General features: G+C 41.1%; 51 protein-coding genes and 1 tRNA gene (1 of these 52 running past the window's edge). 26 read left to right on the forward strand and 26 right to left on the reverse strand.

All coding sequences use genetic code 11. The annotated features are described in order from the left end of the window. Window positions 1–35 precede the first annotated feature (35 nt). The 9 genes from H5183_RS07540 to H5183_RS07580 all read right to left on the reverse strand — a co-directional run bounded on the left by H5183_RS07540 (window position 36) and on the right by H5183_RS07580 (window position 9,388). Window positions 36–875: a Tim44 domain-containing protein gene (locus tag H5183_RS07540; protein ID WP_182731352.1), complete on the reverse strand. Its 840-nt coding sequence runs from the start codon at window positions 873–875 to the stop codon at window positions 36–38. Window positions 876–1,087: 212 nt separating this feature from the next. Then, window positions 1,088–1,891, reverse strand: a complete 804-nt coding sequence (locus H5183_RS07545; protein WP_182731353.1) for a DUF3379 family protein — start codon at window positions 1,889–1,891, stop codon at window positions 1,088–1,090. Next, window positions 1,891–2,448: a sigma-70 family RNA polymerase sigma factor gene (locus H5183_RS07550; RefSeq protein ID WP_149983044.1), complete on the reverse strand. Its 558-nt coding sequence runs from the start codon at window positions 2,446–2,448 to the stop codon at window positions 1,891–1,893. Before H5183_RS07550 ends, H5183_RS07545 begins: the two co-directional genes overlap by 1 nt. 70 nt (window positions 2,449–2,518) lie before the next feature. Further along, window positions 2,519–4,165 (reverse strand): BatD family protein, encoded by a 1,647-nt coding sequence (locus tag H5183_RS07555; protein WP_145240347.1) that lies wholly within the window; start codon window positions 4,163–4,165, stop codon window positions 2,519–2,521. Beyond that, window positions 4,159–6,066, reverse strand: a complete 1,908-nt coding sequence (locus H5183_RS07560; RefSeq protein ID WP_182731354.1) for a VWA domain-containing protein — start codon at window positions 6,064–6,066, stop codon at window positions 4,159–4,161. The genes H5183_RS07555 and H5183_RS07560 overlap by 7 nt, the downstream gene beginning before the upstream one ends. After that, the gene (locus H5183_RS07565) at window positions 6,066–7,052 is read right to left on the reverse strand and encodes a VWA domain-containing protein (protein ID WP_145240351.1); all 987 of its coding nucleotides are present in this window, start codon (window positions 7,050–7,052) and stop codon (window positions 6,066–6,068) included. Before H5183_RS07565 ends, H5183_RS07560 begins: the two co-directional genes overlap by 1 nt. Then, window positions 7,045–7,482, reverse strand: a complete 438-nt coding sequence (locus H5183_RS07570; RefSeq protein ID WP_145240353.1) for a DUF4381 domain-containing protein — start codon at window positions 7,480–7,482, stop codon at window positions 7,045–7,047. Before H5183_RS07570 ends, H5183_RS07565 begins: the two co-directional genes overlap by 8 nt. A gap of 1 nt (window position 7,483) precedes the next feature. Continuing rightward, the gene (locus H5183_RS07575; RefSeq protein WP_145240355.1) at window positions 7,484–8,428 is read right to left on the reverse strand and encodes a DUF58 domain-containing protein; all 945 of its coding nucleotides are present in this window, start codon (window positions 8,426–8,428) and stop codon (window positions 7,484–7,486) included. Between the two features lie 3 nt (window positions 8,429–8,431). Beyond that, window positions 8,432–9,388: a MoxR family ATPase gene (locus H5183_RS07580; protein ID WP_182731355.1), complete on the reverse strand. Its 957-nt coding sequence runs from the start codon at window positions 9,386–9,388 to the stop codon at window positions 8,432–8,434. A gap of 285 nt (window positions 9,389–9,673) precedes the next feature. Between H5183_RS07580 and fadI the strand changes: the two genes are divergently transcribed. The 3 genes from fadI (at window position 9,674) to H5183_RS07595 (ending at window position 13,941) form a co-directional block, all read left to right on the forward strand. Then, window positions 9,674–10,984 (forward strand): acetyl-CoA C-acyltransferase FadI, encoded by a 1,311-nt coding sequence (gene fadI, locus H5183_RS07585; protein ID WP_182731356.1) that lies wholly within the window; start codon window positions 9,674–9,676, stop codon window positions 10,982–10,984. After that, a complete protein-coding gene (fadJ, locus tag H5183_RS07590) occupies window positions 10,984–13,278 on the forward strand; it encodes a fatty acid oxidation complex subunit alpha FadJ (RefSeq protein WP_182731357.1) in 2,295 nt (764 codons plus the stop codon). The genes fadI and fadJ overlap by 1 nt, the downstream gene beginning before the upstream one ends. A 144-nt stretch (window positions 13,279–13,422) precedes the next feature. Beyond that, window positions 13,423–13,941: a GNAT family N-acetyltransferase gene (locus tag H5183_RS07595; protein WP_182731358.1), complete on the forward strand. Its 519-nt coding sequence runs from the start codon at window positions 13,423–13,425 to the stop codon at window positions 13,939–13,941. Between the two features lie 53 nt (window positions 13,942–13,994). On the opposite strand, the gene H5183_RS07600 is transcribed toward H5183_RS07595, so the two are convergent. Continuing rightward, window positions 13,995–14,381 carry an MmcQ/YjbR family DNA-binding protein gene (locus H5183_RS07600; protein ID WP_145240364.1) on the reverse strand — a complete coding sequence of 129 codons (387 nt, stop codon included), beginning with the start codon at window positions 14,379–14,381 and terminating at the stop codon, window positions 13,995–13,997. 202 nt (window positions 14,382–14,583) lie between these two features. Here H5183_RS07600 and yeiP point away from each other — a divergent pair, with 202 nt between their 5' ends. Continuing rightward, a complete protein-coding gene (yeiP, locus tag H5183_RS07605; RefSeq protein WP_145240366.1) occupies window positions 14,584–15,156 on the forward strand; it encodes an elongation factor P-like protein YeiP in 573 nt (190 codons plus the stop codon). Between the two features lie 353 nt (window positions 15,157–15,509). On the opposite strand, the gene H5183_RS07610 is transcribed toward yeiP, so the two are convergent. Further along, entirely contained in the window at window positions 15,510–17,642 is a 2,133-nt protein-coding gene (locus tag H5183_RS07610; protein ID WP_257326390.1) for a bifunctional diguanylate cyclase/phosphodiesterase, read from the reverse strand. Window positions 17,643–17,799: 157 nt separating this feature from the next. Further along, entirely contained in the window at window positions 17,800–20,520 is a 2,721-nt protein-coding gene (locus H5183_RS07615) for an insulinase family protein (protein ID WP_182731359.1), read from the reverse strand. A gap of 180 nt (window positions 20,521–20,700) precedes the next feature. On the opposite strand from H5183_RS07615, the gene sixA reads away from it, so the two are divergent. The 4 genes from sixA (at window position 20,701) to H5183_RS07635 (ending at window position 22,980) form a co-directional block, all read left to right on the forward strand. Next, a complete protein-coding gene (gene sixA, locus H5183_RS07620; RefSeq protein ID WP_182731360.1) occupies window positions 20,701–21,177 on the forward strand; it encodes a phosphohistidine phosphatase SixA in 477 nt (158 codons plus the stop codon). A 232-nt stretch (window positions 21,178–21,409) separates the two neighbouring features. Continuing rightward, entirely contained in the window at window positions 21,410–21,760 is a 351-nt protein-coding gene (locus tag H5183_RS07625) for a RidA family protein (RefSeq protein WP_149983028.1), read from the forward strand. After that, window positions 21,741–22,214 (forward strand): ASCH domain-containing protein, encoded by a 474-nt coding sequence (locus tag H5183_RS07630; protein ID WP_182731361.1) that lies wholly within the window; start codon window positions 21,741–21,743, stop codon window positions 22,212–22,214. Before H5183_RS07625 ends, H5183_RS07630 begins: the two co-directional genes overlap by 20 nt. Before the next feature lie 28 nt (window positions 22,215–22,242). Next, entirely contained in the window at window positions 22,243–22,980 is a 738-nt protein-coding gene (locus H5183_RS07635; protein WP_182731362.1) for an SDR family oxidoreductase, read from the forward strand. A gap of 3 nt (window positions 22,981–22,983) precedes the next feature. Here the strand turns inward: H5183_RS07635 and H5183_RS07640 are convergent, their stop codons facing one another. Both H5183_RS07640 and smrB read right to left on the reverse strand, forming a co-directional pair. Next, a complete protein-coding gene (locus H5183_RS07640) occupies window positions 22,984–23,907 on the reverse strand; it encodes an AEC family transporter (protein WP_182731363.1) in 924 nt (307 codons plus the stop codon). Window positions 23,908–23,943: 36 nt separating this feature from the next. Further along, window positions 23,944–24,501, reverse strand: coding sequence for an endonuclease SmrB (smrB, locus tag H5183_RS07645; RefSeq protein ID WP_145240381.1), 558 nt, complete (start codon window positions 24,499–24,501; stop codon window positions 23,944–23,946). A 147-nt stretch (window positions 24,502–24,648) separates the two neighbouring features. Between smrB and prmB the strand changes: the two genes are divergently transcribed. Together prmB and aroC are read left to right on the forward strand one after the other, a co-directional pair. After that, on the forward strand, window positions 24,649–25,584 hold the full coding sequence (gene prmB / locus H5183_RS07650; RefSeq protein WP_145240383.1) for a 50S ribosomal protein L3 N(5)-glutamine methyltransferase: 936 nt from the start codon (window positions 24,649–24,651) through the stop codon (window positions 25,582–25,584). A 67-nt stretch (window positions 25,585–25,651) separates the two neighbouring features. Further along, window positions 25,652–26,749 carry a chorismate synthase gene (aroC, locus tag H5183_RS07655; protein ID WP_182731364.1) on the forward strand — a complete coding sequence of 366 codons (1,098 nt, stop codon included), beginning with the start codon at window positions 25,652–25,654 and terminating at the stop codon, window positions 26,747–26,749. Between the two features lie 81 nt (window positions 26,750–26,830). On the opposite strand, the gene H5183_RS07660 is transcribed toward aroC, so the two are convergent. After that, window positions 26,831–28,840, reverse strand: coding sequence for a fused MFS/spermidine synthase (locus tag H5183_RS07660; protein WP_182731365.1), 2,010 nt, complete (start codon window positions 28,838–28,840; stop codon window positions 26,831–26,833). A 128-nt stretch (window positions 28,841–28,968) separates the two neighbouring features. Here H5183_RS07660 and H5183_RS07665 point away from each other — a divergent pair, with 128 nt between their 5' ends. Further along, window positions 28,969–30,969: a winged helix-turn-helix domain-containing protein gene (locus H5183_RS07665; RefSeq protein WP_182731366.1), complete on the forward strand. Its 2,001-nt coding sequence runs from the start codon at window positions 28,969–28,971 to the stop codon at window positions 30,967–30,969. Between the two features lie 17 nt (window positions 30,970–30,986). Here H5183_RS07665 and H5183_RS07670 read toward each other — a convergent pair whose 3' ends face one another. Beyond that, entirely contained in the window at window positions 30,987–31,832 is an 846-nt protein-coding gene (locus tag H5183_RS07670) for a LysR family transcriptional regulator (RefSeq protein ID WP_182731367.1), read from the reverse strand. 109 nt (window positions 31,833–31,941) lie between these two features. Here H5183_RS07670 and H5183_RS07675 point away from each other — a divergent pair, with 109 nt between their 5' ends. Together H5183_RS07675 and H5183_RS07680 are read left to right on the forward strand one after the other, a co-directional pair. Further along, window positions 31,942–32,592 carry a glutathione S-transferase family protein gene (locus H5183_RS07675; RefSeq protein WP_182731368.1) on the forward strand — a complete coding sequence of 217 codons (651 nt, stop codon included), beginning with the start codon at window positions 31,942–31,944 and terminating at the stop codon, window positions 32,590–32,592. Window positions 32,593–32,626: 34 nt separating this feature from the next. Further along, window positions 32,627–32,980 carry a DUF4112 domain-containing protein gene (locus tag H5183_RS07680; RefSeq protein WP_145240395.1) on the forward strand — a complete coding sequence of 118 codons (354 nt, stop codon included), beginning with the start codon at window positions 32,627–32,629 and terminating at the stop codon, window positions 32,978–32,980. A 13-nt stretch (window positions 32,981–32,993) separates the two neighbouring features. Here H5183_RS07680 and H5183_RS07685 read toward each other — a convergent pair whose 3' ends face one another. Continuing rightward, a complete protein-coding gene (locus H5183_RS07685; RefSeq protein WP_182731369.1) occupies window positions 32,994–33,698 on the reverse strand; it encodes a DUF1045 domain-containing protein in 705 nt (234 codons plus the stop codon). A 260-nt stretch (window positions 33,699–33,958) separates the two neighbouring features. Between H5183_RS07685 and H5183_RS07690 the strand changes: the two genes are divergently transcribed. The 5 genes from H5183_RS07690 to H5183_RS07710 all read left to right on the forward strand — a co-directional run bounded on the left by H5183_RS07690 (window position 33,959) and on the right by H5183_RS07710 (window position 39,118). Then, the gene (locus H5183_RS07690; RefSeq protein WP_149983018.1) at window positions 33,959–34,513 is read left to right on the forward strand and encodes an elongation factor P hydroxylase; all 555 of its coding nucleotides are present in this window, start codon (window positions 33,959–33,961) and stop codon (window positions 34,511–34,513) included. Further along, entirely contained in the window at window positions 34,503–35,618 is a 1,116-nt protein-coding gene (locus H5183_RS07695) for an ATP-NAD kinase family protein (RefSeq protein WP_149983017.1), read from the forward strand. Before H5183_RS07690 ends, H5183_RS07695 begins: the two co-directional genes overlap by 11 nt. Before the next feature lie 36 nt (window positions 35,619–35,654). Next, complete coding sequence (locus H5183_RS07700; RefSeq protein WP_145240403.1) at window positions 35,655–35,930, forward strand: YfcL family protein; 276 nt, start codon at window positions 35,655–35,657, stop codon at window positions 35,928–35,930. Between the two features lie 161 nt (window positions 35,931–36,091). Next, window positions 36,092–37,651 (forward strand): AbgT family transporter, encoded by a 1,560-nt coding sequence (locus H5183_RS07705; protein WP_182731370.1) that lies wholly within the window; start codon window positions 36,092–36,094, stop codon window positions 37,649–37,651. Between the two features lie 153 nt (window positions 37,652–37,804). Continuing rightward, window positions 37,805–39,118 (forward strand): AarF/ABC1/UbiB kinase family protein, encoded by a 1,314-nt coding sequence (locus tag H5183_RS07710; RefSeq protein WP_182731371.1) that lies wholly within the window; start codon window positions 37,805–37,807, stop codon window positions 39,116–39,118. 159 nt (window positions 39,119–39,277) lie between these two features. Here H5183_RS07710 and H5183_RS07715 read toward each other — a convergent pair whose 3' ends face one another. The 4 genes from H5183_RS07715 to H5183_RS07730 form a co-directional block, all read right to left on the reverse strand. Further along, complete coding sequence (locus H5183_RS07715) at window positions 39,278–41,125, reverse strand: DEAD/DEAH box helicase (RefSeq protein WP_145240410.1); 1,848 nt, start codon at window positions 41,123–41,125, stop codon at window positions 39,278–39,280. Window positions 41,126–41,285: 160 nt separating this feature from the next. Next, the gene (locus H5183_RS07720) at window positions 41,286–41,549 is read right to left on the reverse strand and encodes a GrxA family glutaredoxin (protein ID WP_149983014.1); all 264 of its coding nucleotides are present in this window, start codon (window positions 41,547–41,549) and stop codon (window positions 41,286–41,288) included. Window positions 41,550–41,688: 139 nt separating this feature from the next. Then, complete coding sequence (locus H5183_RS07725; protein WP_182731372.1) at window positions 41,689–43,767, reverse strand: TonB-dependent siderophore receptor; 2,079 nt, start codon at window positions 43,765–43,767, stop codon at window positions 41,689–41,691. Window positions 43,768–43,880: 113 nt separating this feature from the next. Then, a complete protein-coding gene (locus tag H5183_RS07730; RefSeq protein ID WP_145240416.1) occupies window positions 43,881–44,378 on the reverse strand; it encodes a TlpA disulfide reductase family protein in 498 nt (165 codons plus the stop codon). A 287-nt stretch (window positions 44,379–44,665) separates the two neighbouring features. Here H5183_RS07730 and H5183_RS07735 point away from each other — a divergent pair, with 287 nt between their 5' ends. Beyond that, on the forward strand, window positions 44,666–45,112 hold the full coding sequence (locus H5183_RS07735; RefSeq protein ID WP_145240418.1) for an Hsp20 family protein: 447 nt from the start codon (window positions 44,666–44,668) through the stop codon (window positions 45,110–45,112). 140 nt (window positions 45,113–45,252) lie between these two features. Here the strand turns inward: H5183_RS07735 and H5183_RS07740 are convergent, their stop codons facing one another. The 4 genes from H5183_RS07740 to H5183_RS07755 all read right to left on the reverse strand — a co-directional run bounded on the left by H5183_RS07740 (window position 45,253) and on the right by H5183_RS07755 (window position 49,664). Next, entirely contained in the window at window positions 45,253–45,795 is a 543-nt protein-coding gene (locus tag H5183_RS07740; RefSeq protein WP_145240420.1) for a hypothetical protein, read from the reverse strand. Continuing rightward, a complete protein-coding gene (locus H5183_RS07745) occupies window positions 45,792–46,925 on the reverse strand; it encodes a peptidylprolyl isomerase (RefSeq protein ID WP_259397129.1) in 1,134 nt (377 codons plus the stop codon). The genes H5183_RS07740 and H5183_RS07745 overlap by 4 nt, the downstream gene beginning before the upstream one ends. Window positions 46,926–46,981: 56 nt before the next feature. Next, window positions 46,982–47,995 (reverse strand): phospholipase, encoded by a 1,014-nt coding sequence (locus tag H5183_RS07750; RefSeq protein WP_145240424.1) that lies wholly within the window; start codon window positions 47,993–47,995, stop codon window positions 46,982–46,984. Between the two features lie 115 nt (window positions 47,996–48,110). Then, window positions 48,111–49,664 carry a cryptochrome/photolyase family protein gene (locus H5183_RS07755; protein ID WP_182731374.1) on the reverse strand — a complete coding sequence of 518 codons (1,554 nt, stop codon included), beginning with the start codon at window positions 49,662–49,664 and terminating at the stop codon, window positions 48,111–48,113. Between the two features lie 131 nt (window positions 49,665–49,795). On the opposite strand from H5183_RS07755, the gene H5183_RS07760 reads away from it, so the two are divergent. Next, the gene (locus H5183_RS07760; RefSeq protein ID WP_182731375.1) at window positions 49,796–50,608 is read left to right on the forward strand and encodes a hypothetical protein; all 813 of its coding nucleotides are present in this window, start codon (window positions 49,796–49,798) and stop codon (window positions 50,606–50,608) included. A gap of 17 nt (window positions 50,609–50,625) precedes the next feature. On the opposite strand, the gene H5183_RS07765 is transcribed toward H5183_RS07760, so the two are convergent. Beyond that, complete coding sequence (locus tag H5183_RS07765) at window positions 50,626–51,090, reverse strand: globin (protein ID WP_182731376.1); 465 nt, start codon at window positions 51,088–51,090, stop codon at window positions 50,626–50,628. A gap of 602 nt (window positions 51,091–51,692) precedes the next feature. Between H5183_RS07765 and H5183_RS07770 the strand changes: the two genes are divergently transcribed. The 6 genes from H5183_RS07770 to truB all read left to right on the forward strand — a co-directional run. Beyond that, window positions 51,693–51,769 (forward strand) — tRNA-Met (locus H5183_RS07770). Between the two features lie 319 nt (window positions 51,770–52,088). Continuing rightward, window positions 52,089–52,544 carry a ribosome maturation factor RimP gene (rimP, locus tag H5183_RS07775; RefSeq protein ID WP_145240432.1) on the forward strand — a complete coding sequence of 152 codons (456 nt, stop codon included), beginning with the start codon at window positions 52,089–52,091 and terminating at the stop codon, window positions 52,542–52,544. A 38-nt stretch (window positions 52,545–52,582) separates the two neighbouring features. Then, window positions 52,583–54,082 carry a transcription termination factor NusA gene (gene nusA / locus H5183_RS07780; protein ID WP_145240434.1) on the forward strand — a complete coding sequence of 500 codons (1,500 nt, stop codon included), beginning with the start codon at window positions 52,583–52,585 and terminating at the stop codon, window positions 54,080–54,082. Window positions 54,083–54,107: 25 nt separating this feature from the next. Further along, window positions 54,108–56,765: a translation initiation factor IF-2 gene (infB, locus tag H5183_RS07785; RefSeq protein ID WP_182731377.1), complete on the forward strand. Its 2,658-nt coding sequence runs from the start codon at window positions 54,108–54,110 to the stop codon at window positions 56,763–56,765. A gap of 111 nt (window positions 56,766–56,876) precedes the next feature. After that, entirely contained in the window at window positions 56,877–57,335 is a 459-nt protein-coding gene (gene rbfA, locus H5183_RS07790; RefSeq protein ID WP_145240438.1) for a 30S ribosome-binding factor RbfA, read from the forward strand. After that, a protein-coding gene (truB, locus tag H5183_RS07795) for a tRNA pseudouridine(55) synthase TruB (protein WP_182731378.1) crosses the window boundary here: on the forward strand, window positions 57,319–57,671 show its beginning. The gene runs 598 nt beyond the window's last position; 353 of the gene's 951 nt are visible here — the first part of the coding sequence; its start codon is at window positions 57,319–57,321; the stop codon falls past the right edge of the window. Before rbfA ends, truB begins: the two co-directional genes overlap by 17 nt.

The following is a 57,671-nucleotide window of genomic DNA, read 5'->3' on the forward strand; positions in this document are numbered from 1 at the left end:
CCTAGAACCTAGAACCTAGAACCTAGAACCTAGAACTACGCGTCAATTAAATCTTCAACACCAACAATCAGCCAAGGCGCATCATCGCTGGTGGCACGCTCTAAGTGCCAAATTTCTAAAATAGGCTGTTCTTTATTATCGCCTAAGTCACGGTACTTCCCTTTAAAACGTACACTTACTTGCCATTTTTGTGTGTCGGTATCGGCACGTACAAGTTCTGCATCAATAAACATCACGTCAGTTGCAACGCTGTCAATCGCTTCACGTTCCGCTTTAAATTCAGCGACTAGTTCAGGGCTTAAGTATTCAGCCATCGTTGCATAGTCAGCATTATTCCATGCTGTTTGCAATGTATGATAATGGCTACGCGCACCTTGTAAAAAGCCGTTAGTATCAAAGTTAGCGGGTAAATTAAACGGTACGTCATTGGTTTGACTAAATCCACTTGTAGTGGTGTGCTCAGACGCAGTTTGTTTCATTTGCGGTGCAGTAAATGCTCCTTGCGCATGCGCCATTACAGGGGCGTTTTTACGACGTATTATACCGATGATAAGTTTAAAGATAATAAAGGCGATACCTGCCATTAAAATTATCTCAAGTAGTTGCATCCCTTCAAAGTCATCGCCCATCATTGCGGCGATTAATCCACCGGCTAATAAGCCGCCAAAAATACCTGCCATCATGCCTTTTTTGCTTGATTTTGGTTTTGCAGCAGGGGCGAGGGTATTGGTATCTGTTTGTTGTTTTTGTGCGGTTTGTTGTGTTTCTGGTGTTTGGCCACGTTTTTTACTACCAAACTTTTTACGTGCTTGTGCATCAAAACTTGCAGTACATAGTAGAGCAAGCAATGAAAATATAACAATCAGGTTTTTCATGAAGTTCCTTAAAACAAATTAGAACGGCGATTCTAAAGTAGTTCAGGAATTAGATAAATAGCGACAAACGGAATTAGCTCTAAAATGCTCAGTAGCTTGGTCAATAGACTAATTTAAAAGCAATTATTGGTTAAAGCGGGAAGTATATAACGATTGTTTCGTGAAGGTATAAATTGCATTGCCGTTATAATAACGGCAATGCAAAAGGAAGGTTAATTTAACCAGCGGATCGCACCATTAATACGATCATTGTAATTTTCTAATGGCGCACCAAGACTTGCTACTAAAATAGTATCTGCGTCAGCACCACGGTTAATATGGCCTTCAAAACGATCGTCTTGAAAATCATCGCCGCCGATGCCAAACGATTGCTGTTTTGATGGCACTATAAATACCGTCATCGGGCCATAGTCTGATTCAAAAACCAGGTGTAATCCCTTTTGGCCTTTAAAGTCACAAAACATTAGGTAAGTCACTTTACCTGGCAATTCATCTAAATGGCCGCCTAACACAGCAAATTTTTCATTTACCGTTGCTAAGCTGATTGCTTCGGTCTTTTGCAGCGAATTAATTTCATAGTAAACATGAGCAAGCGCATGTTCGCCAGCTGCGTACGCAACATTTTGTTCGCTGCTAAATAAAAATGCTCCCACAGCCACTAATACTGAGGCTGCCATGGCAAGTGGTAAACGAGCACGTTTAAAACGTGTACTTGCCTCAACTACATTATCTGTTCGTTGCGGCGGTGTTTGCGCGCTGGTATCAGCTGGTGCTTGGTTGAGTTGCTCAGTTGTGACCGACTCGTTTTGTGCATGCGCTGCGGTGTTTGCCAAAATACGCTCGGCAAGACCTGCTGGCACCGGTACGTCAAGTGCATTGGCAAGCTCTAAATCAAAGGCCTGCATATCATTAATAAATTCTTGTCGCTCAGAGTGTTGCTCTGCAAACTCCACAAGCTCCTTATCTGTGCTGTTTGGCTGTGCGCTAATTCGGCGACGAAACTCGAGATCATCCATTAATTTGATGCCCCTTTAAGTTGTTCATCATCACGGCTCAATGCCTCTTTTAACTGGTTTCTGGCGCGGTATAAACGCGTCATAACCGTGTTTTTATTTAAATCTAATATTTCTGCTATCTCTTCACCGGAGCAGCCCATAACGACTTGTAATAATAATGGCTCGCGGTATTCATCAGGTAACTTAGCGATTTGACGTTGGATCACTGTTTGTTCCATTTCGTCATCCAAGGTGACGCTTTTTTCGTCAACTAAGGTGTCGTTTTCAACATCGCTATAATCAAATTGTTTGCGTTCAAAACGACGGGCATTTTCCCGGCGTAAAATCGTCAATAGCCATGGCTTAGCTGCTTTTTGATCTAATAATGAATCCAGAGATCGCCAAGCACGTAAAAATGTTTCTTGGACAAGATCTTCGGCAATATTAGGGTCGCGGCAGAGCCAATAAGCAAAGCGATATAATTCGCTATGATAAACATGAACAAGTTTTTCATAGCGTGTTTTTTTCTCTGCCATATCAACTAAGACCTGACTTTTAGAGTTTTCATTTCCAAGCATAAGCACTTTTTTTATTTATTTTAAGTTATTTACTATTTGAGCGCGGGGATTGCTCCCCGTCACTTAAACTCTATTTATAAAGTCCTTTTAATACAGCTTGTTGTGATTTTTTTTGTACTTTACGTTGCTCTTCTAACATGCCGACAATCGCAATTAAATCAACATCTGTATCATTAGGACTATAGAGTGCAGCCCTTAGTTTAGCAATATGTTGACTAAGCTGTGCATTATCAGCTAGTTGTTCAAGCTTGTCTATTGCACCGCTCGATTGTTTTGTTAAGTGCATTGCGTAACGATTTAGCGCCTGATAAAAGGCACTTACATCATTGCTTTTAGCGTGTTTCTTTAATTCATCTAATGAAATTGATGAATCACTATGGGTTACTGTCGGCTTTGCTTGCATCAAGCTGCGCTGAGATTGACTGCGCCACCATAAAATCAAGGTAATAAACCATAATAAATAACCAATCACACTGATAATAATTAACCATAGCGGATACTGATTTATCGGCGTTGCTTGATAACTTATTGCTGCAGCATCTGTTGTTGCGCTTTGTGATGGCGTAAGTGGCTGCGCAGCAACGGCTGCTGGAGTGCTTGAGCTACTAGGTGTTACTGTAATAGTACGAGCTGGTAGTGTTGCATAACTGATCCGGTTAATCTTGGTGTTATACCAAGGCACGCTTACCTCTGGCAGTGTATAAGTGCCTGGCATCTGCGGTAACAAAGCGTACGAGGCTGTTTGTTGTGATATTACCCGACCATCGCGAACCAAGTGATTATTTTCTTTTTCATCTGGGTAACTGCGAATACCTTTGATTTCAGGCAGTTCAATATCAGGTAGTTGCTCTTTGGTGATACCAAGTGCAGTTAAGGTCAGCGTTCGCGTAATAGGTGTACCCACTTCTACTGTGTCGTCAGCGGGTTGCCATTGCTCATCTAAATTAACTAATTCACTAGGCAGCCATGCACCTTGGTAGTCACTTGGTATCGGTTTAATTTCAATATCGACATTATCACCCAGTGCAGATACATCTAATTGGCGATAGTCTTGGCGAATTCGACCTTGAAAAGTTGGTGCTTGAATCGTGTAACTACCACTTTTTTGGGGCTGTACTAAATACTCGCGAGTGATCACTAAGTAACGCTTACCATCAACAAGTTCATAGTTTTCAGTCTGCTTGCCGATTTGACTTAGCTGCGCATCGGGCATCGCGGGGGCACTTAAATTACCATCAAGTAACTCTTTGGCAAGATATAGCTTAACCGTGTAAAGCCCTGCCTCTTGAACAAATAGGCTGTCACTTGAAAGCGATGCTTTAATAAAAATATCGTTGTTTTGCTGCGCATCTTTACTGCGTTCAGCCACTTTTAATGCAATGGGCGCAGAGCTGACACCAGCTACACTAAATGCTGGGATTGTATAATCACCGGCAGTGCGGGTCATAAGTTTAATAGACCAAGTGGTTTCTTTTGAAATACTACCATTAATGATGTTTGTGCGGGTGCTGACACTGGTGCGGCCAACCACGAAGTCTTTTAACAGGACTGAGGTATCAGGTTGATCATTTTTTATGGTGTCATCTGCACTGATATTGAGCATAAAAAATTCACCCGCTAGTACCGGGTTTTTATCAACACTGGCTTGTAATTGCGTAACGGCCCACGAGGGCATAGCGCTGATAAGCAATAAACAACAGATTAATCGCATTACCATGATTTTTCGACTCCTTGTGGACGGCGTTGATTGTTTCGTTTTTGGGCTTCTAATTGCATTTTGTTACGTAACAGGATTGCGGGATCATCGGGTACTTTTCGCAATAACTGACTAAGCTGCTGCGCTTTCTCTTTCTCTTCGTTGGTAAGCTCTGCGGTTTGTGCTTGCATAGCTTGTTGCTTTGCCGCTTCTTCAGCTTGTTGCTGTTGTTCAGGAGTCATTTGTGGCTGCGCCTGCTTATCATCGTTTGCAGAGTCATCTTGGGGCTCGGTTTGCGCATCTTGTTGTTGTTGCCCATCAGTTTTATCACCTTGCTCAGGTTCCGCCTCCATTTGTGGCTCGTTTTGCTTGTCAGTTTGTTGATCAGATGGTTTGCCATCTTGCTGATCATCACTTTGCTTAGATTGATCGCCTTGTTGAGATTGCTGGTCCTGATTTGGCTGTTCACCTTGCTGTGACTTATCTTTATTTTGCTGATCTTGACCTTGTTCACCATCTTGGCTTTTTTGATCTTGGTTTTGTTCGCCGTCTTGGCCTTGTTGATTTTGCTGCTGTTTCTTTTGATTTTTCAATTGCTCAACGAGTGCCTGATTTTCTTTTGCTTGGGTAAAGTCGTCTTGCAAAGTTTGTGCTTGCTGATAGGCGGCAATTGCTTCGTCGAGCTTGCCTGCCTTTGCTAGAGCATTACCGTAATTATATAAACCAGTGGCGCTTTTATCTTGGCTAAATTGTGCCAATGCAGCATCAAAATTACCTTGCTGGTAAAGCGCCGCGCCTTTTAGTTGACTAGAATCTGCTGTGGCAGCTTGCTCATATTCACCTTGTTGATAGGCGTCCAGCGCACGTTGATCTTGATTTTTAAAGACCGAAGGCAGCTCTACTGCATAAGCATTGTGTTGCGGTAAAAAACTCACCACTAAAAATGCAGCTGCAAAAGCTCCTCGGCGAAAAATCCACAGCATCATTGGCAGTAAAATAAACAAGCCATAAATCCCCGCATCAATACGCCAGAGCGCTTGACTTTGTTTTTCATTTTTCAGTATTTCACTATTTGCACTGGGAGCAAAAATTTGAATATCGCGGGCACTCGGTTGATAAGTCGCAAATTTACCGCCACTGTTTCTTGCTAGACCATTAAGCATACTGATGTTGATGGTGGGCACCACAATTTGCCCGTAACTATCTTTTAAAAACCCACCTTCAGGAAGTTTAATTGGCGCGCCTTGCTCTGTTCCGATACCATAAATGTTTAATCGATAAGGGTTAACGTCTGTAAATTGGCTGATATCTTGTTGCTCACTTTGTTCAATACCATCTGTTACTAAGATAATATCGCCTTCAAGGTATCCGGCTTGTGTTAATAACTCTTTTGCAGCATCAAGCCCAGCAAGTACGTTGGAGCCTTTATCAGGCATGATATCTGGGCTTAAACTTGGGATCAGGTTTTCAAGCGTCGCGGCATCATTGGTTAGCGGCGAAATGGTATAAGCAGTGCCTGCATAGGCCACTAACGCAGTGTCACCTTCTTTAAATAGTTTGATCATATCCAGCGCTTTGAAGCGCGCTTGCACTAAACGACTGGGCGCAATATCCGTGCTGTACATCGATAGCGACATATCCATCACAATTACACGGGCATTTTTGCTTTGAAATACCGGCACTTGTTTTTCTTCAAAACTGGGCCCTGCGCTAAAAATGACGGCTAACATTGCAAAGAGGGCAATTAGCCACATGGGTTGCGTGTTTTTTTGGTTGTTGGTGTTGATCACAAATTTTGCTAAGTGAGCTGCTATTAATTCACCTTGGCTGGTTTTCTTGTGCTTTATTATTGCAATAGTAAACACTAAACACACAGGAACTAATAACCACAATACGGTCGGGCGGATAAATTCAAAGTCCATTAGGCCTCCTGTCTTAATGCTTTTGCACTGATAAACATAACGCGCAGACCAATCAAGGTCAGTGCAATTAATAAAGGGAAGTAAAATAACGCACTTTGTGGGCGAAAGGTTTGCTCATCAGCGCTGATCGGCTCAAGTTTATCAAGTTCTTGATAAATTTGTTGTAAGCCGGCAACGTCTTTTGCGCGAAAATAAAGGCCGCCAGTTTGTTCGGCAATACGTTTTAGCAGGGTTTCATCTAAACTACCTCCGCTCATGCCACCCATATTAAATAAGCTAAAGCCACGCGGATTATCAGAGCCTACGCCGATGGTATACACTTTAATGCCTTCTTCGCGGGCAAGCAGTAGGGCTTCTTCTGGATCTAAGTTACCGGCGGTGTTTTGACCATCTGTTAATAACACCACAATGCGATTGCTTTCATCTTTACTGGCAAAACGTTTTACTGATAAGCCCAGCGCATCGCCAATGGCGGTGGCACGGCCAACCAAGCCTATTTGCGCTTCTGATAGCATTTGGCTTACGGTTTTAACGTCTCGCGTTAGTGGTGTTTGTAAAAATGCCGTATCACCAAATAAAATCAGCCCTAAACGATCGCCTTGACGTTGCTCAATAAAGTCACTTAATACCGCTTTTACCATAGTTAAACGGTCAACATATTGGCCCTGATAAGCCATATCTTGCTCGGTCATTGATCCTGACAAATCCACAGCTAGCATGATATCGCGGCCTTCGTTAGGTAAGGTAATTGGCTCATCAAGCCAGGTTGGGTTAGCTAAAGCGGTGACTAAAAGCAACCAAACCAACCATTCAAATATACTAATACCACGCGCCTGTTGCTGGACAACTTGCGCGCCTAAATTGTGTTTGGCGAAGCTTGGAATACGTAAGCGGGTATTGCCTTCACTGTGCACTGGCTTAAATAAGCGCAACAACCAAGGCAGCGGTAATAATACAAATAACCAAGGCCAGCTAAATTCAAACATTCAGCGGCTCCTTTAATTTAAATTGCACAATGGCGAGTTTTAATTTCTGTGCCAGCGCAGTTTGATTGCTTTGTGATTGATAAAGGCTCATCAGCTCGTGTTCAGTAAATTGTTGTCCGGTCAGCTTATTTAGAGTAATACACCATTGTTTCGTGCCTTGTGATGCAGCACTTTGCTGATAATAGTGTAAAACCAGGCGTTTAATTAAAATATGTAGTTGCTGGGCATCTTCTGCGTGTTGTTCACTGAGGGAAATAGCTTGGCGTTTGGCTTTTTTAAACTGCCGTGCCCGGTACAACTGGTAACTTATAAAGCTTACAGTTACGAGTAACACGACAATGATGAGCCACCAAATAGGTGCTAAAGGCCACCAAGAAACATGGCTTGGCACAATCACATCATGGAGGCCAGCTAATGGAGAGGTTTGCATATTACTTTCTCACTAATTGCAGCTCAAGAGGTGTGGCTGCATTGAATGATATTAAATTAAGACCCGATTTAGTTAAGCGTTGCATTCGTGTGGTAAATGCTTGCTCAGCAGTTTTAGCAAATTTATCACGAAAACTTTTATCCATCAGCGGTAACGCAAAGTCACTGCCGTTGGCGCTCACCGTGACTGTTTGTTTAAACGCCGGTAGCTGATGCTCAAATGGGTCGCTAATATGGCAGCCGATCAGTTCACAATGTCGACTCAGTATTTCTAGTTGTTTAAAGCTGGCATCATCAAGGGCGCTAAAATCTGACACTAAATAGACTAAGCTGCCCGGCTTGGCTAAATGATTCAAACGTTTTAGATTATCACTGAGTTTATTGTCTGCGGGCTCATCAATCTGCGCGAGTGCTTGCTGGTGGTTATTACACAAATTGTGGCATAGTTTTAACACGGCTTTTTCGCGGGCGCTGGGCTTGAGCTCTAAATGACCGTGTTGATTAAACACTATGCCACCGATGCGATCGCCGCGTTGGCACGCTGACCACGCAACCAAGGCACTGATATGCGCCGCTTGCACAGATTTAAGTAATAGCTTTGAGCCAAACAGCATTGAATTAGAAAAGTCTGTAAACACAAACACTGGCCGTTCTTTTTCTTCTTGAAACAACTTAGTGTGTGTTTCGCCAGTACGTGCTGTAACGCGCCAATCAATTGAGCGAATATCATCGCCTTGTTGATAATGACGTACTTCAGCAAACTCCATACCACGGCCTTTATGAGGCGCGAGATATTGGCCGGTCAGGCTATTTCTAATTTTAACTTTTGGCGCAAGCTCTAATAAGCGAGCTTTCGCTTTATAATACATCAGCTCTTTCAAGCCTAAGTCGACCCCATGGCTATGACTTAGGCTGAGCCACTGTTGGTTATCTAATTGGCTTTGCATGGTTTATGGCACGGCAACAAGTTCTAAAATACGGCTAATGACTTGATCTTTAGTAACGCCATCGGCTTGTGCTTCATAACTTAAAATAATGCGATGGCGCAGAACATTATGTAACACAGCTTGAATATCATCTGGAGCAACAAAGTCACGACCTTGTAACCATGCATGAGCACGGGCACATTTATCTAAGGCGATGGTGGCACGCGGACTTGCGCCATATTCAATCCAGCTGCCTAATTGGGCGTCTAGTTTTGTGCCTTCACGCGTTGCAATAATAAGTTGCACTAAATATTGCTCAAGTGGCTCAGCTAAATACAGCCCTAAAATTGCTTTGCGAGAGGCAAATAAATCGCTTTGACTAATTTGTTGTGCTGGTGCTTGATGCTCGCTCAACGCTTCGCCACGGGTAAGGCGTAAAATATCAAGCTCATGCTCGGCGCCTGGATAATCAATACTTAGGTGGAGTAAGAAACGGTCTAATTGCGCCTCTGGTAGCGGGTAAGTGCCTTCTTGCTCCAGTGGATTTTGGGTTGCCATCACCATAAATAAATCCGACAGCGGATAAGTGTTTTTACCAACCGTGACTTGGCGCTCAGCCATGGCTTCTAATAAGGCTGATTGTACTTTAGCTGGGGCACGGTTAATTTCGTCGGCTAAAATAAGGTTATGAAATAGTGGGCCTTTTTCAAAAACGAATTCGCTGGTCTGTTGGCGATAAATATCAGTACCGGTTACGTCAGCAGGTAATAGATCTGGGGTAAACTGTACGCGTTGGAATGAGCCTTCAACGCCTTTGGCTAATGCATTTACTGCGCGAGTTTTAGCAAGCCCTGGAGGGCCTTCTACTAATAAGTGACCATCGGCTAAAATAGCAATAAGTAGTGCTTGCGTTAATTCTGGCTGGCCAATAATTTGGCTATCTAAATAAGTTTTTAATTGTGAAAATACGTTAGTGGCCATAGTAAAAAAACTGTCCTGATTTGCAAGGTTTATAAAAGCTTAACTAGTAATATGGGTAAATAGTTTATAACACAAGTGTTAGACTCAAGTTTTCAAAATAGTTCGTTATTTTTTAACGATTTTTACCCTAGCATAGAAAGCGCAGTATTTTTTGTAAATATGCTAAAAAAAGCCTATGGTTGGTAACTAATTATACTATTTTCAATTTCGCTATTGGCTTTAGCACACGGGTTGTTTAGAATCGAGGAAAATAAACAGGTCAGACCTGTCAGCGGGAGAGCATTAATGTCTGAGCAAAATATACTAAAAACAGCAAAGGGCGATCGTATTGCCATCGTCAGTGGTTTACGTACGCCATTTGCTAAACAAGCAACTGCATTTCATCATGTACCAGCCCTTGATATGGGGAAGTTAGTCGTTAACGAAATGCTTGAACGCCTTAACTTTGATAAATCTGAAATTGATCAATTAGTGTTTGGTCAAGTAGTACAAATGCCAGAAGCGCCAAACATTGCCCGCGAAATCGTATTGGGTACTGGTATGCCAGTATCTGTTGATGCGTACTCCGTATCACGTGCTTGTGCTACTAGTTTTCAGGCGATTGCTAATGTGGCTGAATCAATCATGGCAGGTTCGGTGCAAGTGGGTATTGCTGGTGGTGCAGACTCGTCATCGGTATTGCCAATCGGCGTAAGTAAAAAATTAGCAGGTAGCCTTGTTGATCTCAATAAAGCACGTACCTTAGGTCAGCGCTTAAAAATATTCTCTAAGCTGCGTTTAAAAGATTTATTACCAGTACCGCCTGCGGTTGCAGAATATTCAACTGGTTTATCTATGGGTCAAACTGCCGAGCAGATGGCAAAAACTCACAGTATTAGCCGTGAAGATCAAGATGCCTTAGCACATCGTTCACATACTCTTGCTAGCCAAGCATGGGCAGATGGTAAACTTGCTGATGAAGTGATGACTGCACATTTACCGCCGTATAAAAGTTTTATCGAACAAGATAATAATATTCGCCATAATTCAACGGTTGAAGTGTACGCTAAATTAAAACCAGCGTTTGACCGTCAGCATGGCTCAGTCACTGCTGCAAACTCAACACCGCTAACTGATGGTGCAGCAGCGGTATTAATGATGAGCGAAAGTAAAGCCAAAGCATTAGGCTATAACATTTTAGGTTATGTACGTAGCTTTGCATTCTCTGCCATTGGTGTGAATGAAGACATGCTAATGGGGCCGGCTCATTCAACGCCTGTTGCCTTAGCGAGAGCTGGCATAACGCTTGCCGATCTTGATTTAATTGAAATGCACGAAGCCTTTGCAGCACAAACGTTAGCGAACATGAAAATGTTTGCCTCAGATAAGTTTGCGCAAGAAAAACTCGGTCGCAGCAAAGCGATTGGTGAAATTAACATGGATAAGTTTAACGTTTTAGGCGGTTCGCTTGCATATGGTCATCCATTTGCAGCCACCGGCGCACGACTTATCACCCAAAGTTTACATGAACTCAACCGCCGTGGCGGTGGCTTAGCACTAACAACTGCGTGTGCCGCAGGTGGCTTAGGTGCAGCCTTTGTATTGGAGAGTGCGTAATGACACAGTCAGTATTTAATTTAGACGTTGATGATAGCGGTATTGCCGTTGTCACCATTGATGTGCCGGGCGAAAAAATGAATACCCTGCGCGACACTTTTGCAGATGATTTAACAGCCTTACTTGATGACGCAAAACAGCAGTCAGTGAAGGGCATGGTATTCATTAGTGGTAAAAGCGATAACTTTATTGCTGGTGCTGATGTAAAAATGCTTGATAACGTGCAAAGTCGTGATGATGCACTGGCGATCAGCGAATTATGCCACCGTGCATTTTTTGATATGAAAAAACTGCCATTTCCAACTGTTAGTGCCATTCATGGTGCGGCATTGGGTGGTGGTTTAGAATTTGCCTTGGCGTGCGATTATCGCGTATGTACAGACAGTGATATCACTAAACTAGGCTTACCTGAAGTACAACTTGGTTTATTACCCGGTGGTGGTGGAACGCAACGCTTGCCTAAACTGGTTGGTTTGCAAAAAGCCCTTGAGTGGACGTTAACAGGTAAACAAATTCGCGCTAAACAAGCTAAAAAATCGGGTTTGGTAGATGATTGTGTACCACAGACCGTATTGCTAAAAGTAGCAAAAGAATTTGCTTCAAAAGGTAAAGCGAAAGCGGCCAAGCCTAAGCTTGATCGTATTAGCCAATTATTAGAATCGAATCCGTTTGGCCGAAACTTCATCTTTAAAAAAGCACAAGAAAATGTACTGAAAAAAACCGGTGGTCATTATCCTGCGCCGTTGGCTATTATCAAAGCAATACGCGCAAGTGTTGAGCTGGATGAACTAAAAGCTTATAAAACAGAAGCGGAAGGTTTTGCTACTTTAGTAATGAGTAGCGAATCAAAGTCATTACGTGGGATATTTTTTGCCACCACTGAAATGAAAAAAGAGTGGCGCAACGACGACGCTCCAGCAATCACTAAAACAGCCGTACTAGGCGGTGGTTTAATGGGCGCAGGTATTGCCCATGTTAGTGCTGTAAAAGCCGGTGTACCAGTTCGTATCAAAGATGTTGCAGAGCAGGGCATAAGTAATGCCATGAATTACAGCTATAAAATTTTAGATAAAAAGCAAAAGCGCCGTATTTTATCTAAGGCTGAACTGCAACAAACTATGAACCGAATTACTGGTACAACTAACTACAGTGGTTTTAAACACATTGATTTAGTGATTGAAGCGGTATTTGAAGACCTAAGCCTTAAGCAAGGTATGGTGGCAGATGTAGAACGTGAATGCCAAGCAAACACAATTTTTGCTAGTAACACGTCATCATTGCCTATCTCACAAATTGCGGCAGAAGCTGCCCGTCCAGAGAATGTAATTGGCTTACATTATTTCTCACCAGTTGAGAAAATGCCATTGGTTGAAATCATTCCACACGAAGGCACCTCAGAAGAGACTATCGCCCGGATTGTAAATTTTGCCCGTAAGCAAGGTAAAACACCAATCGTTGTTAAAGATAGCGCAGGCTTTTACGTTAACCGTATTTTAGCGCCTTATGTGAATGAAGCGGCTAACTTATTACTGGCAGGTGAGCCAATTGAAAAGATTGATGCGGCACTCGTTGAGTTTGGTTTCCCTGTTGGACCATTAGCACTATTAGACGAAGTCGGCATTGATATCGGCTCTAAGATTGCGCCAATTCTTGAAAAAGAACTCGGTGATCGTTTTAAAGCACCCGATGCGTTTTCACGTTTAATTGATGCCAAACGCTTAGGCCGGAAGACTGGCCGTGGTTTTTATCTTTACGATAAGAAAGCTAAAAAAGTAGACGAATCAGTTTACGAATTACTCGGCGTGAGCCCATCACCACGTTTAAATAAAAGCGAAATTGCTAAACGTTGTGTGGCACAAATGCTTAACGAAGCTGCCCGCTGTTTAGACGAAGGCATTATTGCCAGTCCTCGTGATGGTGATATTGGCGCAATCTTTGGTATTGGCTTCCCGCCATTTTTAGGTGGTCCATTCAGCTATATGGATAAACTTGGCGCAAACAAAGTAAGCTCAGAAATGGCTACTTTTGCTAATTTTAATCCGGTATTTGCGCCGTGTGCAGCTTTAGTTGCGATGGCTGATGCTGGTGCAAGCTTTTATCAGCCTGAGCCTGCACAGCCAAGTAAAGCAGTTGTGGTAGAACAAACCGTGGCGGCTACGCAAGACGTTACCGATGTAGAACCTGTCGAAGCGGTTGAGGCTCAAGAAGTTATTGTTCCGCCAGCGCCAGCTACTGAAGCTGAATCGGTAACCGACACGCACCCAGCCGATGCAAGCGATGATAAAGTGAAATAGTATTTAATTGCTAGTTATAAAAACGCACGGATAGTTTGAAGTGCGTTTTTTTATGCCTAGAATTTAAAAAATTTAGTTGCTGAAATCATTTTGCTTTGTTGTTATAACAGGGGCATCCTAACTGATACCGCGTAAAGACGAATAATGAACATCAGTACTGCAAGATTACAATTGAGACTCCTTGAACAAGACGATTGGGCGTTTTTTTTAGCTTTGCATGATGAGCCATGCGTTATTGAAAAATGTTTTGACAGGCCTTCTGATACGCAAATACGTAGTATGTTTATGCAGCGGTTGGCGCCGTGGCACCCTACAGCCAATAAGTCTTTGTGTTTGATGATCATTGAAATAAAAACAGGCAAAAAAGTGGGCGTTACAGGGCTTACAACATCCTCATCAAACACTCCCGAAGTTGGTTATCTGTTAATGCCTGAGTTTTATGGTCAAGGTTATGCAACTGAAGCACTACAAGCATTTTTAACATGGGCGACGACAGCGTTTAACATTCAACAATTTACTGCTGTGGTTACGAAAGGGAATGTAGGCTCAGAAAAAGTGTTGGCTAAATGTGGCTTTAAGTTAGTTAGCGTTGAACCTTCAGCTTACGAAATTGGTGGGGTATTATTTGATGATCATCATTTTTTACTAACGTGTACGGAGTAAGGCTAAGTTGTACTGAACAAGTAGCTTGCGCAGTACAACATTAAAATTGTGACTTACATATGAATTTCAATCGCTTTGCGATCTTTTTCCGGCATATTGGCAACCACTAAGTTAAATGAATTATCAATCATACGTTCAATTTCACCTTGCGGGATTGAGCCATCTAAAATAACAGTATTCCATAACCGTTTATTCATATGATAGCCCGGGATCACTGAAGGAAAAATATCACGAAGTGATTGCGCTTCATCCGGGTCGCATTTTAAATTCATCCACCAAATAGGGTTGCCGTCTTCGTCAGTTTCCCCTTCGTTGCCAACCGATAAAGTGGCAAACATTTTATGGTTTACTTTATATACATCAACTTCTTGGCCGAAAGGTTGGGTAACCATAACCAGAGGTTTTTTTGCTAAATACTCATGTGCAGTGTGCTGATCCATGATCCAGTCCTTGAAGTCATTTTTGGTAGTTTAACCATAGCAGCTTTTTCGTAGTTTAGTCATGAAAAATCGATTAATAGGTAAAATTTATGAGTAAATACAGGCCCTACGAGAAAAATAGCGGTATGTGATATTTTCTTATTGAAGAAAATCCAGTTCGTGGTATGTTTCTGGGGATTTATAAATTATAGGAAATACACTGATGCCAAAGGCAAGTGAAGTTAAAAAAGGTACTGCGATTGAGTTTAATGGCCGCGTTTTAGTGGTTAAAGATATTGTTCGTTCTGTACCACAAGGCCGTGCTGGTGGAAGTTTGTACCGTATGCGCTTATACGATGTAGTAACTGGTAGCAAAGTAGATGAAACATTCAAAGATAGCGACATGTTAAAACTAGCTGATTTAACTCGTCGTGAAGCAATGTTCTCGTATTTAGATGGCGAAGAATACGTATTTATGGATAACGAAGATTACACGCCATATAATCTTAATAAAGAAGCGATCAGCGAAGAAATTTTATTCGTCAACGAAGAAACCCAAGGCGTGCATGTCATTGTAATTGATGGCGCACCAGTGGGATTAGATTTACCATCAAGTGTTGAACTTGTGGTTGAAGAAACAGACCCTTCAATTAAAGGTGCTTCAGCGAGCGCTCGCTCTAAACCTGCACGATTATCAACTGGTTTGATCATTCAAGTGCCGGAGCATATTTCTACAGGTGACCGCATCCGTATTAATACCGCAGAGCATAAATTTATGGGCCGTGCTGAAAAATAAGTACGCTGCCTGTATTGATAAAAACCGACATCTTTGTCGGTTTTTTTATATCATTATAATTTATGCTCATTATTTGCCCGCAGTACTTTAAATCAGTGCATGCTTTGGTTACACTGCGCGCTCATTTTTTAAACTGAAAGAACGAGGCTGCTTTTGTATTTTCTGCTCAGCGTAGTATCTATTGTCGTTATGTATTCACAGGCAATTAAAAAAGGTATGCCAGTTAAACGCTGGTTGGTGCTAGCAGGGTTGTTAGGCCCCGTTGCATGGTGCTTGTTTAACTTACATTATCGTCGTGCACTAGTGCGCTGTGTTGGTATACAAGCGTGCACATGGCGACCATAGGCTGTCATCTATGCCTGTTGTACTAAACTAAGTGCCGCTTGGTTTTGTTGTTTCTTCAAAAATTCTGTAAATTCAGCTCGCGATAAAGGTTTTGAATAATAGTAGCCTTGCATCGTTTCGCAATTAAGCTCTTTTAAGATTGCAATTTGCTCTGCTTGCTCAACCCCTTCAGCCACCACATGTAAGTCTAAGTTATGTGCAATGGTAACTATTGAGTCAACCATATTACGGCCTCGCTCTGTTTGCATATCATCAATAAACGCTTTATCAACTTTTAGGGTATTAAGTGGAAACTGCTTTAAATATGCAAGTGATGAGTAGCCAGTGCCAAAGTCATCCATGGCTAAATGAATACCACGGGCACTGAGAGAGCGCATGATCGAAATAGCATCTTGTGGGTCGTCCATTACCGTACCTTCCGTAATTTCAAGTTCTAAAAAGTACGATGGCAAGGCGTGATTTTGTAAAATCACATCAATACGAGTAGTTAGATCCGGTAAGCTAAATTGTTTAGCAGACAAGTTTACCGCAACTCGGCCATTAAATAAGCCAGCATCCAGCCAGGCTTTAACATCACGGCATGCTTTATGAAGTACCACTTCACCAATTTCGATGATTTGCCCGGTTTCTTCTGCGATGGGAATGAACACGCCAGGACTAATAATGCCTTTTTTCGGAGTAATAAAACGCACTAAGGCTTCCATTCCAGTGAATTTACCGGTGCGGATATTCATTTTTGGTTGGTAGTAAACTTCAAAATGATCTTCTTTTAAACCAAATCGCATTAAGTTTTCAATTTGCAGGCGTTTTACTGCTTGGCGGTTCATGGTGTCGTTAAAGAATAAGTAGCTATTACCTTTCTTTTTCGCATGGTACATCGCAGTATCGGCATTTTTAAGCAGTAGTTCTGGGGTATTGCCATCTTCTGGGAATAACACAATGCCGACACTTGAAGTGATCACTAATTCGTGACCTGCCATTTTAAATGGCGTGGCAATGGCGGCTAAAAACTGTTTTGCCATTCTGGTAATGGTATGAATATCGTTAGTGCCAGACATAACTAAGGCAAATTCATCGCCACCTAAGCGGTAAAACACATCTTTTTCACGGGTGAGTTTACTCAACCGCATTGCTAGTTTTGCCAGTAAACTGTCGCCTAGTTGATGCCCTAATGAGTCATTAATTTTTTTAAAGTTATCTAAATCAAATACTAGTAATGCATGGTGGCTGTCTTGTTTTGCCAGCTTTTTAAGATCGGTAAAAAATAGATTTCGGTTAGGTAAGCCAGTTGTACGATCGCGATTTGATAAGTTATGTAGTTGTGATTCGGCTTTTTTACGCTCGGTTAAATCTGAATATACAATGACATAGTTACAAATTTGATTATGTTCATTCTTAATTTCATCGATTGAGATTTCAATCGGTAGTAGTTTTCGCTCACTGTTGCGCAGTTTAACTTCTTGTTGCCAATGGTCGGTAAGACGAACAGTATTTTTAATATCATCAATATAACTTTGCTCGTAACCTGGTAAGGTAAATGGCTTGTTTAAATAGTTATCTCGGTTCCCACCAAACTGCGATAAAAAGCTGGGATTAAGATCAACCAGGTTAAAGTTTTTATCGTAAATGGCTAATGCATCAGTGAGTGATTCAACACATTTAGCGAATAAGTTAAGGCGTGCCTCGGTTGATTTTAATTGCGTGATATCGCGTACCGTGCCAGTCATTCTTAGCGGGTTTAAATTGGTATCTTTTTCAATGATCTTGCCTCTGTCGAGTACCCAATGCCAGCGATCAAAGCTATCTTTAATGCGATAGCTGGCTTCAAAGAAAGCGGTTTGCTCCGCAAAGTGTTGCTTTAACAGTAATTCAACTTGCGCTATATCATTAGGGTGAATAAGGGCTTTATTAGGTGGAACATCAATGATGGTATTTCTATCCATCATGTATTTATCGTTAATGCGCAGTACTTCACCAGTTTTGATATTCCAATCCCAAAGTGTGTCACCACTGCCTTCAACCGTGCTTTTTAAACGCCGTTCAGAAATACATAATTGGCGTCGTGAGCGGCGTAATTTGTAGATTGTGAATAATAAGTAAGGCAGCACTAACGTAACAAATGCACTCGGTAAATAAAGCATTAAAGTTTGCTGATCGACTAATTGCTCGCTATAGCCCAATGGGCTAAAGCAGAGTAATAATGAGGCGAATATGAATGTGTTGAATATTATTTTTATTATTATCATAGGGCACTTCTGTATTTTGCACTTGATAATCTAATTGAAGCACGGTGTTGTGTCAAAGAGAATGAGAAGAAATCAGCTTTTTTGTCGTTTTGTTTGTTTTAGGTACGCTTAGTAGCTCATATCTTGGTCTATGTTCTGCAAATGTCTCGCGAATATAAGTAACTATCTGCGCAAGACTAAGGTTTTCCAATGCTTCTAACAATTTTTGTTGCATATGAAAGTGATGATCTTGATTACCAATGGCAAGCCACAAGCGTTGTGAACGCAGCCGGAGGTTTTTATCTTTTTCGGCGATGTGGGTGGTTAAGCCATGTTTTTGTTGCTGCCATTGCTCTTCATTTAATTGCTCTAATGAAGCAAGGAATTGCTCAAGAAACGCATTATGACGCTCAAAAATCGCGGTTGCACTGTAGTTAGGTGACTGCACGTAGAAGGCGATGCCCGCACGAGTATTAAAGGGCGCATAACCTGCGCCCACTAGGTAGCCTAACTGTTGTTTGGTACGAAGTTCATTAAAGTAATCTTGATTAATAAGATGGTTTAGCGCCATCATTTTTACTTTTTCAACAACGTCATCGGTTTGTGCTTGGTAATAAATAACCATCGCATGATCGCTACAATTTAGGGTCAGTTGCGAGCGGGTTATTTTGTCTATTTCAAATAACGGACGGGTTAGATCTTCAATCGTTGCTGATTTAGCTAAGTGGTGAGCAATCTTTTTTTGAAACTCAATTGCATCACTTTCTCGCCAATTACCGTGCAAAAATGACTCTACATGCAAGGCATTAAAAAACTCGCGGCGAAAACAATTAAACTGATGAAAGCTGGTATCTTTAAGTGCCACAGCAAGCTGCTCTGGTTCTGGATTCCACGGCATTATTTTTGCACCCAGCACGCTAAATAATTCACCAACGGGTTTATTTTGATTGCTGTTACGCCAATGACGGACTAACTGTTTTTTATACTCGGCAAAACGTTTAGCGCAAATATCGACGTTAAATAACGCTTGGAGTAATTCATCAACTAATTCTAATTGGCTCGATGAGAGTCCCGCAGTGTGCAGGGTTAAACCACCTTGATGTGAGGTTAAGTGATAACTTAAACCAGCTAACTCTGCCGGGTAAAATTGTTCTGCAACACTATCCATAAATAAGTCTGCAAATAGACGAGTAAGTGCCATGTGTTTGATATCTTTAACAGCAAAGTCAGAATCCATCGCCAAATAAAAGTGCCCCTTGGCAACTCGAAAAGTGTTGTCTTGTTTAAACCAAAAATCAAAGCCAGGTTCTTTTACTAATAGTTGTGGGTGATTTTGTGGCTGCTCAACGTCATACAATGACACTTCTTTGGTTAAATAAGGGTTTGCTGTAGGTAATAGCATTTCTGGTAGTGGAGTATTAATTTCGCACAGCGCTTCCAGCCAACAGCTAGAAATACTTTCGATCCGATAGGGCGTGTGATACCACTGAGTGGTATGCTCAGGTTCAACATCAGGATGGATCAACACCAAGCGCATATTATGCGGCGTTAACCATTGCATTGCAGTTTCATGAGCCGTTTGATTAAAACCATCCATGAGATAGTCACCTTGCACATAATTGGCTTCATCGTAGTGTTGCATGTTGATGCTTAAATTACTGACCCAATCGATTAAGCGGGCTTTTTCTTGGTTATCAAAGGCGATTTGTAATAGATTTTTTTTATCTTGATATAAGCGCGGTAATTTATCGATGTTTTGATTAATTAAACAAATATATTCAAACACCATTTCAACGATGTCTTCATAGTATTCAATTCCTTCATCGGTCAGTGCCATGCTGATATTAAAATCTTTAAAGTTGCTACCGTTAATGCCACCTCCAGCAGAGAGGGCATTGATCCAACCTTGCGCTTTTAAAATAGAGTAAAGCGACCCTTGCCCTTCATACCCTAATAAATGCGCAATAAAACTAACGGTTTTATGGCGATAAAAATCATCAATATTAGGCATCGCAAAACTTACTATGAGTTTTTGCATATGCTTATGCGGTTCTATATGCAGTACTTTGCAAAGATCTTGCGCGCGATAAAGTGATGCCTCAATGACGGGTTTTGGTTGCTGCTGACCTTTAATATCATTAAATAATGTAGTTACCCATTGCACCATAGTGTCAATTTCTGCATCAGCGCAGATCACTAGGCTCATCCACTGGGCTTGATAATGGGTGTTAAAAAAATCTCGCAATTCTTTGCTTACACAGCCATTACGATCCGCTAAGGTTTGCTGATTACCCACTGAAAATTTAGCAAATGGATGAGCAGGATTAACGGTTTCTTTGTGTGCTTGATAGATGCGTCGGCCATCGTCTTTTATTTTTAATTTAAATTCAGCATCAATGGCATTACGTTCTTTTTCAGTTTCGCCAGGGTTGAGAGAAGGTGCAATAAAAAACCGGCTAAATTGGCTCAGTGCTTGTGCAAACTCTTGATTGTTAATATCGAAGAAATAACAAGTGTGCTCGGTGCCGGTCCATGCGTTGGTGTTGCCACCGGATTGGGAAACAAAATTACCAAACCCGCCGGATTCCGGAAATTGGTCTGTGCCTAAAAAAAGCATATGCTCTAAAAAGTGCGCGAGCCCTTGTCTATCAACAGGATCGTCAAAGTGACCAGCATTCACGGCCATCGATGCAGCGGCTTTAGTTGAATCTTTATCTTGCACTAACAGGACTTTTAGACCATTGTCCAGTGTGAGGGCACGGTATGTTCTGTTATCATTGCGGCTGATATTCAAATGATGCTCCTGAAACGTTAAGTTTACTCGTTAACAACAATGATAACTTCAGGGCTGCGATTAAATTGCTTGGCGATTTTTACCTGAATATCATAAGCGAAATGTGTGACGTTGTTTTAATATAGCGGACAAACAGGCAAACTGGCTACTGTTTTATATTCTTTAATCGGTTGATTTTTTATGAAAACAATCTTAATAATGCGCCACGGCGAAGCAACACCGATGCAAGCTGACGATGCAAGTAGAAATTTGACCTCGGTTGGCCAACAACAGGCCGAAAAAATGGGTTTATGGTTGCAAGCAACGCATACCCCAACGGCATTGTTAGTAAGTCCTTACATTCGTGCTCAGCAAACAGCTGAAGGAGTAAAAAAGCATAATGCTTTTTTATTCGAAGAAACTTGCAGCGATATAATCCCTGAAGGCAATCCACAAATTGCCGCCGATTATCTAGAAACTCTCATCGCGATGCATCCACAATGCGATACCTGGTTGGTCGTAGCTCACATGCCAATAGTTAGTTATTTAGTTGACCAATTGAGTGCTGGGAATATGCCGATATTTAACACTGGAGCGGTTGCCGTATTGAGTTACGATGAAAGTCGCCATAAAAGCCAATATTTAAGTATTCACGCTCCCAGCAATGTCGAAATTTAACCTCATACCCAAACCACCTCAAGATACAGAATTCAGCGTTTCACAGGGGCTTAATATAAAGGCGTTACTTTGCAACAATGGCAGTCCCTTTCAAGAAGTAACAACGATGAGAGTAAGTGCCAGTGAAATGCCCAACTGAAACTCGCATCTTGAGGTGACTTGGGTATGTAACCTTGTGTTCAGAACCAAATTTGCTAAATTAGCGACACACTAATTTAGCAAAGACAATTTTATGACAATTGAACGTATTCAAACCGCAACTCGCATGAGTCGTATCGTTAAGCACAATGGTACGGTGTACTTATGTGGCCAAGTATGTGCTGACGCAGAGCAGGGCATCACCGAACAAACGCAAACCATGCTTGATAAAGTTGAGTTACTTTTAAATGAGGCGGGAAGTTCAAAAGAGCATATGCTCAGCGCCACTATTTATGTAAAAAGCATGGATTACTTTGCCGATATGAATGCGGTTTGGGATGCGTGGGTACCAGCAGGTCATGCGCCCGCACGTGCCTGCGTAGAAGCTAAAATGGCCCGCGATGCTTTGCTAGTTGAGATTTCAGTTGTTGCTGCAATTAAGTAACCCCCAAGCAATTGAACGACTTATAAATGAATTTAATCACGCCTACAGTCGTTCAATCACAAAGCTCCCGGTTTGGCACTTTTGTGATAATCAAATTGATGCCGATGAGTGTGCAGCACTGGTTTTAAAGGGCATAAAGCAAGCAACCACAACATCACTTTATTGGTTTGAGCATAGTAAAGAAGCGCTTCCCAAAGTAGGTGATTTAGCCATTTTCACTAACTGGCATGGTGAGCCTTTAGGGATTATTAAAACAACGAATGTCGCAATCGTGCCTTACAACGAAATAACCGCTGAATATGCGGCGTTAGAAGGTGAAGGAGATAAAAGTCTTCACTATTGGCGAAAAGTGCACTGGACGTATTATCAGCGGGAACTTGCCGAAACTAAATTTGAACGTAGTAATATGATGCCCTTAGTTTGTGAACAATTTAAATTGGTTTATGTGGCGTAATATTATTTTGTATAGATAAGGACAGACAATGAAATCTAACCCAGTAGTACTTATAACCGGAGCAAGCCGAGGAATTGGTGCTGCAACCGCAATTTATTTTGCTCGTCACGGTTATGATGTTTGTATTAATTATAAAAGGAATCAACACAGCGCAGAAAAAATAGCAGAGCAAGCACGCGGCTTTGGTGTAAAAGCCGAAATAGTGCAAGCCGATGTGTCTGATGAAACGCAAGTGCTGACCCTGTTTACAAAAGTAGATGAGTTATTTGGCAAATTAGATGTGCTTATAAATAATGCGGGTATTTTGAAACCGCAAATGCCATTACTTGAGATGGGAGCCTCGCGTATAAATGAAGTGCTAACCACCAATGTAACAAGCGCTTTTTTATGTGCCCGAGAAGCGATTAAGCGAATGCCCAGTGGCGGCAGTATCGTTAATGTATCATCGGCAGCGGCTAAAACCGGTTCACCAAATGAATATATTGATTATGCCGCATCTAAAGGAGCAATGGACACGTTAACCATTGGTTTAGCCAAAGAAGTAGCCAAGTTAGGTATTCGTGTTAACTCAGTGCGCCCAGGGTTAATCTACACCGATATGCACCGCGATGGTGGTGAAGTAAATCGGGTGGAGCGTCTTAAAGACAAGCTGCCATTGGGCCGAGGTGGACAACCTGAGGAAGTTGCCGCTGCAATTTACTTTTTAGCCTCTGAGCAGGCATCGTTTACCACAGGTAGCTTTGTTGATGTAGCTGGCGGTTTGTAAAGGTTAAAGCAATACCGATAACCAAAAACTAAAGCTAATCACACTTAAAACCGTTGACAGTACAACTGCACCGGCTAATGTCACCTGATGTTGACCTATTTGACTGGCAATAAGGTAAGCATTTACACCAACAGGAGAAGCGCTTAATAGCACTAACACGTTCAAAATCTCTCTATCTAATGCAAATGCGTATGCACCGATTAAAAATACCCCAGCAGGAAGTAAAAAAATCTTCATTAACGAGGCGATTAATGCGGGTTGCCAGTTAGCTGCAATTTTGTAAAACGCTAAGTTGGCGCCTAATACAAATAACGCGCAGGCAATGGCGGGGGTCGCTAAAAGCTCTAAACTCTTTGCTAGATTATCAAACAAAACAATGCCGCTGACATTTAATATTAGCCCGCAGCCAATGCTCAATACAATCGGATTCAGTACCATGCTCTTAGCAAAACTTGACCATGAAAATGCGTGTTCGCTGCCCTTTGCGCCGATTAAATAGGTAAGTGCAAACAGCAATGTGCTATGAAAGGTAATGATCATAAAAGCGATGGCGATCATTTCTTTGCCAAGGGATGCGATGATGATAGGAATGCCCACCAACACCATGTTTGAGTAACTCGACGCTAAGCCAAATACACTGTGTTGTTGATAATTTTTTTGCTTAGCTAAATAAAAGCGGTCAACCAAAATACCTAAGGCAAATACGCTCAGTACAGGAATATAAAAACTCAGAAAGGCCGATAAACTAATACTTTGCTGTAAATCGATTTGCGACATATTTAAAAATAAAAATGCCGGCAGGCTAATGTAAAAAGTAAACTTACTTAGCCCTGCAATGTGTTGCTGTTCAAAAAACTTTAATTTACAACAACTAAAACCAAGCGCAACAATGAAAATCAGCGGAAAGATGATAGAGAAAATATGCACTGCACTGTTGCCTTGAAATAGGGATAACGTTAACGCTTAGCGTCTAAATTCATCACTTTGTGGTAAGTTTATTAAAATAAGTACCGCACCTTTACCACCGTATTCAAGTGGCGCTTGGTGTATTGCTATGACATCTGGATGCTGTACTAAATATTGCGGCACTTTGTGTCTGAGTATATGTCCACCAATACCATGTACTACACACGCACAGTAGTAATGCTTCTTTTTGCACTCATGGATCAGTCCTGCGAGTTCATCTTTTGCCAACTCCTTATTTAAACCATGTAAATCAAGGGTTAAATCAGGTACAAAGTCACCTCGGCGTAACTGCTTTGCTAAAAAACGATCTTGACCGTCTTGCACATAATTAACCGTTCCGTTGGTATCAATATCTGGCACATATTCATCAGAAAAGAAAAATTCTGCCTGATGTTGCTTTTTTTGCTGGGCAAACAGCTTAGCTTGTGAGATTTTAGGTTTGTTAGCAAAGCGATGCGTGTCTTGTTTAAATACACGGGCACCATTAATACTTTGACGAAACATATCGATGTCGTCAGGGCTAATATCTGCGTTTGAGAGAGGATCTTTTTTCATAGCGGCAGTCTAAACAAAAAAACGCTAGAAATCGAGTGAAAACAGAGTAAAAACTGTGTAAAAAAGCGTTACAATAGGGCAATCATGGGGCCTTAATTGCGCCTCGATTGAATTGATATTTTCTAAAGCAGCAGGTAGATAACGAATATGAGCGAATTATTAATAGAAGAAGCAACCTTAGATGAAGCTGTAGCAGAACTGTCAACGTTACACGATTGGCTACGGTGGACCACGAGTCAATTTGCCAGCAGTGGTATTTTCTTTGGTCATGGAACTGATAACGCATGGGATGAAGCAGTCAACTTGTTACTGCCCGCGTTAAGCTTACCCATTGATGCACCAAAAGAATTAATGCATGCACGGTTAACTAGCACCGAAAAAAACCGCCTTGCGGGATTAATTGCAGAACGTATAAATGATTTCACGCCAGTACCTTATCTGACTAATATTGCATGGTTTGCTAATATGCCATTTTATGTCGATGAGCGCGTATTGATCCCACGTTCACCTTTTGCAGAGTTAATACATAATCGCTTTTCACCTTGGCTAGCTGAGCCTGAATCGGTAAATCGTATTTTAGATTTATGTACCGGTTCCGGTTGTATCGCGATTGCATTAGCACAAACTTTTGCAGAAGCGCAGGTTGATGCCGTTGATATTTCTTATGAAGCACTCGAAGTTGCTGATATCAATATCACTGATTATCAGTTAAGTGACCGTGTATTACCTATTCAATCCGACGTATTCAGCGGTGTACCAGGGCAGAAATATGACCTGATCGTGGCAAACCCTCCGTATGTAGACGCCGAAGATATGGCTGATTTACCGCGTGAGTTCCACCATGAGCCAGAGCTTGGCTTGGCATCAGGCCATGATGGTCTTGATGTAACCCGTACTATTTTGAGTGAAGCGGCCGATCATCTAACTGATAACGGTTTGTTATTTGTCGAAGTTGGTAATTCTATGGTACACATGGATGCCCTTTATCCAAATGCGCCTTTTGAATGGGTTGAGTTTGAGCAAGGTGGATTTGGCGTATTTGTGATCAGCAAAAAACAACTCGTTGCATATTTCGCAGACTGATCACCACAAAAATCAAAGCCGAGCCTCAGGCTCGGTACTTAGTAGTCATTAGGAATGAGGAAAGTTAATGGCAGGTAATAGCATAGGGCAGTTATTTAAAGTGTCCACCTTTGGCGAAAGCCACGGCGTCGCCTTAGGCGGTGTTGTGGATGGCACGCCCGCAGGTCTTGAAATCACTGAGGCAGATTTACAAATCGATTTAGATCGTCGTAAGCCAGGGCAAAGCCGTTACACTACGCAGCGCCGTGAGAGCGATCAAATTAAAATTTTAGCGGGTGTTTTTGAAGGTAAAACCACCGGCACCAGTATTGGTTTATTAATTGAAAATACCGACCAACGTTCACAAGATTATGGCAAAATTAAAGACGTATTTCGCCCAGGTCATGGTGACTACACGTACTGGCATAAATACGGCCTACGCGATTATCGCGGTGGTGGCCGTTCATCTGCTCGCGAAACCGCTATTCGTGTTGCCGCAGGCGCTATTGCTAAAAAGTATTTAAAGCAATTTCATGGTATTGAAGTACGTGCGTGTTTGAGTCAATTAGGGCCAATTAAAGCTGAAAATTACGATTGGGATGAAGTTGAAAATAATCTTTTCTTTTTCCCAGATGCAAGCAAGTTAGACGCGCTTGACGACTATATGCGCGACCTTAAAAAACAAGGTGACTCAGTCGGCGCGAAAGTAAAAGTAGTGGCTAAGAATGTACCTATTGGTTTAGGTGAGCCGGTATTTGACCGCCTTGACGCTGAACTTGCACATTCATTAATGAGTATTAACGCAGTAAAAGGCGTTGAAATTGGCGACGGCTTTGATGTGGTTGAGCAAAAAGGCTCTGAGCATCGTGATGAGTTAACCCCTGATGGCTTTACCTCAAATCATGCCGGTGGGGTGCTTGCAGGTATCTCTACAGGGCAAGATATTATCGCGTCAATTGCACTCAAACCGACATCAAGTATTACCATCCCTGGCAACAGTATTAACACTGAAAACGAAGCGGTGGAAATGATCACTAAAGGCCGTCACGACCCATGTGTTGGCATTCGTGCAATCCCGATTGCCGAGGCGATGATGGCCATTACTTTAATGGATCATTTACTACGTCAACGCGGTCAAAACCCGCATGTTCATCATGAGCATGGGCCAATTAATGGCTCTGTTTAGAGTTTAGTTAAAAGCATTTAGAATTATTTAAAAGCGCGATGTTAATCGCGCTTTTTTGTTGTGGTTATTTTAAGATAGACATCAAAGTTTCAGGAGCGGGATCAGGCTGTGCTTTTGATCTGTCCATTGCGCCAAATGTACTGTTGAATAAGGTGTTATCGGTGATAAGTCTGTAATGGCTATCGAATTTAAAAATGCTTGGTTATTCGTCATTACGACCCATTGTGAGCCTAACTGCGTACCGCTATAGTTAAATTTGATCAGAGATTTATCGAAGCGCTTACTGTGAGCTTGGAGCACTGGCATCAAATCAATATGATTATTGGATATATGGATAATTAATAAGCCACCTTTTGTTAGTCGCTGCCAATATAACTGAAAAGCTTCTTCAGTTAGTAAATGGGTAGGAATAACATCACTTGAAAAAGCATCAATAATTAACGCATTCATTAACGGTGCATTATTTTTTTGCTCTTTAGTTAAGGTGATTCTGCCATCGCCAATAGCCACATCAATACGTGCAGGGCTATCTGTTAAATATGAAAAATAATTCATGGCCATGTTGTAAACCGCAGGATTAAGTTCATAAAAGCGGATTTTATCGAACTTATCGCCAAACTTTGCTAAAACTCCAGCACCTAAACCAATAATACCTATATTTAAATCTTGTTGCTTTTTTAATGCTGACAATGATTTAGCGATACCAGTATGGTGATGGTAATAGCTGTTTGTGAGTTCAGTTTGTTTATTAAGTGGCTGTGAGCCATGAATCGTTGTGCCATCGATTAGGCGTCGTTCAGCAAGATCAGACGTTGTAATGTCTTTGACAGTGACATAACCGTAAAAATTTCTCTCAGACGCTAAGTTGTATTGATTAAAATTAACAAAAAGATAGCTATATCCTGTGCCCCAAATAACCAGCGTAGCCAGTAAAGCTATTTTATAGCAAGAGGACGTTTTCGTCGTCTGGGTGAGTAGCGTGTATATAAATAATGAAAGCGCTACAGCTAACGCCACAATGAATTCTGTTATTTGTTCAAACAGTAGCGGTGCGACTAAGGCACTGAGTAAACTGCCGATCACTCCTCCTAAAGCGATATATAAATAAAATACAGTAAGCAGTGAGCCATCTGGCGCGAGTTTTCGAAGTTCACCATGACAGATCATACAAACAATGAATAAAATAAAGCTGTAGATCACCAGTTGAGCTAAAGCATTAAATTGGCTGCCAAGGAAAAACATCATCAGCCCTGCGAATGCGCTAAATATTAATAAGTACGTCCAATGGGCGCGATTATAGCTTTTTGCGGATGCAAACGCATAACTGAAGGTCAGCAAATATATTACCAATGGTAAAGCCCATATCAGAGGCATAGGCGGGATGTTGATGCTGATCATCTGAGTTGTCGCGATCAACATCATTGAACTGGTTGCTGAGAACGCAATCCACAGCCAATTAGGTTTGACGAGCAAAGTCGTTTTTGATTTAGTAATAGCTTTATCAGCGATACTGCCATTACTAAATAATACATAAATTAGGCACAATAACAGTATGCAGTATGCAAATAACCCCACTGTCCAATAGCTCTTTTGCTCATCGATTGAAAATAAAACTTCAAAAATAAATGGGTAACTCAGCAAAGCAAGTAGTGAACCCAGATTCGAAAGCGAATACCATTGATAAGGTACAGTCATAGCGGTCGATTCAATATACCAGCGCTGCAATAGTACGCTGGTGGCACTTAGTAACATAAAGACTAAGCCAACCTGTAAAAACAATTTAGCAATCACTGACCACGCTGGTGTTAGTGATAAAAATAGACTGACTTCAATTGTGTTAAAAGTAATGATGCTCGATACAGCCACTAACAATGTGTGTATAAATAATTGTCGTTTGAGCTGATAACGGCTTAACAAATGAGCATATAAATAGCCGAGTAACAGCATGCTTTGATAAAAAAATAGGCTGGTTGACCAAACCGAAGCGCCACCGCCAAACTCGGGTAGTAGCTCTTTAGATAAGATAGGTTGAATTTGAAAGAGTAGAAACGCGCTCACAAAAATAATGAATGTCGATAATATCCGTTGCATCTTTTTTATTACTTAGTAAATGGTGCCTAACCATTAACTGAACTAATTAATGCGGCAATGTAATAACCCTTGAGTTTATCTTAAGAAAATCTTAATCTATGATTTGTATGAATTTATTGGAGTTGTAAGTGGGTAGGTTTCGAATCGGGAATTTTGACGTCGATGTTAGCCGTGGTAAAATTTCATCAGCTGAAGGCGTACAAATTGTCGAACCTAAGGTTATGGATGTGCTCCAATTTTTGTACTCTCATAGGGGCAATGTGGTTAGTCAGGAAGAAATTTTTGCAGCTGTGTGGCCTAATTCAGTGTTTAGCCCAAGTAATGTGCAACGCAATATTGCACTGCTGAGGAAAGCATTTAATGAAGATTCTAAAAATCCACAATTCATCATTACCCACCCGAAACGGGGTTATTGCCTTGAGCTTAACGAACAAACACGTTCTCACTGTGTAAAGTGGCCGTTGTTGGCTTTTATCGCCGTGACAATTGTATGTTTGGTCGGTGGTTGGTTCGCATTTGCAACGCAGGTTGTTAAAACTGATTTCTCTGCGTTGGTGCCTGTAACATCAAATGAAGCCAATGAATCCTCTCAATCGCAATCTAATAACGGCAATTATTTAGCATTTGTTCGCGGTGACAATGATAATCAGCATATCTGGCTAAAAGAATTAACGACAGGTAAAGAGGTACAATTATCCCAGCACCCATCGACCTACTATAGTCTAGGCTGGAGTCCGGATAATCGCGCATTGGCTTTTATAGAAAAACAAAATGATGTTAGCCAATTAGCGTATTTTAATTTAGACATGGTAACTCTAACGAGTTTAAATTACGCCAACGTACTGGAATTTAAAGAATATTTAGTTACCAGCCAGCAATTACAATGGACTAATAACAATCAGGTTTATTTTATTGAGCGACGAAAACATAAAAATGATACGCAGCTTTCGACCGTCAATATAGAAACTAAACAAAAACAGGTAATCAAAGCCTCAATGGGTCAAGACTGGTTAAAGTTACATGCGTTGTCGCCAGATCAAACGCAACTAGCGCTTGGTTATGAAGCAGGACAAAATAACTACCGTATTGAAATACTGAATTTAACGGATAATAGCAGTAAAACAATTGCCGTTATTGAAGATGGTATTCAGGGGCTTAGTTGGCACCCAAGTGGTGAATACTTGCTGATAAGCAGCACAAATAATCTATTACTTATTGATCGTCAGGGCAACTCAACTGATATCGCCTTTAATAATTATCAAGTTATTCGAGATGCTGCATTCACGCCATCTGGTGAGGAGATATTGATGGAGCTTGTAAATATTGATGTTGATATTTTACGGGCAACAAATACCGCTCCTCAGCAGTATGAAAAGCTTGTCGATACCTCGTCGGTTGATTTTTTACCGGTGTTCTCACCTGATTCAACTAAGTTTGTCTTTGAATCCCATCGTTTTGGTTTAAAACAGCTATTTTTATATGAGCAAGGTAAACAAACGCTGATTTTTGCAAACCCTAATAATGAAGAACTGTTTGGGGTTGTTTGGTCAAAAAATGGCGAAGAAGTGATCACCGCAAGCAAAGATAAACTGTTTCGAATTGATTTAAAAAGTGGCGATTATCAAGAAATAGCCCACCATCATCATTCGTTTTATCTCAGAGAGAAGTTTTATAATGAAGATGCGATCTTGGTTTCATATCGCGCTGACGATGGCGTTACATTTCACCCAGCAAAATTAGACATGCAAACATTAAGTTTATCGCCATTCACTGGCCAAGGAGAGCGGCTGGCTTGTTATGCAATGGCTTTAGACAAACACGATCAGATTTATTTTTCAAATAACAAACAGGTATTTCGACTCGATCAAGATGGCAATTTTGCTCAAGTATGGCACGCAGATGATAGTGATATTATTGGTCTGGCGGTCGATGAGCAAACGTTGAGTATTACCTTAGAGCAAGAAGATGGTTATGAGCTTAATATGCTTGATTTACAAAGCGCTCACTCAGAAATACGCCATATCGCGAACGAGAAAGGTAATATGTTAATTAATGCTTCACACGATAATACGCAACTTTTATTTCTTACTGAGCCAAAGCGAAAACGCACCTTAGTAAGGCTGCGATAGTCTTTAAAACCCAAGATTCACAAGGTAAGTGCATAATCTGCTGCTATTAGCTTTACTAACTCTCGTTTTATCGGGTTATGAGCGTGGTTTGCGTGTAATAGTACGATATCAATAACGGGCAAGGGCGGCAGAGTTGAGTCAGTAACCGTCACCAGCTCCTGAGTGTTACTTACCTCAGCCATCACACCAACGGCTAGATTGGCTTTTACTAATGCTGTGAGCGCACTGAGCGAGCCGCAGCAAGCAACAATGTTAAATGGGCGTTCAGCCTTTAGTAACCCTTCAATAGCCGCTTGATGAAATTTACAATCTCGTTGAAATATTGCAACCGGCAGGGTCATAGCGGATTGATAGTTAAATTCGGCACTTTTAACCCACACACCTTTGCTTGATTCTAAAAAATAACCTTCTTCAGAGCTGGGCGAGCGCGTCGCAATCACCATGTCTAGCAAGCCTTGATCTAGCAGTGTTTTGAGCTGGTTGGTCGGCGCGCAACTGATTTGTAAATCAAGTTGCGGTATATGTTTATGTAATAAAGCCACAACTTTAGGTAATACTGTGCCTGCATAATCGTCAGGACATGCTAAGCGCACGCGAGTTTGCCCACCACCGGTTTTAAGTTGTTTATAGGCTTCATCATGCAGTGCTAATAATTGTTTTGCGTAGCTGGCTAAGTGAACGCCACTTGACGATAGTACAAGCTGCCTGCCTTGTTTGATAAATAATGGATTACCCAGCTCTTGTTCGAGCTTTTTCATTTGCATGCTCACTGCCGATTGGGTGCGGCATACTTGTTGAGCAGCGCGAGTAAAGCTGCCCGTTTCAACAAAAGCGCAAAAAGTACGTAGGGCGTCTAAATCCATATTTAACTCATCTATCAATTTTATTTATGTATTGTATAAAAACTATTGGTAAGTAATTAATTTACTACTGCTCTATATTAGGGATATTAAACACTACTAAGGAACGCAAATGCAATTATTTATCGGTAATAAAAACTATTCGACATGGTCGCTTAGAGCATGGTATTTAATGAGTAAATTCAATGTTATTTTTACTGAGAAACAACTCGTATTAGACACCCCTGAGTTTTATGAAACGCTTAAAAACAGTTTTGCAGTACAGAAAGTACCCGCCTTAGTCGATGGCGACTTGCAGGTATGGGATTCATTGGCAATTTGTGAATACATCAATGATGCTTATTTGTCTAATGCGGCATGGCCTATTGATACTGCGCAGCGAGCGACAGCCCGCAGTTTAAGCGCTGAAATGCATACCGGCTTTATGGCGCTGCGTAATGAAATGCCAATGAATATTCGTGCAACTCGCCTAATTGAGTTATCTGCGGCGGCTAAAAAAGACATTAGCCGCATTGATGAAATATTCAGCCAGCAACAACGTAGTTACCCAAATGCGTGGTTGTTTGGTGAGTTTAGTATCGCAGATGCTATGTATGCGCCTGTAGTACTTAGGTTAAAAACCTACCAAATTTCACTTTCAGCTTTGGCGGAGCATTATTGTCAGCATGTTTTAAGTTGCCCTACATTACAACAGTGGATCACCGAAGCGCTAAAAGAAACTGATATTGTTGCTTGCGATGAAGCAGGGGTTGATGTTACTTAAAGTAACTTGCCAAGCGCTAAGGTTATGAGGATGTATGGAACAGATTAAGCTATCACACCAAGATACATTAAAGCGGCTAGAAAGGTTTAGTCGCTTTACCGACAGCAGTATTGGCATTCCTTTTACTCGGTTTAAGTTTGGCGTAGAGGCACTGATCGGTATTCTGCCTGGTATTGGAGATCTAGCTGGGCTAATTTTATCTAGCTATATTCTATTTGAAGCCCAGCGTCTAGGAGTTAGTAAGCGTATAAAATTACGTATCGTAATAAATATGTTGATTGATTTTTTTGGTGGCCTAATTCCGCTTGTCGGTGATATTTTTGACGCTTACTTTAAAGCAAATACCCGCAATACCCGTCTACTGAAACGCTACTTAGTAAAACAATAACGATAAAAATAAGTTAGTTTTTATCGTTATTAAAAAAGTATTCTGCAATCACTTGTTTCTGTTGGCCAAACGGGTCTGAAATGCCAATCCCAATGCCGATTATTTTACCCTGCGCTTCAGGCGGGTGGGCTTGCATTTGTTTATTTAAAATAACGAGCTTAGGGCTTTTCTCGTTAGCTAATAATGTTAAATGCGGCTGAAAGTTCTGAAATACATTGGGGCTACCATAGCGCTCAAATGCCGTTAATTTGTTGGGGTAGTTTTTAACCCAGCTAGGGATTGTGGCATTTGTGTCGCGTAATGGCTCAATCGCCATTGTTACTTCATCTGCTAGCCTTTGTAGCTTAGGCGAATACTGTAAGTTAATAAATGCCCAATTACTTTGCGTAACACTAAAACCTTGCGCTGTTATAGCAAACTCTTGATGTTGCTCGGTGATACTTTTTACAGCACGTTTAATGTCTTCTTCTGAGCCTTCAACAAAGTCAGTTAAATACAAAGTAGCGTGCACTGGCTTACCTTTTTCATAAAAACTCATGATCCCTTCTTTTTTTAATGCATCACTAGTTTGCTCAACTAAGTTAATGATTGACTTGGAAGGGATTGCAAACACATTGATGCTGACACTTTTTGCAAATGAGGGCAGGGGGATACTTATCAGCGTAATTAAAGTAACAACTAAAAGCTTCGGTCGTTTTATAAAAAGTAATTTGAACATGGGTTTATAATTTTATTATTAAATTCGGATAGTAAATGTAAAGAGGATAAGGGTTATTACTTGAACAGTAAATAAAAGGAGCTAGATTGCAGCGAATACATATTTTTGGCTTAGCTAAATTTGCAAAGTAAAGGCAAGACAATAACGCATGGCTGCTTAGTCTTTATCAACTTTTACATTCTTGCTAAAAGCCCGTACAATTCGCCTCGATTTTAATGTGCATTTGTTGCATTTTACCGAGGCGAATTAATCAGACTTTTATGCATCAAATAGCCGATTTAACATCTATTTTTGAACGCACTTTTTACCACAGCCATAATACACGCTTGGTCAAAGGTGAGCATGAGCCTATTTATATTCCCGCTGATGTTAAAACGCCGTATCATCAAATTGTGTTTGCCCATGGTTTTTATGCCAGTGCACTGCACGAAATTGCTCATTGGCTGGTGGCGGGTGATAAACGTCGTTTACTCGAAGATTACGGTTATTGGTATTGCCCAGATGGCCGTGATAAAGCTCAGCAAGCAGAATTTGAAGCCGTTGAAGTAAAACCGCAAGCAATCGAGTGGGCGTTGAGTGTTGCTACAGGTTTTGAGTTTAATGTTTCGGTTGATAATTTAAATGGTGAGCAAACCTGTCGTTTTGATTTTCAGGCGCGAGTACACAAGCAACTTTTACAGTTACTAAAAATAGGCTTTAATCCTCGGACTACTGCACTTTTAAAAGCATTAAGCGAATTTTACAATACGCCATGGCCATTGAATGCCGGGCAGTTTGTATGGCAACATCCTCAGGAGTTAAGTAATGCAGTTTAAGTTAGGACTAATTGTAAACCCAGTTGCTGGTTTAGGTGGCAGTGTGGCGCTCAAAGGTAGTGATGGTGTTGCGGCTAAAGCTCTGGCGCTTGGCGCTGAGCCAAAAGCTAATTTACGCACTAAAGCAGCGCTTGAGGTGTTATTGCCTTATCAAGATAAAATAACAATTTATACTGTTAATCACTCAATGGGTGAAAGCACCGCTACAGATCTTGGTTTTAATACCGAAGTTGTGTATCAAAGCGAGCACCCCAGTAGTGCAGATGATACTGAGCGTGCAGCCAAGGTATTGCAACAGCTAGGTGTTGATTTAATTTTATTTGCTGGTGGCGATGGCACTGCGCGCAATATTTGTCATGCGGTTGAAGATAGCGTACCGGCACTTGGCATTCCTGCCGGCTGTAAAATTCATTCAGGGGTTTATGCAATCACGCCAAAGGCCGCAGGGCGGGTAGTCGAAATGCTGGTCAAAGGTGAACTAGTTACCTTAGGCGATGCCGATGTGATGGATATTGACGAAGATGCGTTTCGTCAAGGCACAGTTAAAGCAAAACGTTATGGTGAAATGCAAGTACCCAGTGAAGTACGTTATGTACAAGCCGTAAAAAATGGCGGTAAAGAAACCGACGAGCTGGTACTTGCTGATATCGCCGCCTATGTCGTCAGTGAAATGGATGAAGATACGTTATATGTAATGGGCAGTGGCTCAACAGTTGCAGCTATTATGCAAGAAATGGGACTTGAAAATACCTTATTAGGTGTTGATTTAGTTGCAGATCAAAGCTTAATTGCGCAAGATCTTACAGCTGAACAATTATTAGCGATGACCCATCAGCGCGACACTAAATTAGTGATCACGCTAATTGGTGGCCAAGGCCATATTTTTGGCCGTGGCAATCAACAGTTAAGCCCAGCACTTATTCGCGCGATAGGGCTGGATAATATTATTGTGGTGGCTACCAAAACTAAATTACAGGCTTTAAACGGCCGCCCGCTCATTTGCGATACAGGCGATAGTGAGCTGGATGATGAATTAAGCGGTTATATTCGTGTAACCTGCGGATTTAACGACCATATTATGTATGCAGTAGGCCATCAAGATTGATTGGTAGAAGACCCTGCAAAATCAGGAGAAGTAGAAGTGAGTTTAGTAAATTATATTGACGCAGCCCAACAGTATTTTGATGACTTAGTGATCAAAGCCACTGATGATGAGTTATTTGCCGGTGGTTATTTACGAGGCCATTTTGATTTAGCAGTAGGCTATGCGCAAGTTGAAGAGCTTAATCTTGAAATAGATGAGCTCAATGAAACCGTTGAAAAAAGTTTAGTGAAAGCGTATCGCAATGGTGAGCTTAACGAAGAAGATAAAGCCCTGGTAGTAAGATTATGGGAAGAAGTAAAAGCACTCGCTTAAAAGACTAAATAAAAAGTTATTTAAAAAAACGGCAACAATGCCGTTTTTTTGTGCATTGAGACTATTTAGTTCCTAAAAATGTATTTTCTGTTCACTTAAAATTTACCTCATTCCCTAGATACGCTAAAGTACCACTGACTAAATTCTAGGGAACAAGTGAAATGAATAATAATAATGATGCGGCAATGCCCTCGGGCATAGTTGCGCGATTTTTAAATTTTGTTGAGCGGGTAGGAAATAAACTACCTGATCCGGCAATCATCTTTTTGTTTGCCATGTTACTAATTTGGCTACTGTCGTGGTGGTTCTCAGGTGTTACTTTTGACGCTATCGACCCTCGTACCGGTGAAGCTATTATTATTAATAATATGCTGGCGAGTGATTCGTTAGCGACCTTTTTATCATCAATGGTAAAAACTTTTACCGGCTTTGCACCGTTAGGTGTGGTGTTAGTGGCCATGCTGGGTGTAGGGGTTGCTGAACATTCTGGCTTTATTAATACTGGCCTTAAGTTAATGTTAAAGGTGACACCTAAAAAACTTTTAACACCGTCAATTATTTTAGTCGCCATCGTCAGCCATACAGCAACCGATGCAGGTTATGTGTTAGTCATTCCGTTAGCTGGTGTTATATTTTATGCAGCAGGGCGCCATCCATTGACGGGTATTGCGGCGGCATTTGCGGGAGTCAGTGGTGGCTTTGGTGCAAACTTTATTCCGTCGGGGATTGATCCACTACTGCAAAGCTTTACCCAAAGTGCGGCGCAAATTATTAACCCCGCGATGTCGATTAACCCATTAAATAACTGGGCGTTTACCTCGGCTTCAAGTTTATTCATTATTTTATTAGGCTGGTACATCACCGATAAAATTATTGAACCACGGTTAAAAAATACCGAATTAGATGGTAATAAAGAAGACTTACCTGCATTTGAAGATGCCCGTAGCGACGAAAAACGCGCGTTTTTTATTGCAAGTACAGTGATGATTGCAGGTCTTGCTTTATTAGCCTATGTGTCAGCCCCTGCGGACTCTGCAATGCGAAGCGAAGATGGCTCTTTAACTAATTTTCGCTCGCCTTTAATGCAATCTATCGTACCGCTAATTTTCCTACTGTTTTGGATACCTGGTGCAGTGTATGGTTTTACCGTTGGCACCTTTAAAAGCTCTAAAGATATGATAGATGCCATGAGTAAAGCAATGGGCGGCATGGCGTATTATATTGTAATGGCGTTCTTTTGTGCCTTGTTTATTGCTGCATTTAGTAAATCAAACTTGGGAGCTCTGCTGGCAATTGAAGGCGCGCAGCTGTTAAAAGCCATGGAGTTACCAAGTGCGGTGACTGTTGTCGGTATCATCTTTTTAACTGGTTTTGTAAACTTGTTTGTTGGCTCAAGTTCAGCAAAGTGGGCGCTACTGGGCCCGGTGTTTGTGCCTATGTTAATGCAGTTAGGTATCTCGCCAGATTTAACTCAAGCGGCTTATCGCGTGGGCGATTCTAGTTCAAACATCATCACTCCTTTAATGCCGTATTTCCCATTAGTTGTGGTGTACTGCCAAAAATACGTCAAAGGCACGGGCATTGGCACGCTTATTGCGATGATGCTGCCATATTCAATCGCTTTTATGATTGGCTGGAGCTTATTTTTACTCGGTTACTGGGCACTGGGTATCCCGCTTGGATTAGACGCAAGTTACGTGTACCCAGCAGTCGCGCCTTAATAAAACACGGCTAAATATTTATGTGTAAAAACCTCGTCATTATAATGGCGAGGTTTTTTTGTGGTTAGTTTTATCCAGCCAGTTGTCAATTCGATCGTATACCCAGCTTGGTACGTATAAACCGGTAAATATATTCGTTAACTAGGTTTTAGTATGGCCAATGAACGCGCTGTTCCTACATCTCGATTTTCACGCTTTGCAAAGTTAGGCTCATTAGCAACCAGTGTCGCGAGTAATATGTTATTTGAGGGAGCCAAAAGTACTCTTTCAGGAAAGGGTTGGGATAATAAAAGCTTATTACTGCAGCCTAAAAACATAAAAAACCTAGCGACAGAACTATCACACTTACGCGGTGCGGCAATGAAATTAGGACAGCTACTGTCAATGGATGCTGGGGATCTACTCAGTCCAGAGCTTGCTCAATTACTTGCATTACTTCGATCAGACGCTAACCCCATGCCACACAAACAACTCATTACCGTATTAAAAGAGCAGTGGGGAGATGACTGGTTATCGCGCTTTTCACATATTGAGCTTAGGCCATTTGCTGCCGCTTCTATTGGTCAAGTGCATTTGGCCTACCATGAAAACGGCGAGCAATTAGCTGTAAAAATTCAATACCCGGGGATCGCAAAAAGTGTGGTCAGTGATGTTGATAATGTTATATCGCTGCTTACATTGTCTCGTTTATTACCTAAAGATCTTGATATTAAGCCACTCGTCGCAGAGGCTAAAATACAATTATTAGCGGAAGCTGATTATCATCGTGAAGCGCAGTATTTATTACGTTATAAAAATGCATTGGCAAATAACCGACACTTTATTGTTCCTAACGTCTATAAAGAGCACAGTACTAAACAAATATTAACGATGCAGTATATTGAGGCTCAGCCTATAGAGGGAATTACCGATCTACCCAAAGCAGAGCAAAGCTTTGTGGCACAGCAACTTATTGCGTTATTTTTTAAAGAAATGTTTGAATTTAGACTGATACAAACAGATCCAAACTTTGCTAATTTTCATTATCAACCAGCCACACAAAAAATCGTTTTATTTGATTTTGGGGCAACCCGCGAGATTTCGCCTCAGTTGAGCCAAGCTTATCTAGCTTTATTTAAAGCAGGCAGTGAGAATAATCGAGATGGGGTATTAAATGCGGCCACTCAGATTGGTTATTTTAAAGATACATTGCGTGACAGTTATAAAGATAATGTCATAGAGCTATTTTTAATGGCGTGTGAGCCACTGCGTCACGATGGTGATTTTGATTTTAAAAATAGCCAACTGGCATCAAATATTAAAGATGCTGGGTTGCAACTTAGTGCACAAGCACAGCAATGGCATACACCACCAGTGGATGCATTATTTATTCACCGTAAACTTGCTGGTTTATATTTGATTGCGGCTCGCTTAGAAGCAAAAATAGATGTTAGAGCGTTATTTATGCCAATTTTATTAAAAACATGATTATTTTAGCGAATTCAAATACTCATTCATTCAATGCAATTGCTATCAACGACTCTTATGACTTCACAAAATCTTCCCCTCATGAAGATTTACTTTATTCCAAACACAAAAAAACCTTGTCACTTTCGTGGCAAGGTTTTTTTATTAAAGAGTCGTTGCTTATTTAGCTGTGAAGCTTACTGGGCGACGTTCTTTACGAGGACCGCTACGCTTATCACCGCGTGCACTGTCATCTTTGTTAAAGCTGCGTTTTTTGTCACCTGATGGACGCTCAGAGCGTTCAGCACGTGGTTCAGCAGGACCTTGATCTTGTGTTAATGTTAAGCCCATTGGACGTTTACAAATAAACACTTTTTGGAAATGATCAAGTACATCTTTAGGCATGTTTTGCGGTAATTGAACCGTACTGTGATTGTCGTGTAAACGAATATCACCAATAAACTTGCTTGAGATGTCAGCTTCGTTAGCGATAGCGCCAACAATGTTCTTAACTTGAACACCATGTTCACGACCTACTTCGATACGGTAAGTATCCATAGGGCCTGCATCACGGCTATTACGTTCACGTGGTTTAGCATCACGGTCACGTGCAGGGCGTTCGCTGCGTTCGTTACGACGACCACGGTCACCACGATCATTACGCTCACGTGGGTTACGGTCATTACGTTCGCTACGCTCACGTTGTTGGATCTTAACTTCTTCAACCTTAATTGGTGATTGTTGCTGTGCTAAACACAGTAACGCACCTGCTAGGTCTTCAGGAGCAAGTTCAAGCTTTTGCGCCATATTAGCTGCTACTTCATTAAAGAAAGTAATATCTTTATTTTCAAGCGCAATAGCTAATTTAGCTTGTAACGCTTCGATACGTTTTTCTTCAACAACTTTTGCAGTTGGTAGTTCAACTTGTACAATATCTGAATTCGTATGACGAATGATATTTTTAAGTAAATAACGTTCGTTATGTTTTACGAAAAGAATCGCTTTACCGGTACGACCAGCACGACCTGTACGGCCAATACGGTGAACATAAGCTTCAGAATCTTGTGGGATATCGTAGTTGATAACAAGGCTTAAACGGTCAACATCTAGACCACGTGCTGCAACGTCTGTTGCGATAACAACGTTTAGCATGCCACTTTTTAAGCGTTCTACTGTGCGTTCACGTGCTTGCTGGTTCATGTCACCGTTAAGTGGAGCTGCAGAGAAACCTTCGCGCTCTAATAACTCAGCAAGTTGTACTGTATCGTTACGTGTACGTACGAAAACAATCGCGCCTTCATATTGTTCAGCTTCTAAAAAGCGAACAATCGCTTTATTCTTGTGTACGCTGGCATTCCAAAACACTTGCTCAACAGATGATACCGTTGAGTTACGCGCAGATATATGAACCTGTTCAGGGTTATTCATATATTTGCTGCTGATGTTTTGAATTTGCTTAGGCATGGTCGCAGAGAAAAGACATGTTTGCTTTTCGCGCGGCGTTTTTTCCATGATGTTTTCAACATCATCGATAAAGCCCATACGTAACATTTCATCGGCTTCATCAAGTACAAGAGCTTGTAAGCTGTCAAACTTGATAGTGCCACGGTTAATATGATCGATTAAGCGACCTGGAGTAGCGACAATAACTTGCGCGCCACGACGAAGTGCACTTAATTGGATACTGTAGCTCTGGCCACCATAAAGTGCCAATACTTCAATACCACGAACATGTTTAGCATATTGTTCGAATGCCTCAGCTACTTGGATCGCAAGCTCACGGGTTGGTGTGAGTACAAGGATCTGCGGCTGCTTCACAGACGGGTCAATATTATTAAGTAATGGCAGTGCAAATGCTGCGGTTTTACCTGTACCCGTTTGAGCTAGTCCCAGTACGTCCTTTCTTTCTAGCAATAACGGTATACATTGAGCTTGGATTTCAGATGGTGTCTTGTAACCCAACTCTTCAACTGCCTTCAAAATTGCAGGAGAAAGATTTAGAGATTCAAACGTGACTGGTTCTGACATTAATACGCCTCAACGAATTTAAAGAGGCGCGCATTGTATAGGATTTACGAGGCAAATGCTTGTATAAATTGAAACTAATTTGTATGTAGTTGATGTTGGTCATAATTTAATCAATTTGATTGTGGGTAAATCAAATTGATTAACAAATTTTATACAGAACTTATTGATAAAGTCCAAGATTTTCTTTAGCGTAAGCTTCAAACTCAGTGAAACCACCGATGTGTGCTTGGTCAATAAAGATTTGTGGCACGGTTGGGCAAGGCTTACCTGCTGATTGTTCTAAATCGGCTTTACTCACGCCTTCTTTAATAATATCAACATAACGGTATTTAAAATCATCACGTTCATTTGCTAGTTTTTCAGCAACATCTTTAGCACGTACACAATAAGGGCAGCCTTCACGGCCAAAAATTACAGTTAACATATCGCTCTCCTCGATTTTATTTACATTCATCTTAACTAATTGAGAAAAAATAAACAGCGTAAAAAAACGATTGATGAATTCTATTTTAATGATTGCATACACCTTTAATCAGTATTAAAGGTGTATGTGGGGTGGCTAATTAAAACTTAACACTGAAGCCAATTGAAGGGCGCATTTCAAAATCATCCTCGTTTTCTTTGATAATTAAATCATTAGTCGAGGTTACTTTCTGATAATCTAAATCAATGCTACTGGTGTTTGCTTGGCCGTAGGCGTTCATTAATTCTAAAATTAACACACCGTCTAAGCCCCAAAAGTCGGTTTGACGTTCAAAACGAAGATCAAGCCGATGATAAACATCGAAACGCTCAGAAAATGGATCACCATATTGTGGTAAAAAACGTCCTTCGAATTCGGAATTTTCTGTGACGCCAACAATCGGGGTGTAAGCTTGACCGCTGCGGGCAGTAAAGTTAAAGCCGCCTTGCCATTTTTCACTGATTTGGTAATTAAACACCATGTTGACAACTAAAGGGGTATCAGCGTAATAATCCCGAGTGATATTTTGGCGTTGGTCAGTACGTTCACTTTTGGCATAACTAACTGCAAGCCAGCCATACCATTTATCAGTTTTATTTTTGTTTATTAATAGATCAACACCGTAAGCTCGCCCAGTTACATCATTACTGTAACGAATTGCTGCATCGGAATAATTGTTTAATGCCAACGGTAAATCGTCCATGGTTTTGTAATACCCTTCAATAGACCATGTCCATTCATCGGCAAGTTCTTGTGCAAAACCTAAACTGCTGTGTTTTGAGGTTTGCGAACGTAAATTCGGGTTGCCGTGTTCAGGCAATAGAGTGTCAATATCTTGCATGCGATTATAATGCCCGTATTTAGCATTGATGCTATTGTGATCATTAATAAAATAGCTAAGCGCAAGGCGCGGCATCACAAAATCTTCATCAGTGTAATCATTGCTTTGATATTGCACGCCGACTTCGCTTTGCCATTGTTCGTTAATAACCCAAACATGGCTAACACCAACAAAGTACTTATCAAGGGCTAGCTTGTCTTTGCCCGTTATTCGCTCACCTTTGTTTAGATCGCAATCAGGATCGAGCTCGGTACAAAGATATTGAAAACTATCGTAACTGTAAGTACTGTCGTTATCAAAATAGGCGGCATCAAAAACCAGTTGCTGGGCTTTAGTAACACGCCAATTTAATCGTCCTTTATAAGTGATTTGTTTTTGTTGTTCTTCATCAAAATAGCCATCACTTAGCGTGGCACGTTTAGCGTATTCCAATCGGCCAGAATGTTCGAGCGAACCAACGCCTAAGCGTAAATGAAAGTCTTTATTAAAGTGATCCCATAAAATACTTTGGCTGGTAAATTCACGAATAAAATCAGCATCGCCTTGATACTCAGGATTTTTTAGTGAAAGTTCAGCGCGTTGATTAAAGCCTGCTGCAACCGAGTCTTTTGCGCCTGTAAATGACACTGTTATGGCGTTTTGATTGTTTATATCCCAGATCCATTTGCCTTGGTAATCATGATCATCTGGGGGGTCATTGATGGTGATACCACTGAGTTCACCATCGTCGTTTTCAAGCTCTTCACCTTTAGAGAAGAACAGTGGTAATGTACTTTTACGTGCTGATAAATAAAACGCGGTGTTCTGCGTGAGTTGCCCTTCAACAAAGACACCGGCATTAAACATTGTAAGATCAAGCGTGGTAGTAATCGGTTGATATTTAGGGTTACGCAGTGTTACGTCAAATACGGCACCGGTGGCGTTGCTGTAACTGGTGCCATAGCCGGCTGAGTAAAGTTGAAAATCTTGAATAATGTACTTGTTGAAAATAGAACTGCCGAAATCATGAAAAATATAGCCTGCAGGCATAAAATCCACTTCAAACAAATTATCATCGGGCGATGAGCCACGTACCGCCGGTTCACTCATTGAGCCGCCAGCGGCGACAACGCCTGGCAATGCAAATACTGCCCGCAGTGGATCGCCCATAGCACCGGGCATAGTGATCAGTTTTTCAGTATTTTCGGTTATTTCACTGGTAATGCTACTGCGTTTATAAACGGTTTCAAGACGCTCTATTATTTCTTCATTAGCATCAACGTTGGCGTGCGTTAAAAATGGCAAACACAACGCCAGTGGCGTTAAACGGTAAAGTGATAGCAAGCAGGTGGCTAACATGATTCTTCCATGGTTATGAGTAAGTGTGACTGCGACCTATAGTAATGAGAAAATATATAAAAATACGTAGTAAACTGTACGAAAATGTAGGGAGGTGTTACAAGCTGTTACATTTAGTTTTGAGCTCTGATAGTAATACCTAATTGGCTTGAATAGCCCATTGAGCGTGCGGTTATTCGCAGTTGTTGATCAATTACATAGTAAGTAGGAAAGGCGCTGATTTTATAATTACTCTGGGTATTTTTATCGCCTAGTAAAATGGGCATTGTGAGTTTAAGTTCACTAACAAACTGCGCAACTGCTTGTTCATTTTTATAATCAAGTGCAATGCCAATGGCGTTGATATTAGAATCAACCAATGCCGCTTCTAGGTTTGGCATACTGTAACGACAGATTGTGCACCATGGCGCAAAAAAATAAACCACGGTGGTGTTACCTTTGAGCATCGCAATATCAATACGTTGTTCGCTGTCATTGAGCACAGGTAAATTAAAATATGGAGCAGGGCTGCTATCTGAGCTGAGTAAATTGCGTTGCTGATATGTAGTCACTACAAAAAACACCACAACTAACATAATTATATTGAGCAGCAAACTCGTTACTTTTTTCATATCGACCTCTAAAGCTAATTCCCCTTATTACTATTTAAAGACTTGAAAAGCAAACTTTGAGTCCTCACTTTATTGAGTAGGCAAAAAGAGATTTTGAAAAAAAATAAAACTTTTTTCAAAAATAATCTTGAAAACAATTTCGCCGTCCATATATAGTTTAGTGAGGACGCCTGATGGGTCCTAACTAAACAGAAGTAATTGAAATTTATATTATTAATTAAACTTTGCTTGCGCTTGTTCAACCGAAAAGCACATGCAAAATATCGCTTAAATATGAGGATATTATTATGCGTACAGTAGATTTATCACCACTTTATCGTTCATTCATTGGCTTCGATCATTTAGCATCTTTAATGGATGCGGCCGCTCGCACTGACAAGCAGCCAAGTTTTCCTCCGTATAACATCGAAGCACTCGATAAAGACAAATATCGCATTACTATGGCTGTTGCCGGTTTTAGTGATAATGAGCTGACGATAGAGTCAGAAAATAACACCTTAAAAGTTGCTGGCATTAAAGCCAATAAAGATGACAGCGCAGAGCGAAAATTTATTCATCAAGGCATTGCTGAGCGAAACTTTGAACGCAAATTCCAGCTAGGTGACCACGTTAAAGTACTCGGCGCTGATTTAGCCAATGGGCTACTTAGTATCGACTTGCAACGCGAGATCCCTGAAGCACTTAAACCACGTAAAATTGAAATTGGCAGTGGTAACTTGCTAGAAGGTAAATAACCATCCCTTTGACAGTGTTTTTCCCCTAATTTACTTGTTATTTTTAGTAGCCGCCTCAGTTGAGGCGGCTTTTTTAGCTTTGCTCAAACATCGGTTCCGCTTAGCGCACCATTAATCGCAGATGATTAATGATGCTGTGTTCAGTTAGTATCTTTACTTTTTAATTTGGCTTGCATGTCTTTTAAGGCAGCAATTTTATCAATAGCAACTTGCAGCTGCCGTTGAGGGAGGCCTTTTTGACGGCCTTTTTCGAGCAAGCTTTCAAGGTTAGTTATTTTTTGTTGAGCAGCTATTACAAAGCGTTGCTCAAGCTGAGTTTGCTGCTGTTTATGAAAATCGAGGTAAGCTTGATGATCGGTTAAGTCGCCTTGAAACTGACTCGCACTGATTGGATTTTTTGCGATGACAGGCAAGTAACTCGGTGTAGTAATGGGCGGCAGTTGTTGACTGGCATCAGTATTTTTTAATGAGGTGTGACTATCAATCGCCGCTTCAGCAGTCATATCTGGATTAATAGCTGTCGGTGCCGACGCATTATTTATTTGTGGCGCGGGCGTTACTGGCGTTAAATCATCAGCAGCGCGGATGGGAGCTATTTCGCGTTTTCGCTCTGTTGTTAAATTTATTACTAAAAAACCTAAACAAGCGACGCCTGTAATTATGTAGATAGCTTTTTTATTCATAGTTTTACTGCATTTTGTTGTTGCCAAGCCAGCCAATTTTGCTGATAGCGTTGCTGTGCTTTTTGTATTGCGATGGCTTTTTTAGCTTGATAGCGAACCGTTTCGTCAGTAGCGCTAAAGTAGTTATACTGATGGTTATTACTAATTATGACGACCCATAGACCTTCAGGTGAGCGCATCACCGCAGATAATTCTTCTGCTTTTAGCGTATAAGCCAGTTGCACAGCCCAATTACTTTTATTTTTGCGAGTTAGTTTATTGTGATACTTAGCATAAATGTCGGTTTGCTGTGATATATATAATGCATCTGTAAAAGAGCTTGCTTGTACTGTATTTCTAAAGCGAACCGCTTGCTCTCGCTCAGTAAACGCAGCGCCGTAAGCTGTCACTTCACTAAGGTATTTAAAGCGCGCTTTATTTGCCTGATAATAATTTTTTATTTCTTTATCGGATATTTGTTGTTCAAGACTGTCGAGTATTGGGCTTTGAACGTGCATCATGTCTTTAATACCTAGCCAACTTTGAATCGAAGGCCTTAAAATATCGCCTTTTGCTAGTTCTTCTAGGTGCGCGATACTGATCCCTTGCTTTAAAAGTAATGGCGTTGCTTTTAAAAGCAACGCCTCAAATTGTTGCTTTTTTATCACTTCAGTTTTGAATAAGTCACTTTCACCTTGGTGCAGTCGAAAGCGTACTTGCATAGATAAAGGGGCTATAAACTCATAAAGATTGACGGCGGTTGTAAAGAGCCCTCTGAGCTCAGTGCGCTGCATTTTATTGATTTGTTCAGCGTTGTATTGGCCATCAGCAGGGTAGCTAGGCAATACTTTGAGCAGCCACTGGGCATTATATTGTGTGAGATTACCTCCTTTAACATAGGATGTTGATAAATTTAGTCGCGTGTCAAATATGTTCATCAAATAGCGCTCAACATGGTACTGCGTGCTAAAGCCTACCGCAGATTGACGTTCAAGCAGCTCAGGCATATGTTGTTCTGCTTGATATAATAAAAATTGATTTTCAAACATATGTTTACGAACGTCTTTGCGACTAATATTGGCATTGTGTTGTTGATAAACTTGCTGCATTAAACGCACTTCAGCAGCGTTATATTGGTTAAATGATGCCATTGTTAGGCTGCTATAAAGCAGTCCTAACAATAACAAAATACAACTGCTCAGCGCTTTCATTGGCGTACGACCATGGCATGATTAAGTAGGTGCACAACCATGGCAATCGCATGTGGGATCACTTGTTTTGCCGTATTTAAGCGGTCGTAATGGTCTTGTGAATTAAGCACAATACCGCCTTGAGCATAAGAAAAAGCGCCACCTTGTGTCAGTAAAGGGCGTACGTCTTGACTGTTTATATCCAGTGCTGAAAATGTTTGCATGGCTTGTGTAATAAGGGCAGAGTCATTGAGTTGTTCCTGATCATAGTAGTCTTTTACCCAGCTTTCCCAGCTTGAATGATTGAGATCAGATGTGGTCCAAGTATGGTGTGGTTGTAGTAAGTCAGTTGTATGGAAAACAAAACCTAACACTTGTGGGTTGCCACTTTGCAAATAGCTTTGATACCAGTATTGACCTAAATTATCAATTGGCTGAAAAGGCATTTCTTCAAAGTCATCGTACATGTTGTAATTTGATTGGCTGTCAATTCGGTAATTAGCTTCAGTAATACCATAGCTGTTGTACTTTGATGAATCGGCATTAAACCAGCCTGTTTCACCGCCTTGACCGTCATCAAGGTAGTCACCTTTTAACCAGCTTGAAGCCAAGTTATCAACGGTGCCCCATACCGTCAGTTTTTGGTAATTGTAGCCACCAAAGTCGTTACCGTGTTGATCAGCCCCTTGGGTATGGTTTTGGAAATGCCAATAGCTGGTATATTTAACAATACTCTCTGCTGCTCCCCATATTGGTGCTTGAACACATGACCCCGTTACAGCACCACAAAAGAAGGTGTCTTCAAAGTCATCCACATCATAGGCTGCTTGGCCTAGTACTTCGGCTAACTGGGTTACCGTCATATTATTTTGTTGAGCGTATTGGCTTAATGCCGAAAACTGTGTGCTGCTTGGGTGCTGCTGCATGTAGTTCACTGCATCTATGACGATACGTTTATGTGTTTCTTGGCTAAATGCCTGTGCTTGGCTTGTACTGATCAGTAATAATGCCGTTAAAAACTGTTTTTTCATCGTGTTCTCATAGTGTTGTGGAGTAATTTCTAATATTAGAAAGTAGGGTGATTACACTATAATTACAAATTAATTAAACATTTAATTAACAATATTACCTAATATGATACTTCTGTTAGAGTTTTTCTATATTATTTAGGCACCATTGCGCTCGCTCTAAAATAGCGTGCTGTTGTGATGTATCTTGTTTTTGCCAATTTTTATAGACCATGCCAATACGTGGGTTACGAGCTAAGCGGGCTTCATGGGTGTGCATAAATTGCCAATATAAACTATTAAAAGGGCAAGCCGTGTCGTCACTTTTTTGTTTTACGTTATAGTGGCAGCTGGTGCAGTAATCACTCATTTTGTTTATGTAGTTACCGCTTGCGGCATACGGTTTTGTGGCGATTAGGCCGCCATCTGCAAATTGACTCATACCACGGGTGTTAGGCATTTCTACCCATTCAATGGCATCGATGTAAATGCCCAAATACCAGCTATCAACTTCATTTGGATCAATACCGGTTAATAAGCAAAAGTTTCCGGTGATCATTAAGCGTTGAATATGATGCGCGTAGGCGGTCTCTAAGCTCTGCGTGATTGCCTGTTTCATACAGTTCATTTTTGTTTTGCCACTCCAAAAATAATCAGGTAACAGACGAGCAGCCTCAAGTTCATTTTTACTCGCGTAATCAGGCATATTTTGCCAATAAATACCTCTTACATATTCTCGCCAACCTAAAATTTGCCTAATAAACCCCTCAACTTGGGCAAGCGTGATCTGTTCTTGGCGTGCCGCAAACTCAGCCAGTACTTGCTTAATAACTTGCATTGGGTGCAGCATTTTTGTGTTAAGTGCAAACGCGATACGACTATGATACAAGCTCCATTTGTATGAGCTCTGACAGGTCATCGCGTCTTGAAACTGTCCGAAACAGGGGAGTAGATGAGTGCAAAAGTAATCGAGTAATTGTTTTGCTTGAGCACGACTGGTTGGCCATAATAAAGTTGCTGAACAATGGCCAAGGGTATTTACCTGGTGTTTTTTTATGCGCTGTAAAATAGCTTCAATATTATTGGTAAATATTTTTGGTTCAGGGATAGCAGCTAAATCAGTTTTTTTTAATTTGTTACGATTGTCTTGGTCAAAGTTCCATTGCCCGCCTAGTGGAGCATTATCTTGCATCAATATGTCAAAGCGCTTGCGCATCATGCGATAAAAAAATTCCATTTTCACATGCTTATCTTTTTTAAAATGGTCGCTGATATCAGCAAAAGGTAATAAAAAATGTTCGCTGTCTGTGGCACTAACATTAAAGTCACTGCTGTTTGCAAACTCTTGCAGTTGAGTTTTTAATCTATACTCATCAGGATACTGATATTGAATTTGTTGACACTGATATTGCTTAGCCAAGCGTGTTAGCAATGAGGTAATGCAGGCATCATCGTGGGTATCATCGAGTGTTAAGTGAAGCACATTTAATTGTGCTTGTTTGAGCGCAGTAGCAAAGTTCTCCATTGCTGCAAAAAACGCCGCTACCTTTTGTATATGATGTTTTACATAATCTGTTTCTTGTTTTAATTCAGCAATGACATAAAGGTATTGTGTTTGATTCTCTTCTTTATACCAACTGTGATTGGCATTAAGTTGGTCGCCAAAAATAAATCGCAGCGTTTTATAAATCATGAATTTTGCCTAAATGTTATTTATACGAACTAAGTTGACGGTTAGATCGCATTTATTATTACTGATAGTCGTGGTATATAAATATAAGGAACCTGTGTAAGTTAACTATATAAACAAAGGAATGTCGGCTTATGAATCAATATCAGTATACTGTTCGCAAATTTAAAATTTTTTTACCTTGTCTCATTGCACTTTGTCATGTTAGTTCTTTGCATGCCACAGTTTATCAGTGTGAAAAAAAAGGCGTCGTGGAATTTAGTCAATTTCCATGTGGTGATGATGCGAAACTAATCTCTATAAAAGAGCAAAACCCGAGCTTATCTAGTCAATTTGTTGCTAATGAGAATATTGATACCTCGGGCGTCGATAGTTATATTCGGACTCGGCAAATTGATGCTGATATTCAACAGCATCAAGATAAAATTGATAGCTTAAGCGAGAAAATGAATCAGCAAATTGCCGCCTTAGGTGAGCAATCAGATGCGCAGTTAAATAATTTATCTGGTGCAAAAAAAGAAACTGCAATAGCAAATCAAATGACCAGTATTTCAGAGCGCTATAACGTTTTAATTGCACGTGAACAGCGGGATATTGATCGACTATTAAAAGAAAAACACGCTTTGCCTGAGTCGAAAAACACTTCTGAAATTGACCAACAATCAACCCAGAGCAAAGGCATTGATTCGTTCATTCGGGCACAAGAAATCAAACGAGATGTTGAACAGCGACAATCAAAAATAGATACTTACCAAACTCAAATGGATCGCCAAATAGCAGCCCTCGAAGCTCAGGCTAAAGAGCAACTAAATAACTTAACTGATGCGACTTTTGATAACTCCTTATCTAGAAAAATGAGTGCGTTAACATCAAGATATGCAACTTTAATCGATGTTGAACAGCACCAAATAGATCGTCTTCTACAAGAGTTAGCTAGTATAGAATAATGCATGTAGGTTATTTGCTATGAATTCACTTGCTGCTGCACGGACTTGTTAATTGCAACAATATTACTGGTATTAAATAAATAGCTTTTCACTATGCTGTTAAACATCCTGAGTGCATAACGCCACGCTTGCTCTATGTTTGGCGTAAATTCTCGGCCCAAATGAATTTTTAGCGCAGCTATAAAAGCATCACATAATAAATCAACATCCTGACAAGTGAGGCCAGATTTACTTAGGTTGTTGGCATGATAATGAATAAAAGGTAATACAGACAATAAGCGATCTAAGTGGGTAATAGTGCGTTCCAATGAGCAATACAACAAATAACTTTTTTCACTTATTTCATCACTGCTAGGCCATTGCATAGTCAGTGCATGACGTTTTAATTGCACATGAAAGGTAACAGTAAAACAGTGAAAGTTAGGTTTTATTATTGCGATACTTTGTAATAACATTTTTTGATGATGAGCAGAAATACTCATAATAAGCCCTCTCTAAATAGCCTTAAATATGCAGGTTGCCATTAAAAACTTAGTATAGACGCTGTGTAGGAAAGAGTGAGTAAATCGATGGAAATCGCGTAATAGCGCGCATTATTAATGCCAATAAGGCTAGGGCGTGTTGACCTTTGTGGATTGAAATTTGTTCAATCTAGGGGCGATTTAATCGCGGCGCGAGGTTTGTAACCTAGTGGGCTAAGTAAAAATCGAGCAACAAAGAGTTAATCGCCCCTAGGAAGAACCCTTTGGGCAGCGCATGTTTGGAATTTATACTGCGTTATCGTCTATTTATGGGGAACAACCACACTACATAGACTCTGCCTTGCCTAAATACCAAACATACTGCTGCAAAATTAATCACAAAAGGTCAACACGCCCTAGGGCTTTTATGTTGGTTTTTTAACAGGGTACTTTTGGTACGGTTATAGCGAATTGTTCTGACGTATAATTTTGTACTTTATAGTCTAGTCATTCTTTACCAGTTTTTGGTTGCTAATTACGCCAAGCCTCTTTATAATAGCCGCCATTGTCTAGCTCACTTAATTAGCTGCTAGGCAGGTATCAGGTATTTTGATACCAGTTGGCGCGGGATGGAGCAGCCTGGTAGCTCGTCGGGCTCATAACCCGAAGGTCGTCGGTTCAAATCCGGCTCCCGCAACCAAGTTTTTAGATAAATTATTAGTTTAATTAATATTTCTAAATTCTTGAAGCCAAACTTTTGAGTAGCGATTTTAGTTACTGATTTGAAGTCGCGCATTCTATGTAATGCGCGTTTTGCGTTTAAGCCTTTGGGTTTAATTTAGATGGTGTTAGCTATCCGCAACCAAGCTTGGCCCATGGCCACACAGTTTTATGCTTTAGGTGTGACGCCCCGCTTGGTTCGGGGCGTTGTTGTATCTGCACCACTTGATTTTAAATCAAGGTATAAGCTAAGTATTTTAGGGCTATAAGCCCTTTTTTTGTTTGTATGGAGAATTTTCGTGACAAAACTTGAGCAAGATTTATTAACCATGCTTTCACCGTCAGTTGAAATGTTAGGCTTTGAATTACATGGTCTAGAGTTTGTGCAAGCGGGTCGCCATTCTACGCTTAGGGTCTATATCGATCACGAAGCGGGGATCTCGGTTGATAACTGTGCTGATGCAAGTCGTCAAATAAGCGCAATTTTAGATGTCGAAGACCCGATTACAAATGAATATGATTTGGAAGTATCGTCTCCTGGTGTTGATCGTCTATTATTCAAACAAGATCACTACGAGAAGGCACAAGGAGAGGAAGTACGCGTGCGTACTAAGCTTCCACAAGATGGTCGTCGTAATTTTAAAGGCGATCTAATAGCAGTTAGCAGTGATATGATCACACTTTCATATGACGGTACTGAGCAGTTAATTATGCTCAGTAACATTGAACGTGCGAACATCATCGCAAAGTTTTAATCCGAGTGCGAAGGAATAGGGCAAGCGAGGCATAACCCATGGCAAAAGAGATATTATTGGTTGCTGAAGCCGTTTCCAATGAGAAAGCGGTTCCAAAAGAAAAGATTTTCGAAGCGTTAGAGTTCGCATTAGCGACTGCGACTAAGAAAAAACATACTGGTGAAATTGAAGTACGCGTTGCAATTGACCGTAAAACAGGCGATTACGACACTTATCGTCGTTGGCAAATTGCTGCAGTACTTGAAGATGGTTCACTGGAAAACCCTTACAGCGAAATCACGTTGGAAGCGGCTCAGGTTGATGACCCAGATCTTAAGATTGGTGATTTCATCGAAGAGCAAATCGAGTCAATTAAATTTGACCGTATTACTACACAAATGGCGAAACAAGTAATCGTACAAAAAGTACGTGAAGCTGAGCGCGCACTTGTTGTAGAAGCTTATAAAGATCAACAAGGCGAGTTAGTAACAGGTGTTGTGAAAAAAGCAACGCGTGACGCAATCGTATTAGATTTAGGTAACAATGCTGAAGCGGTTATTTACCGTGATGACATGTTACCACGTGAAAATTTCCGTCCTGGCGATCGTATCCGTGGTTTACTTTATGAAGTAAAACCTGATGCTCGTGGTGCACAGTTATTTGTAACACGCTCTAAGCCAGAAATGCTGATGGAATTATTCCGCATTGAGGTGCCAGAAATTGGCGAAGAGATGATTGAACTACGTGCAGCGGCACGTGATCCAGGTTCACGTGCTAAAATCGCCGTTAAATCTAATGATAAACGTATCGATCCGATTGGTGCGTGTGTTGGTATGCGTGGCGCACGTGTACAAGCAGTATCGACTGAACTTGGTGGTGAGCGTGTTGATATCGTACTTTACGATGACAACCCAGCCCAGTTCGTTATTAATGCAATGTCACCTGCTGAAGTTGCTTCAATTGTAATGGATGAAGACACCCATTCAATGGATATCGCTGTTGAAGCTGATAACCTAGCACAAGCAATTGGTCGTAATGGTCAAAACGTACGTCTTGCTAGCCAGTTAACTGGTTGGGAACTAAACGTAATGACAGTTGAAGAAATGCGCGCTAAGAACGAAGCGGAATCTGATAAGTTAATCAACTTATTCACTGAAAACTTAGACATCGATGAAGACTTTGCAACATTACTTATCAACGAAGGTTTCTCAACCCTTGAAGAAGTTGCCTATGTACCTGCGTCTGAGTTTTTAGAAATTGATGGCTTAGATGAAGATACTGTTGATTTGTTACGCTCACGTGCAAAAGATGCATTAACGACTAAAGCACTTAAAACAGAAGAAAGCCTTGATGGTGCAGAGCCTGCTGAAGACTTATTAGCACTAGAAGGGTTAGAGCGTCACCTTGCGTTTGTTATGGCAAGCAAAGGGGTTGTTACGCTAGAAGACTTAGCAGAGCAAGGTATTGATGAATTAGTCGATATTACAGAGCTTTCTCCAGAGAAAGCGGGTGAGCTAATTATGGCTGCGCGCAACATTTGTTGGTTCGCAGACGAGTAAGTTATTAACGGAGGTATTAGAGACTATGGCAGAAGTAAATGTTGAAAAACTAGCCGGGGATATTGGTACAACTGTTGATAAATTGCTTCAACAATTATCGCAAGCCGGTATCACTAAGCAAGCGGGTGATAATGTAACTGAAGCTGAAAAAGCAAAGTTACTTGATCATTTAAGCAAGCAGCACGGCGGCACAGGCTCAGATGGCCCAGCACGTATGACATTGCAACGTAAGAGCAAAAGCACATTAAGTGTGACGGGTTCTACAGGTCAAGCAAAGTCAGTTCAAGTTGAAGTACGTAAAACACGTACTTACGTGAAGAAAAGCGCGGTTGAGCAAGAGCAAGAGCAAGCGCGTATAGCAGCAGAAGAAGCCGCTCGTCGTGAACTTGAGCAACAAGCTGCAAAAGAAGCAGCTGAGCTTAAAGCAAAACAAGACGCAGAGCGCAAAGCCAAAGAAGAGGCTGACCGTAAAGTGAAAGAAGAAGCTAAACGTAAAGCAGATGCTGAACGTGTAGCAAAACAGAAGCAGATGACCCCAGAACAAACCGCGAAGTCTGAAAAAGATCGCGTTGAAGCTGAGCGTCTGCAAAGAGAAGCAGAAGAGGCCGCATTGAAGAAAGCTGAAGAAGAAGCGAAACGTCAAGCAGAAGAGGCAAGAAAGCTAGCAGAAGAAAATTCAGCTCGCTGGAAGAAAGAAGAAGAAGAACGTAAGAAGCGCGAAGAAACCGCTGATCACCACCTTACGACTTCTACTTACGCACGTGAAGCAGAAGATGTTGCTGATGCGCGTGATGAGCAAGGCACACGCCGTGCTAAGAAAAAGAAAAAAGCCCCAGCGAAGGAGAAATTTGTTCCTTCAAGAGGCAAGAAAAGCAAGCTAAAAGCACCAGCTTCATTACAACATGGCTTCCAAAAGCCAACGGTTGACGTGAAAAACGAAGTGCGTATTAGCGAAACAATTACAGTTGCTGAGCTTGCATCACGCATGGCCGTTAAGGGCGCTGAAGTTGTAAAAACAATGATGAAAATGGGTGACATGGTTACCATTAACCAAGTGATCGACCAAGAAGCTGCACAGTTAGTTGCAGAAGAAATGGGCCACAAAGTTATCATTGTTAAAGAAAACGAATTAGAGCAAACAGTACTAAATGACCGTCATGAAGATGGTAAATCTGAGCCACGTGCACCAGTAGTAACTGTAATGGGTCACGTTGACCATGGTAAAACGTCAACGCTTGATTATATTCGTTCAGCAAAAGTGGCCTCTGGCGAAGCCGGTGGTATCACACAGCATATCGGTGCTTATCATGTTGACGTAAATGGTAACATGATCACTTTCTTGGATACTCCTGGTCACGCGGCGTTTACGTCAATGCGTGCTCGTGGTGCTAAAGCAACAGATATCGTAATCCTAGTGGTTGCAGCAGATGATGGTGTAATGCCACAAACTAAAGAAGCGGTTCAGCATGCGCGTGCAGCTGGCGTTCCTTTAATTATCGCTGTTAACAAAATGGATAAAGAAGGCGTAGACCCAGATCGCGTTAAGAATGAGCTTGCTCAACTAGACGTTATTCCTGAAGAGTGGGGCGGTGATACACAGTATGTGCATATTTCTGCTAAAACTGGTTTAGGTATTGATGACCTTCTTGAAGCGGTATTAAACCAATCTGAGTTGTTAGAACTTACTGCTCCAACTGTGGGTATGGCTGCTGGTGTTGTTATTGAATCTCGTCTTGATAAAGGCCGTGGTCCAGTTGCTTCTATCCTTGTACAATCTGGTACGCTTAACCAAGGTGACATTGTATTATGTGGTCTTGAGTATGGTCGTGTTCGTGCAATGCGCGATGAAAACGGTAAAGACATCAAGTCTGCAGGTCCTTCAATCCCAGTTGAGATTTTAGGTCTATCTGGTATTCCAGCAGCGGGCGACGAAGCAACTGTAGTTAAAGACGAGCGTAAAGCCCGTGAAGTTGCACTTTACCGTCAAGGTAAATTCCGTGATGTTAAACTAGCACGTCAGCAAAAAGCGAAGCTTGAAAACATGTTTACTAACATGACTGAAGGCAATGTATCTGAAGTTAATGTGGTACTTAAAGCAGACGTTCAAGGTTCAATCGAAGCAATCTCTGATTCATTGACTAAACTGTCAACAGATGAAGTTAAAGTGAAGATTGTAGGCTCAGGCGTAGGTGGTATCACTGAAACTGACGCAACCCTTGCTGCAGCATCTAATGCAATCGTGGTTGGCTTTAACGTTCGTGCTGATGCATCGGCACGTAAAGTAATTGAGTCTGAGAACTTAGACTTACGTTACTACAGCGTTATCTATAGCTTGATTGACGAAGTGAAGCAAGCTATGTCTGGTATGTTAGCACCAGAGTTCAAGCAAGAGATCATTGGTCTAGCTGAAGTTCGTGACGTGTTCAAGTCACCTAAAATTGGCGCTATCGCTGGTTGTATGGTTACTGAAGGTGTTATTAAACGTAGCGCACCAATTCGTGTACTTCGTGATAACGTGGTTATCTACGAGGGTGAGCTTGAGTCACTTCGTCGCTTTAAAGACGATGTTGCTGATGTTCGTAACGGCATGGAATGTGGTATCGGCGTTAAGAACTATAACGACGTTCGCGTTGGTGACCAAATCGAAGTATTCGAAACAGTTGAAGTACAACGTACACTTTAATTGTTCGTAAGCTAAGATAATAAATGGGGGCTCAGCCCCCATTTGTGTATCCATTATTTAAATAACTTATTTATATTTCTCAATGAGTTATAATTTTTAGAGTAGAGTCTAATGAGAGAGTTTTCTCGTACTGATCGTGTTGCTCAGCAAATTCAAAAAGAAATTGCTGTTATTTTGCAACGTGAAATTAAAGATCCACGGTTAGGTATGGTTACAGTATCTGCTGTAGAAGTATCACGTGATTTATCTTATGCAAAAATCTTTATTACTGTGTTTAACACCCAAGATGAAGATGCTGCAAAGCAAAGTGCTAAAGTATTAAATGAAGCGACCGGTTATATTCGCTCACTACTTGGCAAACGCATTCGTGCCCGTATTATGCCAGAGCTTAAGTTTGTGGTTGATAATTCACTGATGGAAGGCATGCGTATTTCAAACCTTGTTGATTCTATTATTCGTGAAGATAAAGCAAAGCATGTAGATGACGAAGTTGATAGCGTAGATGATGCAGAGCATATCGACGAAACAGACAGCGAAGAAGGCACTAATACAGATGGCAAAGCGCAGTAAAGGCCGTCCAGTTGACGGTATTTTGTTGTTAAACAAACCAATAGGCATTTCATCAAATAAAGCGCTACAGCAAGCTAAAAGTGTGTATTTTGCACAAAAAGCGGGGCACACCGGTGCCCTTGATCCGCTTGCAACGGGTATGCTGCCTATCTGTTTTGGTGAAGCGACTAAATTTACTCAGTTTTTACTCGATACTGACAAAACCTATGTAGTTCGCGCTAAATTAGGTGAACGTACGACAACATCAGATTCTGATGGTGAAATTGTCAGTACGAAAGATGTCAATGTGACGGCTGAGCAACTTAGCGAAGAAATTGCTAAGTTTTTAGGTGAATC

Source organism: Pseudoalteromonas sp. SR44-8, from assembly GCF_014163635.1.
Taxonomy (GTDB): Bacteria; Pseudomonadota; Gammaproteobacteria; order Enterobacterales; family Alteromonadaceae; genus Pseudoalteromonas; species Pseudoalteromonas rhizosphaerae.

What these genes read in the sequence shown, in the direction of transcription:
- H5183_RS07685 (WP_182731369.1), bottom strand. Translation starts at nt 33,698, where the DNA reads ATGTTCAAATTACTTTTTATAAAACGACCGAAGCTTTTAGTTGTTACT.
- H5183_RS07560 (WP_182731354.1), bottom strand. Translation starts at nt 6,066, where the DNA reads ATGGACTTTGAATTTATCCGCCCGACCGTATTGTGGTTATTAGTTCCT.
- fadI (WP_182731356.1), top strand. Translation starts at nt 9,674, where the DNA reads ATGTCTGAGCAAAATATACTAAAAACAGCAAAGGGCGATCGTATTGCC.
- H5183_RS07660 (WP_182731365.1), bottom strand. Translation starts at nt 28,840, where the DNA reads ATGCAACGGATATTATCGACATTCATTATTTTTGTGAGCGCGTTTCTA.
- smrB (WP_145240381.1), bottom strand. Translation starts at nt 24,501, where the DNA reads ATGAAAAAAGATCCTCTCTCAAACGCAGATATTAGCCCTGACGACATC.
- H5183_RS07575 (WP_145240355.1), bottom strand. Translation starts at nt 8,428, where the DNA reads ATGCAAAGCCAATTAGATAACCAACAGTGGCTCAGCCTAAGTCATAGC.
- aroC (WP_182731364.1), top strand. Translation starts at nt 25,652, where the DNA reads ATGGCAGGTAATAGCATAGGGCAGTTATTTAAAGTGTCCACCTTTGGC.
- H5183_RS07725 (WP_182731372.1), bottom strand. Translation starts at nt 43,767, where the DNA reads ATGTTAGCCACCTGCTTGCTATCACTTTACCGTTTAACGCCACTGGCG.
- H5183_RS07545 (WP_182731353.1), bottom strand. Translation starts at nt 1,891, where the DNA reads ATGGATGATCTCGAGTTTCGTCGCCGAATTAGCGCACAGCCAAACAGC.
- H5183_RS07595 (WP_182731358.1), top strand. Translation starts at nt 13,423, where the DNA reads ATGAACATCAGTACTGCAAGATTACAATTGAGACTCCTTGAACAAGAC.
- rbfA (WP_145240438.1), top strand. Translation starts at nt 56,877, where the DNA reads ATGAGAGAGTTTTCTCGTACTGATCGTGTTGCTCAGCAAATTCAAAAA.
- fadJ (WP_182731357.1), top strand. Translation starts at nt 10,984, where the DNA reads ATGACACAGTCAGTATTTAATTTAGACGTTGATGATAGCGGTATTGCC.
- H5183_RS07760 (WP_182731375.1), top strand. Translation starts at nt 49,796, where the DNA reads ATGAATCAATATCAGTATACTGTTCGCAAATTTAAAATTTTTTTACCT.
- H5183_RS07635 (WP_182731362.1), top strand. Translation starts at nt 22,243, where the DNA reads ATGAAATCTAACCCAGTAGTACTTATAACCGGAGCAAGCCGAGGAATT.
- H5183_RS07680 (WP_145240395.1), top strand. Translation starts at nt 32,627, where the DNA reads ATGGAACAGATTAAGCTATCACACCAAGATACATTAAAGCGGCTAGAA.
- H5183_RS07580 (WP_182731355.1), bottom strand. Translation starts at nt 9,388, where the DNA reads ATGGCCACTAACGTATTTTCACAATTAAAAACTTATTTAGATAGCCAA.
- H5183_RS07690 (WP_149983018.1), top strand. Translation starts at nt 33,959, where the DNA reads ATGCATCAAATAGCCGATTTAACATCTATTTTTGAACGCACTTTTTAC.
- H5183_RS07730 (WP_145240416.1), bottom strand. Translation starts at nt 44,378, where the DNA reads ATGAAAAAAGTAACGAGTTTGCTGCTCAATATAATTATGTTAGTTGTG.
- H5183_RS07565 (WP_145240351.1), bottom strand. Translation starts at nt 7,052, where the DNA reads ATGTTTGAATTTAGCTGGCCTTGGTTATTTGTATTATTACCGCTGCCT.
- H5183_RS07570 (WP_145240353.1), bottom strand. Translation starts at nt 7,482, where the DNA reads ATGCAAACCTCTCCATTAGCTGGCCTCCATGATGTGATTGTGCCAAGC.
- nusA (WP_145240434.1), top strand. Translation starts at nt 52,583, where the DNA reads ATGGCAAAAGAGATATTATTGGTTGCTGAAGCCGTTTCCAATGAGAAA.
- H5183_RS07740 (WP_145240420.1), bottom strand. Translation starts at nt 45,795, where the DNA reads ATGAATAAAAAAGCTATCTACATAATTACAGGCGTCGCTTGTTTAGGT.
- H5183_RS07745 (WP_259397129.1), bottom strand. Translation starts at nt 46,925, where the DNA reads ATGGCATCATTTAACCAATATAACGCTGCTGAAGTGCGTTTAATGCAG.
- infB (WP_182731377.1), top strand. Translation starts at nt 54,108, where the DNA reads ATGGCAGAAGTAAATGTTGAAAAACTAGCCGGGGATATTGGTACAACT.
- yeiP (WP_145240366.1), top strand. Translation starts at nt 14,584, where the DNA reads ATGCCAAAGGCAAGTGAAGTTAAAAAAGGTACTGCGATTGAGTTTAAT.
- H5183_RS07610 (WP_257326390.1), bottom strand. Translation starts at nt 17,642, where the DNA reads ATGCTTTATTTACCGAGTGCATTTGTTACGTTAGTGCTGCCTTACTTA.
- H5183_RS07765 (WP_182731376.1), bottom strand. Translation starts at nt 51,090, where the DNA reads ATGAGTATTTCTGCTCATCATCAAAAAATGTTATTACAAAGTATCGCA.
- H5183_RS07735 (WP_145240418.1), top strand. Translation starts at nt 44,666, where the DNA reads ATGCGTACAGTAGATTTATCACCACTTTATCGTTCATTCATTGGCTTC.
- H5183_RS07555 (WP_145240347.1), bottom strand. Translation starts at nt 4,165, where the DNA reads ATGGTAATGCGATTAATCTGTTGTTTATTGCTTATCAGCGCTATGCCC.
- H5183_RS07695 (WP_149983017.1), top strand. Translation starts at nt 34,503, where the DNA reads ATGCAGTTTAAGTTAGGACTAATTGTAAACCCAGTTGCTGGTTTAGGT.
- H5183_RS07550 (WP_149983044.1), bottom strand. Translation starts at nt 2,448, where the DNA reads ATGCTTGGAAATGAAAACTCTAAAAGTCAGGTCTTAGTTGATATGGCA.
- H5183_RS07755 (WP_182731374.1), bottom strand. Translation starts at nt 49,664, where the DNA reads ATGATTTATAAAACGCTGCGATTTATTTTTGGCGACCAACTTAATGCC.
- sixA (WP_182731360.1), top strand. Translation starts at nt 20,701, where the DNA reads ATGAAAACAATCTTAATAATGCGCCACGGCGAAGCAACACCGATGCAA.
- H5183_RS07750 (WP_145240424.1), bottom strand. Translation starts at nt 47,995, where the DNA reads ATGAAAAAACAGTTTTTAACGGCATTATTACTGATCAGTACAAGCCAA.
- H5183_RS07625 (WP_149983028.1), top strand. Translation starts at nt 21,410, where the DNA reads ATGACAATTGAACGTATTCAAACCGCAACTCGCATGAGTCGTATCGTT.
- H5183_RS07600 (WP_145240364.1), bottom strand. Translation starts at nt 14,381, where the DNA reads ATGGATCAGCACACTGCACATGAGTATTTAGCAAAAAAACCTCTGGTT.
- H5183_RS07675 (WP_182731368.1), top strand. Translation starts at nt 31,942, where the DNA reads ATGCAATTATTTATCGGTAATAAAAACTATTCGACATGGTCGCTTAGA.
- H5183_RS07720 (WP_149983014.1), bottom strand. Translation starts at nt 41,549, where the DNA reads ATGTTAACTGTAATTTTTGGCCGTGAAGGCTGCCCTTATTGTGTACGT.
- H5183_RS07705 (WP_182731370.1), top strand. Translation starts at nt 36,092, where the DNA reads ATGAATAATAATAATGATGCGGCAATGCCCTCGGGCATAGTTGCGCGA.
- H5183_RS07540 (WP_182731352.1), bottom strand. Translation starts at nt 875, where the DNA reads ATGAAAAACCTGATTGTTATATTTTCATTGCTTGCTCTACTATGTACT.
- H5183_RS07670 (WP_182731367.1), bottom strand. Translation starts at nt 31,832, where the DNA reads ATGGATTTAGACGCCCTACGTACTTTTTGCGCTTTTGTTGAAACGGGC.
- H5183_RS07715 (WP_145240410.1), bottom strand. Translation starts at nt 41,125, where the DNA reads ATGTCAGAACCAGTCACGTTTGAATCTCTAAATCTTTCTCCTGCAATT.
- H5183_RS07710 (WP_182731371.1), top strand. Translation starts at nt 37,805, where the DNA reads ATGGCCAATGAACGCGCTGTTCCTACATCTCGATTTTCACGCTTTGCA.
- prmB (WP_145240383.1), top strand. Translation starts at nt 24,649, where the DNA reads ATGAGCGAATTATTAATAGAAGAAGCAACCTTAGATGAAGCTGTAGCA.